The following is a 49,263-nucleotide window of genomic DNA, read 5'->3' as shown; positions in this document are numbered from 1 at the left end:
ACTATATAGGGTCCATTTTAAACTATCCTTCTTCCTTTTATTGCTTAATTATTGCTTTTCTAGTTAATAATCTTGATATTGCTATAAATATAATAAATGATACTATTAACGTTAATGCAGCAACATATACATTCCTATTATTTATCCCAAATATAGTTGCTATAAACTTATTAATATTATTAATAATATTAGGATAGGCTGTTCCTATCATGCTTATTAATATAGATAATCCAACTGGAATAATAGATACAACTACCTTCATAAACTTATTACATTTATAGTAAATGATATTTATTAAGAAACCTAAAGAAATTGCAGCTAAACTTAATGAAGCTTGAAAAATAAAGCTATTAAATAAAGTTCCAATACTGTTACTTTGTACCCAATTAATAGTATTATGCCACTCACCACTTCCTATATTAGCGTAACCCATATCATAAATAGTTGGACATTTCATAAATATATTATAGATACGATTAATTATTATATCTATAATAGACATAAGTAGAACAACTGGAATCATAGATACTGCTGTGCCATATAAGAAATCTTTTCTTGATACATTATTACTCTTCATAAAATAGAAGTTTTCCTTAAATAAATTTAATCCTGCTACAAATAAAAATATTCCTGATGATATCTCTATTCCTGAAGAAGATATATTACCATTTCTTGAAAGAAATACTGAAGCTAGACATACAGTAATAAAAATTGTGTAATAAATTGCTATTGAATTTTTTAAACTACTAATATTATATTTAATTATAGATTTTATTGTCATTATTTAACTTCCTCCTCTCCAGTTAAGTGGATAAATAATTTTTGTAGTTCTACCTTTGATGTTTCTAATTGTAAATCCGTTATTTGCATTTTATTTTCATCATTTATTTTCCCAATAATTGTTGCAGCCTTAAAACCTGCCATAGAATCTATATTAATACATTTCTTACCCTTTATATATTCTTCAACCCTTTCTGAAGATCCAGATACTAAGTAAGCTTCCCCTAACAAGTTTTCAACTTCATTATTACCTAATACCTCTCCATTTTTAATTATTATTACTTTTTCTAATATCTCTGAAACTTCTTCTATAATATGAGTTGATAAAACTATAGTTTTAGGTTTATCAATATAATTCGCTACTAATTCCTTATAGAACATATCCCTATGATTAGCATCTAATCCTAAAACAGGTTCATCAAAAAGCAATACTTCTGCTCCTGATGATAAAGTTATAATAATCTTACAAATTGATGAATATCCAGTAGATAATTCTTTAAACTTCTTATTAACATTAAGTCCAAATTTATTGCTTAAGCTTAAAGCATAATCCATATTGAAATTACTATAAAACTCTTTTGTCCATTTAAATAAATCCTTAATTTTCATTCCTTCAGGATATAAATCTTGCTCTGTCATAAAATATATTTTTCCTAAGGCATTACTATTTTCTACTACATCTTCATTATCTATTGTAACCTTACCTCCACTTGAGAAGATTCTATTAGTTATAAGATTTAAAAGTGTTGTTTTTCCTGCCCCATTTCTACCCAACAATCCATATATCTTATTTTCTTCTATTGTTAATGAAACATTATCTAAAACTCTATGGTTTCTATATTCTTTAGTTAAATTAGATATCTTTATCAATGCCATTATTTATTCCCCCCTCTTAATCATTTCTATAATATCTTCAGTAGATATATTAAGCTTTTTTGCTTCTTCAATTAGTGAAATTATATAATTAGAATAAAATTTATCTTTTCTCTTTTGTACTAACTTTTCCTTACTTCCACTTGAAACAAACATTCCAACACCTCTTCTTTTATAAATAATTCCTTCATCTACTAATAAATTAAAGCCTTTCGCTACTGTTGCTGGATTAATTTTAAATTTTACAGATATTTCTGTTGTTGATGGTATTACTTCATCTTCATTAAAAATTCCATTTAAAATTCCGTCTTCTATTGATTGTGCTATTTGAATATATATAGGTATTTCACTATAAAAATTTAAGTTCATAGCTACCTCCTTTTAACTTTATAGTATATTATATGTCATTTTAGTTGTATGGTTCATTACTTATGTAATTAACTATACAGCATTTGGTTTTTATTGTCAATAATTTTATAAAAAAAGATGATGCTATACACATCATCTCTCTATTCACTAATATTAATAAAATTTATATACCACCATATATTATTCCAAGTACTATTACTAATACCGTTATTGTGGTGAATCCATACTTAGAAAATAATAAAAATTTTTCTCCAACCTTCTTACTTGCTCCCATGTTTATTTCTTCTAAGATATCTTCTTTATCTCTCATAAAATAGAAAACTATAAGTACTATTAATGCTCCAAGTGGGGATATTACTATAGTTATAAAATCTGCAAAATTATTAAATAAATCCATATTTAAATTTAGAGGTATTGATAATATAAATAATATAATTGATATTAAAATTGTAGCCTTTTTCCTACTTAATCTTGTTTGGGACATTAAAGCTTCTACTGGTCCTTCCAACATATTTATTGATGAACTTACAGCAGCAAATATTACACTTAAGAAAAATAACATTGATAATATTTGACCTGCTGGCATTGACTTAAATATAGTTGGTAATGTTATAAATAATAATGGTGGTCCTGACATAGGATCTAATCCAAATGCAAATACTGCTGGCATTATAACAAATGAAGCTAATAATGCAGATATTGTATCTAATATAGCTGTACTAATTGCTGATCTTGGTATGTCCATATCCTTTTGTATATAACTACCATATACCACCATACCACATCCATTTAAGGAAACTGTAAAAAATGCTTGTCCGAGAGCCATCACCCATGTATTAATCTTAAATAGGTATTCCCACTTAGGTGTAAATAAGTATCTAACTCCTTCTATAGCTCCTGGTAATGTTAATGACCTAAATGCCAATAAAATAAAAATTATAAATAGTAAAGGCATTATTATTTTATTTGCCTTCTCTATACCCTTTGTTACTCCTATGATCACTATAATAACAGCAATAATTATAGCAATTGCATTCCATAATATAGTTTCTTTACTTCCTGAAAAGTTATTAAAGAAATTATCTATTTGTATTTTATTTATTTCTCCTGTTGCACTTAAAGTGAAATATTTGATAATCCAGCCTACAACTACGTTATAAAACATAAAAACTCCTGCTAATCCTACTGCTGGTATTGATCCTATTAATACTCCACCCTTTTTTCCCTTTTTCTTAAATACTTCTTTTATTCCTGTTAATGATCCTCCTTGTGCTGATCTTCCAAAAGTAAACTCTGTAATAAGCCCAGTAGATCCAAGTAATAAAACAAATATAAAATATGGTATTAAAAATACTGCCCCTCCATTTTGTCCTAACCTATATGGGAACATCCAAATGTTACCTAAACCTACTGCTGCCCCTATGCAAGATATTATAAATCCTGCTCTACTTGTAAAATGCTCTCTTTTCTTCATAACCTACATTCCTCCTTGTTTATATATAAAAAAACCACATAGTTTCTACTATGTGGTAAATAAACAGGACTTTAAACAAATACCACACAGTATTTATCTATGTGGTTAAATTATCTCTATAAATTTGAGCATAATTAATAACTTATAACCATCACAGATACAAACCTTAAATCTTGCTTATGGCTTGCATCTATAATTAATTTATAAATACAAGTCCTATCTATAATAGCTATAATAATAATTTATATTAACTTTTATTTTTTTAAAGTTAATTATTTTGCTCATTTTTATTCTCCTAAAAGTATATTTTAATAAATACTATCATCTCTATACATATGTGTCAATCCTCATAAAATATAAAGTTTAAAGAATTTTCTATGTTTTCCTTAAATTTTCTAAATATTATTTTATCTTTCAATGAAATTATGTTGAGTTTATGGTATAATAACGAAATGAATAAGATTAGAAATGAGGTATGTTTTCAGTGATAACTGTATCGAACGTAAGTTTAAGATTTGGTGGCCGTAAGCTATTCGAAGATGTAAATATAAAATTTAATCCTGGTAACTGTTATGGTGTTATAGGTGCTAACGGCGCTGGTAAAAGTACATTTTTAAAAATATTATCTGGAGAAATTGAACCAAATACAGGAGATGTTTCTATTCCTGCTAATACAAGAATGTCTGTTTTAAAACAAGATCATTATGAATATGATGAGTTTGAAGTTTTACAAACAGTAATAATGGGTAACAAAAGATTATATGAAATAATGGAAGAAAAGGATGCTTTATATGCCAAAGCTGATTTTTCTGATGAAGATGGTATAAGAGCTTCTGAACTTGAAGGTGAATTTGCTGATATGAACGGTTGGGAAGCCGAATCAGATGCTTCTTCTTTACTTCAAGGTTTAGGAATAGGAACTGACATGCACTATAAAAAGATGTCAGAGCTTGTAGGAGGAGAGAAGGTTAAAGTTCTTCTAGCTCAAGCATTATTTGGAAACCCTGGAATACTAATTCTAGATGAGCCTACTAACCATTTAGACATACAATCAATAAACTGGCTTGAAGATTTCCTTTTAAGATTTGAAGGAACTGTAATAGTTGTATCCCATGATAGACATTTCTTAAATACAGTATGTACTGTAATGGCTGATGTTGACTTTGGTAAAATCAAGTTATATGTTGGTAACTATGACTTCTGGTATGAATCAAGCCAATTAGCATTACAAATGTCTAAGGATCAAAATAAGAAAAAAGAAGAAAAAATTAAAGAATTACAAGACTTTATTGCTAGATTTAGTGCTAATGCTTCTAAATCTAAACAAGCTACTTCTCGTAAGAAGTTATTAGATAAGATAACATTAGATGATATACAGCCTTCAAGCAGAAGATATCCTTTCGTTGGATTTAAACCTGAAAGAGAAGTTGGTAATGAAATTTTAACAGTTGAAGGACTAACTAAGACTATTGACGGAGTTAAGGTCTTAGATAATGTTAGCTTTAGAGTTAATAAAGAAGATAAAATTGCTTTAATTGGTGATAATGATATTGCTGTCACAACTTTATTTAAAATATTAAATGGAGAAATGGAAGCAGACAGTGGAGAATTCAAATGGGGAATAACTATAACAAAATCTTACTTCCCTAAAGATAATAATGAATTCTTTGATGGCTGTGACTTAAGCCTTGTAGACTGGTTAAGACAATACTCTGGTAACACTGTAGAAGAGCAATCAGAATCTTACTTAAGAGGATTCCTTGGAAGAATGTTATTCTCTGGTGAAGAAGCATTAAAGAAAGCTAGTGTTTTATCAGGAGGAGAAAAGGTTAGATGTATGTTATCTAGAATGATGTTATCATCTGCTAACGTACTAATGCTAGATCAACCTACAAACCACTTAGACCTTGAATCCATAACTGCTGTTAATAATGGCTTAAGAGATTATAAGAGTGTACTTTTATTTGCTTCTCACGACCATCAATTTATACAAACTATTGCAAATAGAATAATTGATATAAAGGAAAATGGTTCAATAGTAGATAGAGCAATGACATATGATGAATACCTAGAGTTTTCTGGAAAAGCTAAATAAGCTAATAAAAATAGCTATATAGTATAAAATAGGATACCGTTTTTGGTATCCTATTTTTTTATATTACTTCAACAACTCTTTTTTCTCGTCTTTTCTATTAACTCATCTCTGTAATTCTTTTAATTTATTATAGCCATTAATCTATGAACTATCTATAAATTAAAATTTAAAGCCTATTAACTTCTGATCCTACCTCTTCTTTTTTACTTATTATAAACATAATACTTATTCCTAAAGTAATAACCTCAGCCAAAGGAATAGTAATCCATACCCCTGTCATTCCTAAGAAATTAGGTAATAATAATATCAATGGAATTACTATAACCAAACCCCTCATCATTGAAATAGCAAATGATTTTCTTGGCTTATTAATAGATGCAAAAAAGGATGTAGTTACAATGTTTATTCCCATAATAATAAATGCACTAAAATAAATATTAATTCCTTTTACAGCCATAGATAATAATTCTGCATTTCCCTCATTATTAAATAAGTTGACTATTTCCTCGGAAAAATTAAAACTTAATAAGTAACATAACATACCTAATACTAATGATAGTATTAATCCATATTTATATATAAATTTGATATCTTTAAGTTTCCCTTCTCCATAACTTTTACTAATTATAGGCTGAATACCTTGAGCTATTCCTGTAAAAATTGCTACTACTATTAAAGCTAAATTTGCAATTATTCCATAAGCAGCAACTCCTATATTGTAAGATATTCTAAGAATAGTAAAATTAAATATTAATATTATTATCCCAGAAGAGAATTCAGTGATAAAAGAAGGTATTCCTAGTGAAATTATGCTTTTTATATCCCCCCTATTAAATTTACATTTAATAAGTTTAAAGCTATTTTTCTTTCTTATAAAATGAATTGATAATACAGCTAAGCTTAATATTGGTGTAGCTCCTGTTGCAATAGCAGCTCCAAACATTCCAAGCTTAAATGGAAATATAAATATATAATCCAAAACTATATTACTTAAACTTCCTAAAATCATTGCTACCATAGCTAAATTAGGTTCATTATCATTTCTTACAAAAATAGTTACTATATTATTTAATATAAATACACATGAAAAAGATAGAAGTGTTTTTAGATAACTTCCTGCTAATGGAATTACAGTTTCATCTGCTCCTAAAATTTTTACAATATCATAAGAAAATAGAATTCCAATTATAGTTATAATTATACCCACAATAATTCCCATAAAAATTGCATGCGTAAATATCCTATTTGCTCCTTGTTTATTTCTCTTACCCATTTGTATAGAGTACCTTATTCCTGCACCCATACCTATCATTAACCCTATACCACTAACTAAACTCCATAAAGGTAATACTAAGTTTAGAGCAGTTAATCCAATACTACCTACTCCATTTGCAATAAAAAATGTATCCGCAAGTATATAAAAAGAAAGTCCTATCATACTAATTATATTAAGTGATACATACCTTACAAATTTTTTAACAATACTATTATTCAATTTATAATCTCTCATATAGTTACCTCCTCATAAAATAAAAGCATTAGGTGGTTCATACCCAAAGGCCTAATGGTATGAATCCCTAATGCTTCTTATACAAATATTATGTCCGGCGACATAAATACTCTCAACTATTTAATTAAAGTTATTTTATTAAAATATGGTTCACTTGTCAATATCAAAGTTTTTTAAATATAGAAGACAAACCTCAAGAATCCTTATTTAACTTATTTTTTATGATACATATCCCCTGTGTTGCTGTTCCCATTGGGCAATATACACACCATGATCTAGGCTTATATAAAAACATTGTAATAATTCCAATTATAGTAGATGTAAGCATCATACTGTAAAATCCAAATGAGAATTGAGCAATCCATGGAGTTACATTTGATAAATTATTAAATTTCCATGGTACTTTAAAGGTCCAAATAAGAGTAATTACTTCTCTTAAATTATTAGTTCCGTTAAGAACTAAATACGTATTAAATAACATATTAATAAACATAGATAAAAAGAATATTAAAAATCCATATCTAAACCATTTTGTCTTTAGAAATTTAGGAATTGGCTTATTTCTTGAAAATTTAGTTCCCATTAAATTCAACAATTGTCCTCTTCCACAATATATATTGCAATATGCCTTGTTAGATTTAGTGAAGCTTATTATTAATGGAACTAAAAAACATATTAATCCAAGCCAAGCAAACAGTATATTAAATAATCCTAAAACCAGATATAAAACAGTTACAATCCATAAGTAATCATACCATTTCTTTTTACTTATATTCTTCATAATTAAACTTCACCTTCCTTTATCTCGATAATAGATGCAGGGCATACTTTTGCACATTTAGAACATCCAACGCATTTATCAAAATCAACTTTTGCATAAATCCCCTTATATACAGTTATTGCATTTAGCGGACAATTTTTCTGACATTCTCCACATGCAACACAATATTTTGTATCAACATAAGCCTTTTTTCTTATTATTTGTCTAGACATAATGTTCCTCCCCATAAAATATAAATACTATAGTTCAGATTATATGTTCATTTCTTGATTTAAGATGTAACAAAGTCACATAATAGCTAAGTATTTTTACAAAACATTAAATTTAACCCCTTTATCTAAAAGGTAAAAATATACATATTTTAAAAATTTTACACCCCAGGGGTAAAATAAAAAAAACAAAATAACATTGTGATGCTATTTTGCTTTTTTATTTTAACTTAATTTATTTAGTATATTTAAAGTGAAGTAATTCATGAGCTTTTCCGTGACCTGGCTCTCCCATATATGTTTCATACATTTTATTTAAAGCACCATTCTCGTGTGACTTTCTTTTCTTTAGCATATTTTTATCTTGATTGTATAATACTGATGCTCTCACACTTCTAATATCCATCGTTAATCTATCTGATGCATTTACGTGAGGTTGTCCACCACCATTTACACATCCCCCTGGACATGCCATTACTTCTATGAAGTGATATTTCTTTTTATCAAAATTATCACTATTCATAAAACTGAATACATTAGAAGCTCCATTTATAACTGCAATGTTATAGCTTTCTCCCCCAATTTCAACTGTTGCTTCCTTTATTCCTGCTAAACCTCTTACTTGTTCATATTCTATATTTTCCAAATCTTTACCTTCAACAAAATCCTTAGCTGATCTTAAAGCTGCTTCCATAACTCCACCAGTAGCTCCGAATATAGCACCTGCTCCAGTATACTCTCCCATTGCTGGATCTGCTTTACTGTCCTCTAATTTAGCAAAATCTATTTTTGCATCTTTAATCATTTTTGCTAATTCTCTTGTTGTTATTACTGCATCTATATTTCTTAAACCATCATTTTCCATCTCTGGTCTATCTGCTTCATATTTTTTAGCTGTACAAGGCATTATAGTTACCGTGAATACTCTTTTTGGATCTATATCTGCAACTTGTGGGTAGTATGTTTTACTTGCTGTACCAAATATTTGTTGTGGTGATTTAGCACTTGATAAATTTTCTAAAAATTTCGGATAATAATTTTCAACTTGTCTAACCCAAGCTGGACAACATGATGTAAACATAGGGAATGGTCCACCAGCTTTAATTCTTTGAACTAACTCTGTAGCTTCCTCCATTATAGTCATATCTGCGCCAAAATTTATATCAAAAATCTTATCAAATCCAAGATGTCTTAATGCTGTATATAATTTACCTGTAACATCTACCCCATAACCCATCTTAAATAATTCACCCATAGCAGTTCTAACAGATGGTGCCATTGCAACTATAACATGCTGTTCATTATCTAAAGCTTCTTTAACTCTATCCATATGAGATTTCTCTGATAAAGCATCTACAGGGCATGCTGCTACGCATTGTCCACATAATAAACAATTAGTTTCATCAAAGCACTTTAAATTTTCTGGTCCAATAATATTTTCCCCATTAACTTCTATAAACTTTATTGATTCCGTTCCAGTCTTTACTTTACATGCTGCTACGCACCTTCCACATTTAACACATTTAGTTCTATCTAAAACTATTGATTTACTTCTATCATCTACATATTCAGTTTTATCCGCAACAATAAAAGGCTTAGATGCCCTTGCCTTAGTTTTGATTACTAGTTTTAAGAATTCACAGTTTTCTCTTCTTTTACAAGGTCCACACTTGAACTCATGTTTATCTAATAATGATGAAACTGTATTTTTAACTTCTTCTTGAACTCTTTCTGTATTTGTATTAATAACCATTCCATCTTCTGGAATAAAACAACATGCTTTAACTAATTCATCTTGCCCTTCAATTTCAGCTAAACAAACTCCACATTGTCCAACATTACTGCAATCTTCTAAAAAACATAATGCAGGAATATCTATTCCATTATCTTTTGCTATTTTTATTAAACTTTTATCTTCATTAACTAGAATTTTATTTCCATTAATAGTTATGTTTTTCATTAAAACTCCCCCTATAATCATGGTGAAAAAAATAAAATCGTTATATTATTAACAATGTTATTTTACTCCATTTTTGAGATAATTGCTATCTTTTAATTATTATTTTCTAGAATATATTTCACCTATGATTTTACGACAAAAATCGTTAGCGTACAATGTAAAATTATAGTGGAAAATGTACTTTATTAACAATTTTATCAAAATGGGAATAAAAAGCTATTATACTAATAGTTTAATAAATGAAAACTTTAACTTTTATTTAACATTTAAAATTATATATGAATTTTTATAATTAATTATGTATCTTGCTTTCCAAATCAGATTTCATTTCCCAATGAATTACAAAAGCCAATATAGCTCTTAATACTATTATTGCTGCCAGTATATACATTTCATCCATTGATCTAACTATAACAGTCTTTAATATCTCTGCTCCGAGCTTAAATTCCAATGCTAAGGTTAATGATTGTGCAAATTCTATCTTTATAGGATAGAATTTCTTTGTAATCATATTTACTATAAATCTGTAAAAAGCTTTAATAGATCCAACAATTATTATTAATATCCCCATTAATTCCAAAAGATGTATTACTATTGGTGTCACTACTTCTATTAAATGTCCTAACAAGGCTCATCCCCTCCAAACTTATTATTTACATTTAATTATCTTTGATAATTAAAAATAAGTAAAGTAATTTATATAATATTAGAATTTTTATTGTGTTTTTATGTTAATATAATACTATAAAAATATTTATTTGAGGTACCTATATGATAAGAGTATATAATAGACAAACACAAAATTATGAAATTGAAAAAGTTGCTGGAGAAAACTATATAAAATGGTCCTATGAATCGCCAGTTGGAAAAGGACTTACTGAACTTTTAGTAAAGAAAAAGTTGTTTTCCAAGATTTATGGTTCTTATTGTGATACTTCTTTTAGCAAGAAAAAAATATCTTCTTTTATAAAAGATTTTGATATAGATATGAATATAAGTTCTAATAACATAGATGAATTCAATAGTTTCAATGACTTTTTTGTTAGAACCTTAAAAGAAGAATCAAGACCTATTTTAAAAGATACTAATCTCCTTATATCTCCTGGAGATGGAAGATTATTTGCATACGAAAATATTAATATAAGTAATTTAGTTCAAGTTAAGGGAATTCATTATAGCTTATCGGAATTAATTGGTGATGCTTCTGTTGCTAATGAATATGAAGGCGGAGTATGCATGGTATTAAGACTTTGCCCTACTGACTATCATAGGTTTCATTTTGTTGATAATGGCTTACCATTACAAAATAATTTTATAAATGGTAATTATTATTCTGTTAACCCTATTGCATTAGAGAGAATTCCCAAACTTTATTGTCAAAACAAAAGAGAATGGAGTATATTTAAATCTGATAATTTTGGTGACATCATTCACGTTGAAGTTGGTGCCACATGTGTTGGAACTATAATCCAAACATATACACCTAATAAAAAAGTTTCAAAAGGCGAAGAAAAAGGATACTTTAAATTTGGCGGCTCAACTACTATTCTTTTATTTAAGAAAAATACTATAAAAATTGATGAGGATATATTGCACCAAACAGATCTTGGTTTTGAATCTAAAGTTTTAATGGGTGAAGTAATAGGTAGTAAAATCTAATAACATAATTTTTAAAATTAACTTTTTTAAATTATTAAGATAAATATATAAATTATAAAGTATTTTAAAATAACTTTTTATATAATGAAAATATATTATAGGAGTAAAATTAATGGGGGATTTAATATATAGATTATTATTATTTTTAAATAGTAGTAAGGAAAATGATATTAATTATAATATAGCAATAACTATGCTTAGAAATATACGTTCTATTCCAGAAATGTCTATAAATAAGCTTGCTGATATTTGCTTTACTTCACCAGCTGCTATAACAAGATTTTGTCACAAATTAGGATACTCTAGTTTAATAGAGTTTAAAGAAAATATAAAAATAAATATTGGTCATTATAATGAAGGTCTTATGAAACCTAAAGCAATCTCTTATGATCTTTCAAGAGAAGATATATTTAAGAATATGACCTTAGAAATTATTGATGAAATAGAGACCTCTAGGTCATTCATAGACTTAAAAATTGTTGATAGAGTAATTGAGCTTATTTTCAATAGTAACAATGTGTGCATATTTGGGACTCAATTTTCCCAACTTATGGCTCAAGACTTACAACGTAAATTAGTTAATTTATCTAAGCTTATTTATCATTCTAATGATGTTCAAGAACAAGAAAGATTGGCTGAAGATTTAGATGAAAATTCATTAGCAATTCTTATTTCCCCTACTGGAAGGTTTCCTTTATATCATGAAAGACTTTGGAAGAAGATAGATAACAGCCCTGCTACAGTAGTGGTTATTACTGAAAAGAAAAAAACTGAATATATAAAGAGAAGTGACTATATAATTTATCTACCACCTAGAAATGATTCTAATGAATATGTTCAAAATCATAGATATGACTTAAGCTTTTTAATTGAATACATTTATGTTAGATATGGAATTCTTTATAAAAGCAACTCATAATTTATACTTTTTCAGTATACAAATTATTTAGTTAACAGTATCTAATTTAAAAGCTTATAGTTTTCTTTAGTAGACAACTGTTATTAGAAAATCAAAAAAAGAACTCACTTTTTAATATTGAGTTCTTTTCTTATTTCTCTATTCTTTAACTTATCTTAATTGGTTATTCCCTCTTTAATCTATGTGATATGAACTGTACCCTATCTAAAATTCAGCTCTTTCTACCTTTTCAATTTTTTCTATAACATTTTTAAATTGTGGTAGATATTTTTTATGAGCAAGTAACATTTCATTTAGCAATTTTCTTCCTCTTATATCATCTGAAATTAAAGGATTTGTTACCATTGCTAATAGTGCTGTATTGTAATCTCCTGTATATGCTGCTTCTGCTGCTAGTCTTTCAAATGTTTTTATTTGTCCAACTAATCCTTGTGCAAATATAGGTAAATCAGTAACTGTTTCTACTGGTACTGGACCATTCTTTCCTATATAACAGCTTACTTCTACTGCTGATTCATCTTCAAATTGTTTTAAAGTTCCGTTATTTCTAGTATTTACTGCAATTATAGTATTCTTATCATTATATATTCCGTTTATAACATTACATGCAACATCTGAATAGTGAGCTCCGCCACGTTTAGCTAATTCTTCAGGCTTTTCTTGTAAATTAACATCTTTATACATTTCAAATAATTTCTTTTCAACTTCCATTACAACTTCTGCTCTAGTTTTACCTTTTTTGAATTCTTCTAATTCACTGTTAAGCATATCTCTAGTCTTGTAATAGTATCTGTGATAAGGACAAGGAATTACTCCAAAAGCTCTAATAGTTGCTATATCCCAATCAAAACCTTTTATATTTGCCATTGTTTGAGTTTTAGAATCAGGTGATGTTAATTCTTTTAGAATTTCAGCTGTAACATCATTTCCATCTAAATAAACTTTTTCAGCATAAACCATATGGTTTAATCCTGCAAAATCTACAGTTATTCTATCACTATTTACTCCTAATATATCAGCAAAAGCATATTGTAATCCAATTGGAACATTACATACACCTATAACCTTTTTATGAACTCCATATCTTAATAAAGCTTCTGTAACTATTCCTGCTGGATTTGTAAAGTTTATTAACCAAGCATTTGGACATAATTCACTTATATCTTTAGCTATGTCTAATATTACTGGTACTGTTCTTAATGCTTTAAATAAGCCACCAGCTCCATTAGTTTCTTGTCCCAAAAATCCATGGCTTAATGGAATTCTTTCATCTTTTACTCTTGCTGGTAATAATCCAACTCTTAATTGTGTAGTTACAAAATCTGCATCTTTTAATGCTTCTCTTCTATCTAGTGTTAAATGTATATTCATTGGTACTCCTGCTTTTTCTACCATTCTTTTAGCTAATGCACCAACAATTTCTAACTTTTCTTTTCCGTCTTCAATATCAACTAACCAATAGTCGCTTACAGGCATTTCATCATATCTTTTTATTAAACCTTCTACTAATTCAGGTGTATAACTTGATCCTCCACCTATTGTAACTATCTTTAAACCTTTTTTATTCATATGCCCAACCCCCATAACTTTAATATATTACTTTATACTTTTATTATATATACATATCAAAGAAAACAATTTCAAAATTTGAAAATCTACTTTTAAATCATTCTTTATTCTTATTTATAATTATTTTTTTTATTTGAGATTTAAAATTTTCTTCACTTCCATTAAATATTATAAGATTTATTCCCATTTCTTTAGCTCTTTCTTTTACTGCAAGCTTTATTGGCTCCTTTGTTGCAACTAAAATTTTAAAAGCTCTATTCCCACCAATTTGTTTACTATATACATCTAATTCATTTAATGCTTCTTCATTGTACTTATCACTATCTTTGCATGATATAAAAATAGGAATGGCATCTTTTACTGCAATTACATCTAATTCATTTTTTACTATGTTACTTTTATCATTCCATAAGAACATAACGCCACTTTTCACTTCATCTATTTCTTTTATTTCTCTAATCATTATATTTGTAGCTATTTCTAGCCATGTTCCACTTTTAAATATAAATGACTTTAAATATTCATTCTTAAAATTAACTTTAATTTCTCCATTAGAAATTTGACTATAATCTACTCCACCCTTTTCTCTTAGTTTTTTAAGTATTTTACTTATCAAATTTTTTTCTTCTTCTAATAAAAGTTGTGCTTTTATAGTAACAGTTTTAGAATCCTCATAATGATGAATGAATATATTGGCATCATATAATTTTTGTTTGTATTTATGCCACAAATCTAAATTTTTATATATTTTTTTTGTTAAATAAATTAAATCTTCTTTATTAGAAAGATCACTTGAATCACTTAAAAGAGTTCCTCCTGATGCCTTTATTATTTTCTCTAATTGCATATCTTCATACTCTTCTTTAATAACCTCTATATCCTTATCAAAAATATATAAATTCTTATTTTTAACATCTATATATATTGATTTTAATGAGCTATCTTTAGATATATTAAATAATGTTAAGGAATTTATTCTACTTCCTCCCGTTAAATTAATTAATATACTTCTATTTTTATTCTCATTTATAATTTGATTTAATAAAGCTATATTTCCTTCTTCTATTAGAACCTTATTAAACTTAACTGTTGAAATATAATTTTTATAATAGTTTTCTACCGTATTTATTAAGTCCATCTTTCCTTTATCATATATGAATAATACTTCCTTTGGATTAAATCTTTTTGTTGCTAATATATTTGCTTCATTGTGGTTATCTAGTTGATTTATTAATATATCTACATTCATACTATTAGCCTTTCTTTTCAAGTTTATATGTTTTTAATTTATCCAAAGGGTAATAATTTTATCCACTTATAAATAACTTACTAAGTAATATTACTCTATTGGTTTCCTATAAAAACCACCAAAGAAAGTTTCCGTTTTTAGTACATTAATAATTATCTTAGGATCAATCTTTTTCATTAAGCTTACAATTTCATTAACTTCATATGATGAAACAACAGTATGGAGAAGCTTCATTTTCTTTTTGCTATATCCACCAACTGCATCAATGCATGAAATACCATGACGATACCCCTTTATATATTCCTCAATTATTTCTTCATCTTTTTGAGTAGTAATTTGTAAAGTTACACGCTCATAACGATGATGAAAAGTTGATATAGTTTTTGTTGAAATAAATTGGAACAAAATAGAATATCCTGCATATAGCCATCCAAACATGGCTCCAAATATAATTAATATTATAGTATTAAACACAAATACATGTTCCCAAATCGATTTTCCTATTTTATTAGATACAAATAATGCTATAAAGTCTGTCCCACCTGTTGATGCGTTTCCTTTCAATGCAAATACAACAGATATTCCATAAGCAAATCCACCAAAAGCCACATTTAATAGTAAATCATCAAATATGGGTGTAAAGTTACAAAGCTTTAAAAGTAAGCTTGTTAAAAATACTTGAGTTAATGAAAAAAAAGTAAACCTTGGACTAATATGCTTATAGCAAATAAATGCTACTGGTATATTAAGTGCTACATTTGCAAGTGAAACAGAAATATTACCTCCATATAGGGACGTAATCTTATCAATAAGAATAGCTACTCCAGTAAATCCACTTGAAAGTAAATTTGATGGTTGTATAAAAACCTGAATAACATATGCCTGTAACAATGAAGATAAAAAAACTGCTACTATTGTTATTAAGGCTTTAGTTATTTTATTATCTTTCATTTAATACACTTCCTACTAAAGTAGATACCTTCAAGCTTGAGACAACATCATAATTATTTTCATTAGGAAAATTTGCATATGAATAACTAACGCTTTCTGTTGATGTTGTTGGATCACTTAACCAGTCCTTACAAGATGAATGTATTTGATAAATCCCAGTTTCATTCATTAATTTAACTGCATTTTTATCATTAATACCACTACCTGCAAGAATTTCAATCTTATCACCATATTCCTTTTGTAGATGAGCAAGCATTACTCTACCATCCCATGCCTTTTCTTTTAATCCACTTGTTAACACTCTATCAACACCAATTTCAATTAATTCCTTCATAGTTTCACCAGGCTTTCTTACACAATCAAATGCCCTATGAAAAACAGCTTCACCATTATACTTATGAATTAATTCAACCATGTCTTTAGTTAAAGCCTTATTAATTGTAGTATCTTCATTTAAAAAACCAAATGCTAAACCATCAGCACCATTTTTCATAAGTATTTCTGCATCTGCAAACATTACTTCAACATCTTCCTTATTATAAAAAAATCCACCACCTCTAGGACGAATCATACAAATAACTTTAAGCTTAGTATTTTGTTTTGTCATTTTTAAAGATGCAAGTGATGGTGTTAATCCACCTAAATGTAATGCTGAATTTAATTCTATTCTTTTCGCACCACCTTTATAGCTTTCAAGTGCATCGTAATAACTGCCACAGCATATTTCTACGTATTTATTCATATAAACAACCCCTCTTTTTAGATTCTTTATCTTTTTATTAGGACATTTTTTATAAACTATTTTGCAAGTTCATATAAACTTAATGCATATATTTTAGCATTTGTAATTATATCCTCTATACTCATCCACTCATTTGGATTATGCCCTATCCCCTTCTGACCTGGAAAACTTGGTCCAAAGGGAACAATGTTAGGCATTATCTTTGCGTAAGTTCCTCCTGTTGTTGTAACAGGAGTACCATCAAGTCCTGTTACTTCCTCATAACACTTTTGCAATGTTTCTACTAAAAAGCAATCTTTCTTAAATTTAACAGGCTTAAAGTGACTTTCTAATTCTACTTTTAATGTTTTTGCTTTAATATTACATTGATTTATTATTTTGTCAATACTAATACTAGCTGGATAGCTAATTGAAACTCTAAATGTTGCTAAGTCTTCTTCCATACTTAATTGATAATTCCTCATTAATGTTTCTCCAAATTCTTTATCATTGACATCAATGCCTAAATTCTCACCATTATTTTTTGCATTTATAAAATATTGGTTTATAAATTCAAAAAACTCTCCTAAATTATCTAATGTTGAAGATACTTTAATTACTGCTCTACCTCTTTCCGCATAAATAACAGGATATTTACAATCTGGTGTAAACCCATATATAGGTGGTAATTCATGCTTTAAATAATACTTTAAGTCTTCAAATCCACTTTCCTCATCACAACCAAATATTATTCTAACTTCCTTGCTTAATTTAATTCCTAACTCTTTTAAGGCATATAGCCCAAATAAGCATGCAAAAATAGGTCCCTTATTATCTAATATTCCTCTTGAGTAGATAAATCCATCTTCTTCGTAAGCACTGAATGGTGGATGTCTCCATCCATCACCAACTGGAACAACATCTAAATGTCCAATTGCACATACATATTCACTACCTTTTCCATAACGAGCATATCCTAAGTAAGAATCCATATTAACACTTTCAAAACCTAATTCCTGTGAAATTTCCAAAGCTTTAAGTAAAGCTTCTTTTATCCCTTTACCAAAAGGGGCTTCTTTTATTGCCTCTGACTCAATGCTATTAATTGAAATTATTTCTTTTATTTTTTCAATCATTAATGGAGAAACTTCTTCAACTTTTTTTATTATTTTATCTCTCATGAAATTATCTCCTATTCCTCAATTGGTGCCATACGCGTTTTCATATAATTATTAAGCCATTCTTGAGTTGCTAATTTATGAACAAACTTGCCATTTATATTTTCAGTTAAATAAATTTCTGTATCCTTACCTTCCACTACTACTGCAAATGAAAATCCTCCAATATTCGTAGCAACTCCCCATTCACCTTTATTATTCATTGCCACTAAAGATAAATCCCCAGCTTCTCCACGTCTTTTCTTTAATTTTTCATTTAGTTTATTTACTGCTAATTCACAAGCCCTTTGAGGATGTACTCCTTCACTCATTAATCTAACAATCTCATAGGAGATACACCCCTTCATTAGGTCTTCACCTAATCCAGTTGCACTAGCACCACCTACCTCACTATCTACATATAACCCTGATCCAATAATTGGAGAATCTCCAACACGCCCTTTTCTTTTCATAAATAATCCACTTGTCGATGTTCCAGAAACCATTTTACCACTAGCATCTAAACATACCATCCCAACTGTATCATGTCCAATGTATGGTTTAAGTTCTTGCTCTTTAACTTCTTTAACACGTTTTCTATAATGTGCTTTAGCACGATCACTCAACATGTTTTTTCTCTCAAATCCTAATTTATGTGCATATTTCTCCGCTCCCTCTCCAACAAGCACACAATTTACTTTTTCATTACTTAATGAACGTGCAATTGAAATTGGATTAGCAAAATCTTTAATTGCCGCAACAGCACCAATATCAAATGTATCTCCATCCATATAAGCTGCATCTAGTTCAACTTCCATTTCTTCATTTGGAAGCCCTCCATATCCAACTGATTTATAATACGGAAAGTCCTCTACTTCCTTAATTGCTGATTCAATTGCATCTCCTGCACATCCACCTCTTTTTAAAATTTCAGCACCTTTAGTAATCCCTTCAGCAGCCATTCTCCAAGTAGCAATCATACCCCAAATGTTGCAAACAAATCTTGGAATTGTTGGGATATTATATTTGGTATAGGTAGTCCATCTTTTAATGCTTGCAAGTTTTCTGCAGCTAATGTTTGAAGTATTGGATTAAATACTGCTCCTACAACCGATCCCCCATTTACTCCGAAGAACCAGAAGAAATGTAAGAATATATAAGCAGTAATCATAGCTCCTAAAGTGTTTCCTAAATTAAGTAATGGAGTTTGTAAAATCACATATATAAAATTAAAGGCATTTTCATATGGTGTTAATGCAAATAACCAATTTATTGCACAAAATATTATCATAACTACACCTGCTGGAATTAATGCAGCAAATGATTTTGTTACAGTTGGTGGAACACCTGCTGGCATTTTAATTACCCAACCTTTTTTATTTACCCATGAGTATATGTGAACAGCAGCAAATGCACATATGATTCCTATGAATATTCCTTTAGCACCTGTCCACCCTGTTGGAATACCATTAACAAGGAAAGCCTCTCCTGTTTTACTTAATTCTGCTTTAACCGGAACCTTGTATGGCATTAATATAAGCCAACTTACTAAAGCAGTTGCAGCTCCAAAAAGCTTATCAACTTTCATTTTCTCTGAAAATGAATAGGCAATTCCAACAACAGCTAATAATGCCATAACATCAAATGTTGCAGATACTGGTTTTGCTAAGAATCCATCCCATCCCTCACCTAATATATTAGTAAAAAAATCATTCCATCCTGGGATTGGAAAGTTAGCAATTAATAAGAAGAATGAACCAACAATTAGTAATGGAGTTGATATTAAGAAACCATCACGAATTGACATTAAATATTTATTACGTCCTATTTTTTCAGCTAATGGCATTAAAATATTTTCTAATCTTTTTAACATAATTTTTTCCCCCTCTTCCCTTAAATTAATTTACCTAATTACTTTTTCTTTGCTTTTAAAAGCTGAATAGCTACCTTTAAAACTTTATCGCCCTTCATCATTCCATAATCTTCTGGGTCAATTACTTGAATTGGTATTCCTGTATTCCCATATAGCCTAACTATTTCGTCATATCGATACTTAACTTGAGGTCCAAGTAAAATTATATCTGGATGTTTCTCTTCTATAATTTGTCCAATTTTATTATCAGGAAATGCTTGTACCTCGATTGGTAGGTTATGTTCATCAGCTACCTTTTGCATCAAACTAGCTAACATACTTGTGGACATACCTGCACTGCAAAATAAATAAACCTTTTTCATATTTCTCCTCCTTATTATAAATTTAATACCATTCTTATTTTACCAATTTAAACATTTACATAAACTGAACCATCTTTCCTATCTTTTAGGAAATACTTACATCATTTTAGTTTTTCTTCCAAGGCTATAATACGTTTATAATTATCAATCATTTCATTTGCAATAATTTTAAAATTTTCAGCACTCATTAATTGATCTTCAGCATGAACTAATAATAATGAGCATACTACACTTTCTCCTACTGCTTCTTTTTCAATTAATTCAGCATGACCTTTATGACCCTTTGAAAAGTATTCTTGTCCATCTTTAATACATTCCTCAGCCATATCAAACTTTCCATCCTTTGCTTTCGAAATTGCTTCAATATAAGAAGACCTCGCCATTCCTACATTTGAAATAATTTTAAAACAAGCTAACTCAATTTCATTCATAATATTTCTCCCTTCTACTCTTTCGTTGATATTACTTTTGTTTTAGCAATACGATCATGAAACATAGCATTATCCTTATTAAATAAAGCATATATAATTGATATAATTGTAATTACAGTAAAAATATATATTAAAATCTTTTCAGTATTTGTATTTATTAATAGTCCTAATAAACTATAAAGATATCCTGAAATCGGATAAGTTGCACCCTCTAACAATATAACTCCAATTCCTTCTCTAATAAACATTGTCCTAAAATCTGGATTGCTTCCATCTTGATTTACCACCTTAAGCCCTAAGGCTCTTTTACCAATAGTTTTTCCTGGGTGTTTATAAACTGGTGAATAAATTAAATAGTAAAAACTAATAAGTAAGCATATTGTAAATACCATTAATGCATAGGGGAACTCAAACATATCTAGTGTTATTTTGTTCTCAATTTTTTTCGTAATAATAGAATAAATATATTTTATAGGTATTGCATATAGTAAAACTAAAATTATATGATCTATTAAATAAGCAAATAATCTTTTTGATGGAGAAACTCTAAATTTATTATTGATTTCTAATCTTTTATTTACTCTTGTAGATTTAACTTCTTTATTCATAATTACCCCATTATTCTTTCTAAAAATTCTTCATAATCCTTAACCTCTAGTAACTCAGAGAATGTTAATTCATCGCTAATGGTACTAGCTAACCATTCTAAAAACATAAATAATAATGATTTATCTTCTTCATTAATTGCAAGTAACATAACAAGTTTTACCTCATATACTCCCCATTTTACTGGGCTCTTTAAAAGTGCTACTGAAATTGTTGATAAATAACTCTGGGATCTTAAATCATGTGGCGTTGCAAACCCATAGAAAAAGGATGTTGGAGACATTTCTTCTCTTTTCAAAACTGACTCTTTAAAATCAATAGGAACAATTTTATGATCTTCTAACTTATTGCACATTTTATTAATAATATCTTTCTCACTTTTTCCATCAAAATTTGTATAGAAAAATTCCTTTTTTATAATATTAGATATTTTGGAGTTAAATTCAATTTGAAACTTCTTTTTATCTAGTTTCTTAATAGCTTGATATATATTCATTTCATCCTCACTACTTATAAACATAGAAATTTGTATTGTCATTATATCTAAAGAATGTTGAAGTGAAGATAATGTTAAAATCAAATCTGGCTGGTAAGATATGACCTCACCCTCCTCAAAATAGTTTAATATTTTTATAATATCTAACCGTTCACCGAAGTTATCATCTATCTTTTGCTTACATAAAGATGAAAAGGATTGATTGTGTGGTGATATAATTATCACCTTATATTTGCTATTTTTATTCATTCTCTCATTGGCCGCACCTAAATGTAATGCAATAAAACCAGCTTCATTCTCATTAACACTAAAACCTAGACTATCTTCAATCATATGACATGCATATATTCCCATTTCAAAAACTAATGGATACTTACGTTTAATATCTTGTAAAAATACATTATCAATAGAAATTGCATTTTTTGCCCTAGAAACCATTCCTTGAATATGCATTTTTAAACCAACTATTAAATCTGTATCATCCATAAAATCAGTTCCAAAGAACTCTCTTATTTCCCCTAATAAATTTATTACTAATTGTTCTATATCTAATTTTTTCTTATCTAAATTTAATAAATTTGTTGAATAATTCAAACTGTTCTTCCCCATTAATAATAATGTCATTAACTGAATTTCATCTTCTACAAGTTTAATATTTATTTTATCTGATACTCTTTTAAAAAATTCCTTAGAAATTTTATACTCTCTTGATTCATAAAACTCTTTGTCTTTTCTATCTGTTTTTATAAAGTTATATTTCATTATTCTCTCAATACTTATTCCTATATGTATTACAAGCATCGGAAACATGATATCCTTTACAGAAAACTTATATTCATCAAAAACCTCTAAAAGTATATCTTTAACTAGCAACAAATCAAAATTTTTATAAAGTGAAGCAATTCTATTTATATTCAAAAAATTTCCTTTTGTTTCAGCTGCTAACAGATCTTTATACAAAGTCCTTTTACTTCTTTCATCTCCATGTAAGTAAATATAATTTTTTGAACGAATAAGTCTTAGTTTTGGATAGGGTTCTAACATTTTTCGAATACGTTTTAAGTCATTTTCAATTGAATATCCGCTTACATAGATTTGAGATTGCAATATTGTTAAGTTAATCTCATTTTTTTCAAATAACAATTGACGAATCATAAAAACACATCGCTCACTTGGTGTTTGAGGGATTGAATACTTTACTTCAATATTTAACCCATTCAATAAACTTTCATCTATATGGTATCCTTGCCTTTGATTTGATTTGATTAAACCGCTTTGATAATATTTATTAATATTATCAATATCAGAACGAATTGTTCTATCTGATACATTTAATAATCTAGACAACTCTTTTCCCGTAATCCATTCCTTTTGCTCACCTAATATCCTTACAATATTTGTTTGTCTATTATTCATCATTGTTCCCCCCATCTAATACTTATTATAAACTCGGAAAATAATTGTAAAAGCAAAGAAACTTCCTATCTATTAGGAAATTTCTTTGCTTCTATATTAAATATTTCAATTTACTTAGGAAAATTTCCTAAGTAAATTAAAATATGCTTTCATAATTACATAGTAATACTTTATTCTCGGCTAAAAGATTCTTTAGTTTTTCTGATGTGAGAACATTGAGCTCTTCTAACCTTTTTATATTATAAGAACTATTTTCCATTAAAAAGCTATCTACATAAGCTGGATGTGTCATAACCTCTACTATGTCATATTGTTTTTCTATAATATTTTTAAAGGTTTCTACAGAAACATTTTCGCCATAGAATATTCCTTCAAAAGGTACCACTTTATCATAGTTTATTTTATAATTTAAACCACCTCTTATTGGTAAGTCATATTTATCTACAATTTTTTCAATAACTGGTTTTAAAAATTCTAAAGTATGAACATGATGATGAGAGTCTAAGTGTGTAATATTAACTCCAGCATTTATTACTTTTTCAATTTGTGCACAAAATTCATTATACACCTCATCTAAATCTATTTTATCAAGGTTCTTACACTCTGATAAATTTTTATAAAATTCCCCTTTTTCATTTACTATTGTTTTATGTGTTTTTAATATTGGTTTATACGCACTTAATGTAAGGTGAACTCCACAACCTAGTCCCGGATTTTCCCTAATCAGTTCTACCGCATGATTAAATCCAGGCATTCCTGCCATTAAAGTAGCACTTGTTATAATTCCATTTTTATAAGCTTCAATTATTCCATAATTCACAGCTTTGCTATACCCAAAGTCATCACAATTTACAATCAATCTCATAATATTCCCTCCATTTATTTTAATAATAACTTTATTATATTATAACTTAACTATTAAATCTTCTATTAATAGTTAAAATAACTACTATATTAATACTTATTATAAATTACAAAAATAATTATGAAAACAAAGAAATTTCCTATATGTTAGGAAATTTCTTTGTTTTTTTCTATTTAAATATTTTTTTGCTAAATATATAGCTATAACCTGCTCCAAAGAGTATAACATCATACTTATTTTTTATTATTCTATAATTTAATTCTCATATTATTTATATTTACCGATAACTTAATTTAATGTAGAATTTTAGCATTAAAATAAAAAAAGACCTTGAAAATTTATTATTTTCAAGATCTTTTTGGTACGGCGGAGAGGATTCGAACCCCCGACCAACTGGTTCGTAGCCAGCTACTCTATCCAACTGAGCTACCACCGCATATTGTTTTTTAACAATATTTATATTATCATACCTATTTAAATAAATCAAGCAACTAATTGTTGTATATATCCGAAAACTCTATTTCTAACATTTGTATTTTTCCACTATTATCTCTCATACAAAAATCTCTTTCCAAACTATCTTGTTCATCTCCAATTTCTATAGGTAATGTTATTATGAATTCGCTACCATTTCCTAATTGACTTTTTAATTCTATTTCTCCATTCATAGATCTTACTAAATAATTTACTAAATCTAATCCTATTCCACTGCCATAACCGTCTTTTTTGTCCTTCTTAGAGACTTGATAAAATCTATTAAATATTTTCTCTTGATATTCTTGTGATATTCCTGGCCCCTCATCCTTTATAGAAATCCTTATTTTATCTTCTATAACAAGCATATTTATATACACATTTGTGTTACTATATGAAAATTTAATAGCATTTGATATTAAATTCATTATAATTCTATCTATAGCTTCTGGGTCAACTGACATTATACATTCCTCTTCATTAGTATCAAATATAAGTTGAATATCCTTTTGCTTTGCATACTTATCTATACAACTTATAGTTCCCTCAACCATAGATATAATATCTATATTCCTTTTATTTAAAACATAATAATTATTTTCTAACTTTGTTGTATCTATTAAATTATTTATTAGCTTTAACATCTTTAAGCTATTTCTTTTTACCATATTCATATATTCTAATACTTTTTTATCATTAATACATAGACTTCCATAATCTATACATTGCATTATACTTAATATTACATTTAAATGCCCTCTAAGGTCATGAGAAATATTAAGCAAAAAATTTTCCTGCCTACCACTTTTTCCATTTAATTGTGCTATGATACTTATTAATTCTTCTTTTGTAAAATTAAAGTCCCCTTCTAATATAATTTCACTTATGTCTCGTTTATTATCTAATAATCCATTTCCCATAAATTCGTTATTAGCCACCATAATAACTCCCTTCATAACAGCTCTAGATTCTTTCCCTTAAAAACCATATAATAAGTTTACCATATACATTTTTTTCCAACAACATTTTTTTACTTTTTATAGTAAAGTATCTTTTCTTATATAAACATATTTTAAATAATAATTATAAAATATGTTTATATCGTTCCCTCTCTTCTAATTCTATTCATCCAAAGTATTAAATAAACTCCAGCTATTAAAATACTTAAAGAACCTAATGGATAAAATATTCTAATTATTATTGGTAAAGTCATCGAATATATACATAGCTTAAGTACATCTATGTACTTTAAATTTATATTATTAATTTTACTTAATAATAATCCTACCAGTGATAGTATTAATGAATTAAATATATAACTTACATATGTCCCTATAATACTTGCTATAAAAATTATATATTTAAATATCCACATATAATCTAATGATTTTATTAAGCTTTCATTATTTATATTATCTACTAATAACGACATATCACTATATTTATATTCTGCTTTCTGCCCGCCCGTATTAGTATAAATTCCATCTTTCAAAATAACCATTGCCATATCTTTGTGTACAATAATATTTCTTATTGTATCTACATCTTCTAATCCTATATTAGTATCAACTAGAATCATAAACTTTCCTGATTCACTTTTTATAGGAGAGTTTTTAAAATCTAATATACCATCATGTAATTCAAATTCATATTTTTCATTTTCCATTGTCGTTTTAACTAATTTTTGAAATTTACTTATATTAGAAAAGTTAATACATCCTAGTATAGATCCAGCAATTAAACTCAATATTATCGAGTATATTATTGCATGAGAAAATCTCAATATTATCAAGTCATTATATTTTTTAATATTGTATAAACTAATTTTAAATTTATTTATAAAATTTATATTATTTTCTTTCATAATTGCCTCCAATTATTAGTAATTTAACACTTAATAACTATTTTGTCATATTTAGTTATTTTTATAAATAGGCGTTATTTTTTATTGAAATTAAATTTTTAAGATTAATTTTTATAATTTTTGTTAATGATTATAGTATATCTTATAAGGAGGTTACTAAATGTATAGTGCTAAATCCAAACCCAAAAATAAAATTTCTATTTTTATGATTCTTTCAATTATCACTTTATTTATTTTATTAGGATTTGGAACCAATATTTACTTAAATTCTAAATATGAAGAAATAACTAATAGTTTTTATAATTCATTTAATAATTGTGAATTTTTAGAAGCCAAATCTAAATTAAATAATAATAAAATTTTACTAATAAAGAAAAATCAATTAAACTCTGATTTAAATGATTACTTTACAGATATTGTAGATAAATTATGTACTTCTTTATCTAAAAATGAAATTAGTACTAATCAAGTATTAACTGTTTTATCTGAAATTAAAGACTATAATATCCTTAGTTCATCATTAGATAAGCTAATTTTAGCTCTCGATGGTAATGAACCTGAAGCCATAAATTCAAATAATAATGTAGATACTACTATCTCTTCAAATGATGCTTCTAATAATATAAATAAAGATAATTATTTAAACTTAGGTATTTCAGCTTTTAATTCAAAGGACTATCCGGCAGCTATGAAGTACTTTAGTCTTATTCCTAAGTCATTAGAAAATGATTATCAAATTGCCCAAGAATACATATCTGATTGCAAAGCAATTTATAGAGATTACTTAATTGAAAATGCTGATGAATTGACCGCTAATAAATATTATACAAAAGCTATTAACCTTTTATCAGAATACGATTCAAGCCTATTAAGTAAAAGTCAGATAACAGAAATAGAAAATAAAATTAAATCCATTAAACAATTTAGAGAAGAATATCAAGGAGATGATTCAGAATATACTTCTAATGCAATTCTTCAATCTATAACACTTAATAATGTAAATACTTTATCCATTAGTAGTAAAACTAATTATTTTGTTTACTTAAATTTAGAAGAGCAAAAAACTTATGTTTATAAAGGATCAACTAATAATTGGGATTTAGTTAAAGAATTTTCTTGTTCTACAGGACTTCCTGGTAAAGAAACTCCTAAAGGAATATTTGCAGTTACTAATAGGGGTGAATGGTTCTTCTCAGATGAGTTTGGTCAAGGGGGTAAGTATTGGGTTCAATTTATGGGTGATTACTTATTTCACTCTCTTCCTTTTGATGAAACCCAATCAGTTATTTTAGATGATACCCTTGGTACTCCATCTTCTCATGGATGTATAAGATTAAATGTGGAAGATGCTAAATGGTTGTACGATAATGTTGCAAATGATACTAAGATAATAATTAATTAATCTATCTAAACATTTTAAAATAAGTCATATAAAAAGAGAGCTATTCTCACTTTATATGACTTTTATTATTTACAATATTATTATAAATTATATAATTAATTTATAATAATATTATTGATTTTAAAGGCAGGATAACAATGAATATATATATTCCAAATGAAGTTAAATTTATTATAGATACTTTTTATAATAATGGTTTTGAAGCATTCATGGTTGGTGGCTGTGTTAGAGATTCTATTTTAAATAGTTCGCCCAAAGACTATGATATTACTACATCTGCAAAGCCAGAGGATACACTATCTATTTTTGAAAAAACTATTCCTACAGGTATAAACCATGGTACAGTTACTGTGCTTATTAATAATAATTCATATGAAGTTACAACTTATAGAACTGATGGAAATTATTTAGATAATAGACGTCCATCATGCGTCAATTTTGTTACTGATATAAAAGAAGACTTATCTAGAAGAGATTTTACTATAAACGCACTAGCTTATAATAAATCATTTGGGCTTATAGATTATTTTAATGGAATTAATGACATTAGTAAAAAACTTATACGTTGTGTTGGTGATGCAGATAAAAGATTTAAAGAAGATGCCTTAAGAATGCTTCGTGCAATTAGATTTAGTTGTCAATTAAATTTTAAAATTGAAGAAGCAACTTTAAATGCTATTATTAAAAATTCTAAATTAATTAATAATATAAGTAGAGAAAGAATTAGAGATGAGCTTTGTAAGATACTAACTTCTAATAATGCATCTGAAGGTATAAATACGCTTCAAAAAAGCGGGCTTTTAGCTGAAATACTACCTGAAATAAATTCATTAGTTAATTTTAGCCCTCTAAGCATAAATCATAATAGAAATATTTTTGATCATACTCTTAATGTAATTAGCAAAACAAATAATAATCTTATTTTAAGACTTTCAGCTCTTTTACATGATGTAGGAAAATTAAATACCTTAACTCTTCAAGATGATGGTATCTATAGATTTCCAAATCATAATGTTGAAGGCGCTAAAATTTCTAAGGAAATACTAAGAAATTTAAGATTTGATAATTATACTATAAATTCAGTTTCTAAACTTATAGAACACCATCTTGTATTAAAAGTAAATTATATACCAACAAGATATGAAATAAAAAAATTGCTGCTTGAAGTAGGTGAAGATATTATATATCTTTTATTTGATCTTCAAAGTGCTGATATACGCTCCTTAGATAATCCTAAGCCCTTTTTGAAAAAAGTTGATTATATAAAAGATACTGTTTCAGATATACTAAAAAAAAGAGAGCCACTATATATAAGAAATTTAGATATAAATGGTGAAATCTTATTAGAGGAACTTAATTTATCCTCTGGAAAAATAGTTGGCGAAATTTTAAAATATCTATTAGAAAAAGTTTTAGAAAATCCATCACTAAATAAAAAAGAAACTCTAATATTACTATCTAATAATTTTATTAATAAATAAAATTCCCTATAATATAGAAGTTAAAATCTATATTATAGGGTTTCACTTTATAATCTTTTAAACATCTATTTTTATTTCCTTATTTAATCCAAATAAATATAAGTAACTTTCCTTTACTTCTTTTCCTGTTATCTTTTCCACAGCATCTTTATAGTACTTAATTTGTATTCTATACTTATCTAAAATTTCACTTTCTTTACCATACTCAACATAATCAGTCTTATAATCCAATAAAACAATTTTATCATCTTCTTCAAATATACAGTCTATTATACCTTGTAGCCTAACTTTCTCATTTCCATATACATCCTTCGATAAAGTATTATCTATATTTAAACTACTAATTTCAGTATAAAAAGGAAGCTCTCTTTTAACTAACTTGCCTTCATTAAATACTTTTAACATTCTTTTTCCTAAATTACTCTTAAAAAAGCTTATAAAACTAATTCTTTGTATAGCTTTTATTTCTTCTTCAGTAAGTAAATTTTTATCTTTCATAGAATATATTTGAGTATCTATTTCTTCTTTTGTATTAACTTTATTTAAATCTAATTTTTGCATTATAAAGTGTGCTATTGTACCTCTTTCCGATGCTGATAAGCCTCTTTTCTCTTGTAAAAACTTTGGTTTTAAAAATTCTTTATCACTAAAAATATTTACTGTAATGATATCATCATCTTCATTGTTATAAAGAGACCTTTTTAAATCAGATACAGAAACATTACTTGGTAATTTTCCTGATAACTCATATTTATATTTGTAGTTTAATCTTCTTTCAATTTCCTTATCTATATAATCTACATCTGAATTGATAAATAAATCTATTTCTTCATTTTCATCCACAGCTACTTCATTTTTTTCCACAGATAATAAATTTTTAGTCCACATCTTAGTCTTCCATGTTGAAAAGTCATTTATTATTGAACAACTATTTGCTCCAATATATTTTCTGAGCTCTTCTCCGTCTCTATGCTTACATATAGCCATTCCAATCCAATCTAAATAACTCTTTCCTTTTAATACTTCTGATGCTGGAACGATATCCTCATCTAAAGCAGCTGATGAAACCCATCTTGATATTGATTTTTCTAAGTTTTTAGTTGCTCCTGTAATAATTAATTTTTCCTTAGCTCTTGTAAATGCAACATATAGTATTCTCATTTCTTCTGAAAGAGTCTCAAGTAATATTTTCTTCTTTATTGCTTCCTTAGCTAAGGTACTATATGAATTTCTTCTTTCTAAATCAACATAATCTGGTCCAAATCCAAGATCATCATGATATAGAATAGATTTATTTAAATCCATTAAGTTAAATTGCTTACCGAAACCACAAGTAAATACTACTGGAAACTCTAACCCCTTACTTTTATGAATACTCATTATTCTAACAACATCTTCATTTTCACCAAGTATTTTTGCACTTCCCATATCCCCTGATGAATTTCTAAGCTTATTTATAAAGTTAATAAAATTAAATAATCCCTTAAAGCTAGTTTGCTCAAATTGCTTCGCCCTTTGGAATAATATTTTTAAATTTGCTTGTCTTAGCTTACCATTTGGCATAGCACCAACGTAACCATAATAAGCCGTATCCATATAAAGATACCAAATAAACTCATCTATCGGAGTATATATAGACTTATTTCTCCACTTTCCTAAGTTATTTATAAAGACTTTGCATTTATTTTTAAGTTCTTCATTTACTTCATATATATTATCAGAGACACCTTTTATTATTTCATAGAAATATTTTTCTTTATCTAATAATCTAATATCTCCAAGTTCTTCTGCGCTGAAGCTTACTAAAGGAGACCTTAATACAGAAATCATAGGAACATCTTGCATTGGATTGTCTATAACTTTTAGTAATGACATCATTGTTCTTATTTCTATAGTTTCAAAATATCCTGTTCCTGTATCTGCATAAACAGGTATTCCTTCTGATCCAATTTCCTCTAAGAATATTTCCGACCAATTTCTAGTTGCTCTAAGTAATATAACTATATCTTTATATTTTAATGGCCTATATTCTCCGGTTTCTTTATCTAAAACCTTAAATAGCTTTCCTGTATTAAGCTCTGGATTTAGTAATTCTCTTATCCTTCTAGCAACTATCCTTGCCTCTAGTCCTATTGAATCAATATCTTCTTCCTCTTCTACTAAATTATCCCCCTCATATTCTTCTTCTATCTCATTGGTATATTCCCCTGACTTATCAAGAATATGAAGTTCTATTGGTCCTGCAATAATTGTATTATCGTCATTATTTTCTTTGTAACTAGCTCCAAGATTAAGAGCTTCATCATCATTATATTCAAGTTCACCTACAGTCTTAGACATTACTTCTTTAAATATATAATTTACTCCACTAATTACTTCTTCTCTACTTCTAAAATTCTTATATAATTGTATTTTTCTATTTACTTCACTATCTTCTAGTGAATATTTATTATATTTATCTAAAAACAACTCAGGTTTTGCCTGCCTAAATCTATATATGCTTTGCTTGACATCTCCCACCATAAAAACATTTGGATTCTCTAATGTTTTTCTAGAAACTAAATCTATTATTGCTTCCTGAACATTATTAGAATCTTGATATTCATCAACTAGTACTTCATCAAAGTATTCTCTAAATCCATTTGCAACACTAGATGGATTTATATTGTTGTCTTCATCGCTTTTTATTAATATCTTTAAGCATAAATGCTCTAAATCATTAAAATCTAGAATATTTCTTTCTCTCTTCTTTTCCTTAAATCTATTTATAAACTCTAAGGTTAACCTACTTATCATTTTCATATAAGGATATGAATTTTTTATTCCATTTAAAGCATCTTCTATTGTCATTGAAAAACTATCTTCAATTAGTTTTGATGTCTTCTTTTTGATGCTATCCCTTATACTTTTAACTCTTTCTAAATTTTCTTCATCAGAAACCTTATCTTTTTTCACAGATTTTAATCTAGAAAAACTTATACTATTAATAGAGGTATAAAGTTCTCTTATTCCTAAGTTTAATGATTCTTCAACCTTCTTAAACATATCTAAGTCATCTAAGAAAGTTGCTTCATATGGTTCTAAACCTTCAGTGTCTCTTATTATACCTATAGCCTTTTCTAATATTTTAATATATCCAGTTACTTCTATACTTATAGTTTCCTTTAATATACCTATCCATATAGTTTTATTTAATTCTTCTATAGTTTCTATATTAAATCGTTCTGCATTATTAACTAACCACTTTTCTGGCCAAGGTCCACTCATTGAAAATCTATATAAATCAAGTATTATATCTTTTAATCTTTGATCATCTCTTGACCCACTATATGCTTCTATTAGATTTCTAAACTCTATATTTTCGCTTTCATAATAATCTTCAAACATATCATTTATAACTTCTAACTTTAATAATGTATTTTCTGTTTCATCAGCGATTCTAAATGTAGGATCTAAATCTATAACATGATAATAGTTTTTTATGACATCCAAGCAAAATGAATGCATTGTTGTTATATTCGCTCTACTTAGGAGAGTTAATTGTCTTTGAAGCACTTTTGAATTTGGATTCACTTCTAATGCCTTTGATATTGCAGCTGCTATTCTTTCTCTCATTTCTGCTGCTGCTGCAGATGTGAATGTAACAACTAACAATCTATCTATATCAACTGGATTGTTTTCATTAGTTATTATTCTTATAATTCTTTCTACTAAAACTGCTGTCTTTCCTGAACCAGCTGCTGCAGCTACAAGTAAGTTACATCCCCTAGTAGTTATTGCCTTAAGCTGATCTTCAGTCCATTTTGTATCACTCATAATTAGTTGTTACCTCCCTTCTCTACCTCATTTTTTATTAGTTTCCAAGCTTCATCATTACTTTTCTTTAATACCACCTTATATTTATTATTTTCTATTGCTGTATCAAATTGGCATACTGATGAATAGTCACAATAACTACAATATGCTGTACTATTATTTTTGCAAGGTTCTATTTTTATTTCACCGCTTAACATTTCCTCACATATCTCCGACATCTTATCATTAACATATTTTCTTAATATAGCAAATTGTTCTTCAGTTATTACAGAGCTACTTGATGTAAAATTACCATCTCTCTTTATTGCAGCTGGTATTATTAATGAATATGACTCCATGTCATTATCCATAGCCTTAACAACATTTATATCCTTAAGAAGTAATCCACTCATCTTTAATTCCTTTAATATATTATCTTTTATTTCTTCTTCAGTAAGTTGCTTTTTAGATTTTATTATTGGATCATCAATTCTAAAATATAATATAGCCCCTGGCATTGCCTGCTTGTGTAATATATACTTTGAATTTTTTATAAGGGCATCTAAGTAAACCAATAGCTGTATTTGAAGACCATAATAAACTTCTGTTAAGTTAAATCTTTTAGCTCCTGATTTATAGTCGACTATTTTTATATAAGTATTACCATCTAAATCTAAAGTATCAATTCTATCTACTCTTCCAACTAGATATACCGTTTCATTTGATGGTAAATCTATTTTTATTGGTTCTCCATCACTGAATCCTCCAAAAGCAAACTCATTTTTAAAAACTTCAAACTTTCCTTTTCTCATTTGCTCTGATATAACCATAACAGATTTAGTTATAGTTCTCTTAAATCTATCTGCAAAGTATTTATACTTCTTTGTACTATTTAATATTGAGTTTGAATCACCTTCTAACCTTTTATCAACTAATTCGTTCACTATTAACTTACATCTTTCTTTATTTAAATCAGACCATGCAATTTTTTCATTTCTAATTGTATTTGTAAAATCATCTAATACATTATGCATAAATGATCCTAAATCTGGAGCAGAAAATTCATATACTTTTCTATCTTTTGCCTTTAGCCCATACTGAATATAGTAAGAAAAAGGACATTGAGCATATTTTTCTATTCTAGAAACATTAAATATAAGTTTTTTGTTTTCTGATTGATATAACCTCTTTATTTTCTCTCTAGGAATTTTCTCAACTAAATTAGTGTATGTTAATCCCTTAAACATTGTATTTGATTTATTTTTAAATTCTTCATTACTCTCAAACCATTTGAAAGCCTGTTCCCAATATTCATCTACATTCTCTTTTTCAAATTCCATTCTAAGTGCTGAAATAAGTTCATTAAATGTAGGAGTAGGGGCAGTTATTTTGTTAAACTTATCTCTTCTGTCCCTTATATTATAAATTTCACTTTCTTCTACTACATTTGGCAATATTTTTTTTAGCCTTGGAATTATTATAGACGGTCTTAATGATTTACCTTCAAAATCTGCCATAGGGAATGTTATCATTAAATATTCTGAAGGTATAGTTAACGCTGTGTAAACTATAAATTGTTCTTCAAAAGCTCTGCTCTTTGTATCTGAAGCTAATCTTATTCCTATATTTCTTAGAATGTCTCTCTCTCTATCACTTATAATTCCCTCTTCTTTATTTGCAGCTGGTATTACACCATCATTTACTCCTATTAAATATAAAGCTTTTACTTCCCTACCTTTAACTCTTGATATATCACCTATATTTACTTGATCTAAAGACATAGGAATTACTCCTATCTCCTTTTCTTCAAAGCCTGATATAAGTATTTTAGTAAATTCCTTTATATCTAATACTTCATCCCCTAAAACCTCTACAACTTGATCTAGAATTTCTATTACCATTTCAGGAACTTGTATATATTCCTTTATCTTATCCTGAAGGCCAAGTGAATTAAACTCTTCTAACCATCTTTCTAAAGTTTTAAATACATTTAGTTCATTTAAAAACTCATATAAATCTGTTGCAAAATCCTTTACCTTATGCTTTCCCTTTAACTTATTATGTAAATTCATTAAAGGATACCTTATTTCTTCCATAATTTCTATAATTACATTTTCTTCTTCTGAAATATTATCTTTATCATAAAGATCTTTAGTCCATTTATACCCCTTTATTCCATTAGCTAGTATATAATTTTCTAATATATCAATATAATCTCTTTCAACATTTACTAATCCACTTTTTAGATATTTAAATACACTTTCATAAGACCAATTACTTGCTAATATTTCAAGCGATGAAATGATAACTACTACTAATGGGTTATTAAGTATTTCTCTTTTTTTATCTATGAAAAATGGTATATTGTATTCATTAAAAATAACTGTAGATATTTTTTCATACTCATGTATATTTCTACAAACAACAGCTATATCTTTAAATCTATAACCATTATCTCTAACCATTCTTAAGATATCCTTCGCCACAACTTCAATTTCATCATAGCTATTATTTGCCTTATATATTCTTACATTATTATCTTTTCCCTTATACTCTTTAAATGGATAGGTAAAAAAGTGTCTCTCTAAATGTTGTAAGTCTTCACTATTTAAAAACCTATATGAATATCCTTTATTTAAATTAATTGGCTCTAAGTATGATAAATTTTCCTCTTTCATAATTCTTAATATAGAGTTTTCAGTATTTTTTATAGCATCAAATATATCTGTATAATCTACATCAGCGCCTCCACTTAAAGAATCACTACATAAAGTTATGTTTACAACCTTAGCCTTCTTTGCAAGCACTTTTATAACCTCTAATTGTTGAGGTGTAAATGTAGTAAATTCATCTATCCAGATTTCTGCATCATCATAAGTATTACAACCTTTTAATCTCTTTGCTAAAAAGGTTAATTCATCATCTGAATCAATAAAATTTTTATGAAGAATATTATTAAAATTATTATATATTAATTTTAAATCATTCATTTTTTTCTTAAGTTCTTCATCATTTATTTCTTCTTCTTTTGAACTTAATATTTCCGTGGAAATATTATATTTTTTAAATTCTGTTATTATTTTTGATATTATTGATGAAAATCCTTGTTGTTTAGCCATTCTATTAAAGTATTGTAATTCATCAACCTTATCCTTTAATAACTTATAAATAAGCATGTTTCTTCCTGCGTCACTTATTCTAAGCTCTGTTCGTCCACCACATTCTTCTGATACTCTATGAGCCATTCTCTTAAAGCTTAATACTTCTCCTCTTAATAAGCCTTTTTCTGTTACTATATCAAGGAATTTTTTTTCTGTATCAAAAGTATACTGCTCCGGTACTATTAGAATTAATTTGTTTTGACTATCATAATTCTCTATTTTCTTTTTTATTTGCTCAAGGCAAAATCTACTTTTTCCTGTACCTGCCCTTCCAAATATAAATCTTATTCCCATAACCACACTCCTAAAAGTATTCTATATTAAATTATTCCCCTATGTATTGAATAAATTCTTCTTTAAGTAATCCCATAACTATAGTATCTAAATATTTACCACCAATATAATATTTACTTCTTCTTATACCTTCTTCTTTAAAACCACATTTCTTATAACAGTTTATAGCCCTAATATTTTCTTTTACAACTTCTAATTCAATCTTATGGGCTTTCCTTTTATTAAATAGATAATTACATAATGTTCTTATTGAGTCTTTACCATATCCGTTCCCCCAATATCCCTTACCAATAGTTATACCTATTGAATATACATCCCTTGTATAACTATTTTCCTTATAATAAACATAACCTATCATGTCACTATCTTTGGTTACTATAACTAATTCTTTTTTATTTGGTTTTGTAAAATGATGAAATTGACTTCTTATATATTCCTTAGTCATAATTCCTGTATATAAACCATTATACTTAAGTACTTCTTTATCTGCACAAATATCATATAAAATATCTATATCTTCTCTTACTGGATCTCTTAAATATATATTTTCTCCATATACCATACTGCCATCTCCTAATAAAGCTTATACAATATTTTTAAATTTTGTATACTTTAATTATAAATCTATTTTTACAAGCAAAAAAGAGAACAATTAAAAAGAGTTCAATTTTATAATTGAACTCTTTTCTTTTATATAATCTCTACCTCTACTCCATAATGATCAGAGATAATATTTTTATTTCTATCATTAAATATTATATTAGATCTTTTTACATTAACACTTTCATTTGTAAATATTATATCTAGCCTTTTACTTTCTCGTTCGCCTTCCCATCCTGCAATTTCTCCTTGAACTGTTATACCACTATCTTTATCTAATGCAATATTATAAGTGTCAATTAATCCTTTATTTAATAAATAATCATATCCCTCATTTCTAATGAAAGCATTATTATTAATATCCCCCATTATAAAACTTAACTTATTAATCTTACTTACTAGATTATCTACTTGATATTTAAAAGGTTCAGATTCATCATTCCACCAGCCTAAGTGACATGTAAAAAAATCAATACTCTTGTTCTCTATAGCTATAGTACATTTTATTATCTTTCTGCTTTTATAGAAAGTTTTTTCACTACTTTTGGTTATATAAAATGATTCTATGTCTTTAATTTTATGCCTAGTGAGTATAGATAAGCCTTCTTCGTATATATCATATCCTATATGTGAGAAATCCCATACATATTTGTAATTAAACTCTCCCAAGTTATTAAGCTCTTTATTTAGTAGATAAATGAAATTATCTTCTTTTATATCTTCACTAACTATTTTCTTTTGTATACCTTGACTTACCTCTTGAAGTGCTATAACATCATATTGTTTTTCCTTTATTGTTTCTGCCAAATACTTTATTTTTTCTAATTGGTTTTCTTCCATCCATGAATGGCAGTTAAGTGTTAATAACTTCATCTTAAACTCCTAATATATCTTGTATATTTGATTTTAACACATCCGCTTTTGGACCATATATAGCTTGAACTCCCTTATCTTTTAATATAAGTCCTAAAGCTCCATTCCTTTTCCATTCTTTTTCTTCGGCTACTAAATTCATATCTTTAACAGTAACTCTTAATCTTGTCATACATGCATCTATATCTTCTATGTTATCCTTTTCCCCTAATAGTGATATTATCCTAACTGCTTGTAAATCATTTGCTGTATTTAAATTATTATTATTAGATGAAATGTTTGTATCTTCAGTTTCTGAATCTATATAGTTCCCGTTTCGTCCTGGGGTTGGAATATTGAATCTTTTAATTAATACACTAAATATTCCATAATTTAATCCAAAGAATACTAAGCATGCAATTATAAAATTAATTATATCTCTTACTAATCCTGCATTAACCATCATTGGAATTCTTGTCAATAATTCTATAAATCCAAAGGCATGGACTCTTAATTGAATAATATCTGCTAATGCAAAGCCTATACCTGTTATTATAGAATATACTACATATAATATAGGTGATATAAACATAAACATAAATTCAATTGGTTCTGTAACACCAGTTAAAAATACTGCTAACCCGCCGGATAAAAATATTGTCTTATATTTACTTTTTTTATCTGGTTCAACATTCTTATACATTGCAAGTGCTACTCCTAATAATGATGCACTTGAAAGAATAACTTGACCAGCTTTAAACCTTGCTGGAACTATACTAGTTAATAATGTGTTGTATTCTGAGATATTACCTGCATCTTTTAAGTTTATTAAATCACCTATCCATGCTAACCATAATGGATCTTGACCCGCTACTAATGTGCCTGCTGATTGACCTGTTAATATTTGATATACACCACCAAGTTCTGTATAGTTTACTGGAACTGTTAGCATATGATGTAACCCAAATGGTAATAATAAACGTTCTAATGCTCCATATACAAATGGCGCTAAAACTGGTGCTGTGTCTTGTGATTCTGCTAACCAAACTCCAAAGCTATTTAAAGCTCCTTGTATAAATGGCCAAACAATTGATAGTACTATAGCTGTAACCACTGATCCTAGAATAACTACGAAAGGAACAAATCTTTTTCCATTAAAGAAATCTAACGCTTTAGGTAACTTATTGTAATTGTAATATTTATTATATAAAGCTGCACCTAAGAATCCTGCAATTATCCCTACAAATACTCCCATGTTTAATGCTGGAGCACCTAATATATCTGTAAAATAGTTAGCTACAACAAGTTTTGACCCAAATAATGAATTTACTGTTGCTGTTGAATCAGATAGCATACCTGAGTTTACACCAAACATAGCTCCTGTGATACGATTAATTAATATAAACGATAACAATCCAGCAAAAGCACCACCAGCTCTTTCCTTAGCCCAAGATCCTCCTATAGCAACTGCAAACAATACGTGTAAGTTTCCAATTATAGCCCACCCTATATCTTCCATAACCCTTGCAATTGTATCTATTATAGATATATCAGCAGACATCCCTATTAATTTTCCGATAGAAATCATAAGTCCAGCTGCTGGCATAACGGCTACTACAACTAGTAGCGCCTTACCAAACTTTTGCCAAAAATCAAATGATATTAATTTATTATTTTTATTTATTTTTCCCATTACTATTTCTCTCCTTATTAATAGATTTAATCTATTTTGTACATTCTTGCTTCATATGGCTTTAAACTTATATTATTTAATTCAGCATGTCTAGAAACCTTATAATTTGATATCAATAAGTTTTCATATTTTAGTAATTCATCTTTATAATTATATATAGCTGTTTTATTTGTTAAGTTTGTTATTATAATAAACTTTTCATCCTTTAATTCTCTCATATAAGCATATATACTATTATCATCCTTTAATATTAATTTATATTCTCCATATATAACTGCTTTATTATTTTTTCTTATTTTTATCATAGTTTTATAAAAATTAAATATTGAATTTTCATCATTAATTTGCTTTTCAACGTTTATGTCTTTATAATTTTTATTAACTTCTATCCAAGGTTTATTGTTAGAAAATCCTGCATTTTTAGAATCACTCCATTGCATTGGTGTTCTAGAATTATCTCTAGATGTAGCCCATAAATGTTTAATACATTCTTCCTCACTAAATCCATTTTCTCTCATTTCAATATAAGCGTTTATACTCTTTATATCATTGTACTTATCTACAGATGAATATTTTACATTTGTCATTCCAATTTCTTGTCCTTGATAAATAAATGGAGTTCCTTGCTGCATAAAATACATTAATCCTAATGCTGTTGCACTTTCTCTCCAATATTCATTATCACTCCCCCATGTTGATACAACTCTAGGTATATCATGATTTTCTATGAATAATGCATTCCATCCCTTATTATTTAATCCATTTTGCCATCTAGTTAATATGTCTTTGCATTCCTTTACATTAAATGTTTGATTATCTTCATTATTCCATAAATCCAAATGTTCAAATTGAAAGACCATATTGAATTTACCTTTTTCTTCTCCAACCCACTCTTCTGCTTCTTCAGCCTTTACCCCATTAGCTTCCGCTACTGTCATAACATCATATTTTGCAAATGTATTTTCAGTTAACTCATCTAAAAAATCATGTATCCCTTCAACATTCATGTGCTTTTCAAAGCAACTTACATATCTATTACCTTCTACATTAGGCATATCACTAAATTCTATATCTTTCTTTATATGGCTTATGGCATCTATTCTAAATCCATCTATCCCTTTATCAAGCCACCAGTTTACCATCTTATATATTTCTTTTCTTACCTCATCATTTTCCCAATTTAAATCCGGTTGCCTTTTAGTAAACAAATGTAAGAAATACTCATCAGTATGTTCGTCATATTCCCATGCTGATCCTTTAAAAATACTTTCCCAATTATTAGGCTCTGATTCATTTTTACCTTTTCTCCAAATATACCAATCCCTTTTTGGATTATCCTTTGATGACTTTGATTCTATAAACCACTTATGTTCATCACTAGTATGATTAATTACTAAATCTATTATTAGCTTCATCTTTCTTTTATGAGTTTCCATTAATAATTCATTAAAATCGTCCATAGTTCCAAAATCATTCATTATATCTTGATAATCACTTATATCATAACCATTGTCATCATTAGGTGACTTATACATTGGACAAATCCAAATAACATCTATACCTAAATTTTTTAAATAATCTAACTTTGATATTATTCCTTTTAAATCTCCTATTCCATCGTTATTATAGTCCATAAAACTTCTTGGATATATTTGATATGCTACTACTTCTTTCCACCAAACTTTCTTCATATTTTCCTCCAGTTTAATCAAGTTAATTGTGCAACCGTTTGCCTAAAATGGTTTAAAATATGTGTACAGATATATCTGTACACATTATTCTATTTACTTTCTAAAATAGCTAGTGCTGCTGCACCTAAAACGCCTGCTTGATTACCTAAAACAGCTTTTTCTACATTACAATGATTATAAATTGTTTTTAGGCATCTTCTTTCCATTTCCTCTTCTATTTTATCAAATACAATCCTTCCGGCTTCACTTACTCCACCGCCAATAACAATTTTATCTGGATCAAATGTATTTGCTAAATTAGCAACAGTTATTCCTAAATAAGATAATGCATCATTTAATATATCCTTTGAAACTTTATCTCCCTTTTCTGCTTCTAAAAATACTTCTTTAGCTGTTACTTGATCGTAACTATTTAATGATGTTTCTACTTTACTTTCTAGTGCTTCTTTCGCTCTTTTCATAATCGCTGTTCCTGACGCAACTGCTTCTGCACATCCTGTATTACCGCATCCGCATCTAGGACCACCCTTCATTACAGTAGTATGTCCTACTTCTAATGCGTTTGACGTACTGCCTCTGAATAAGCTGCCATTTATTATGGCTCCTCCACCTATTCCAGTGCTTACAGTAATGAAAACCATGTTTTTACTTCCCTTACCTGCGCCAAACATAAATTCACTTAATGTAGCTACATTTGCATCATTGTCTAAGTAAGTATCTAATTTATATCTATCTTTTATAGGCTGAACTATATTAAAATTCTTAAATGGTAAATTAGGAGTGTAAACTATTAACCCTTTTTCAACATCTAAAGGTCCTGGAGAACCTATACCTATTGCTTTAACTTCATTTATGTCTGTTCCTTCTAATACATCATCTATTGTTTTTAATAATTTTTCTAAAACTACAGTTTCACCCTTATTAGCTTCAGTTTTAACAGTGACTTCCTTTATTATAGATCCTTCTAAATCAACTAAAGCAGTGTATATTTTAGTTCCACCTAAATCAACACCTACTACATATTTTTTTTCCATTTCAATCCCCCTAGATATAAACTTAATTTTATTTCTCTCATCATGATAGACATAGTATATCATTTTGAGAAACTGTTTACAATAATTTTAACATTCAAATTAATCCAAAATTTTGATTTAATTTGAATTATCTTTATATTTCTCTACTATTTAAAGCTTATTGTGCAAGCGATTGCACTTATTTGAAACTTAAACTTTTTTTATAGAGTCTCTTTCTATTAATTTTGTTTCTATTATATATGAATTTTGGCTATTACCTTTTTCCTCTAGTTTATCTATAATAAGTTTTGATGCATAAAACCCTAGCTTTTCTGAATTAATGTCTACAGAGGATAATGAAGGATTTTGATACTCTGACATTGGTATGTTATTAAATCCTACAACTGATATATCCTTTATTTCAAGCTTATTTAAAACTTCTTGAACTCCAAATGCAAGCAAATCATCTGTTGCTACTATGGCTGTTGGCTTATTTGGGCTTAGAATCCTATCTGCCGCGAAACTTCCATTGCTTTGCGTAAATTCTTCTGCTTCATAGACCAAATCACCTTTTACTTCTATACCATTATCTAGTAATGCTTGCTTATATCCTCTTAATCTATCTTTAGACACATTTAAATTAGACTTTGCACCAATAAAAGCTATATTTTGGTGGCCATAATCTATAAGCGTTTGTACTAGATCATACATAGCCTTTACATTATCATTATCTACCCATAATACATTATTAATTTCATCTGGTCTTCCTATAACTACAAATGGGAATTCTATATCGTTTAAATACTTTATTGTATCATCATTTTCTTTAGAATTTAATAAACAGATTCCATCGACTAAATTGCTGTCTATAAACTTATTAAACCATTCCTTATCATCTTTTTCTTCTTGCTTAAAAGCATACATTATATAGTAGTTTTCTTTCTGGGCATATATACTTATTCCTTTCATAGCTTGAACAAAAAATGGATTTGAAAATATATCCTCTGCTTCTTTTGGCAATATTACAGCTAAAATTCTTGTTTTACTATTAGCAAGTCCCCTTGCAATTATATTTGGAGTATAATTTAATTTCTTTATTGCTTCGTTTACTCTTTCTTTAGTTTTATCACTTATTTTATGGCTATTAGATAATACTCTAGAAACTGTTGATGTTGCAACATTTGCTTCCCTAGCTACATCTTTAATTGTAACTTTCATCTTATCTTCCCCCTAAAAAGTACTTAATAAAATTATAGTATATTTCATATGTAAAATAAATCTATTTCTCTAGTATTACATTTATAAAAATATTTTATAATTATCTTTTTTTATTTTATGCTTTTTTATTTATGAATAAAAAAAAACACCTAACATTGTTAGATGTTTTCTGGCGGAGAAACCGGGATTTGAACCCGGGCGCCAGTTACCCGACCTACGCCCTTAGCAGGGGCGCCTCTTCAGCCACTTGAGTATTTCTCCATGTGCCTTCTTTTAAAATTTTATGGCGGAGAGAGTGGGATTTGAACCCACGGTACCCGCAAAGGTACGCCGGTTTTCAAGACCGGTGCCTTAAGCCAGCTCGACCATCTCTCCATCTTATGTCCTGCGACAAATATTATTATAACAACCACTATATATATTGTCAATTATTATTTTAAATTTTTTAGTGTTTTTATAACATAATAACTTTTTAGTAAACTAATTTTAAATTTATAATAGCTTTTCAATAAAATATTATATTTTTTATTAGACTCTTTTGTATTTATGGTGCTATTTATAATTCTAATTATTATATAAGTTATAATAAAAGCATCTAAGAAACCTTAGATGCTTTTATGGCGGAGAGAGTGGGATTTGAACCCACGGTACCCGCAAAGGTACGCCGGTTTTCAAGACCGGTGCCTTAAGCCAGCTCGACCATCTCTCCATACTCCGTCTAACGACAAATATTATTATAGCAATGACATTATAGATTGTCAATTATAAATTTATATATTTTTATTATATTAATATAATAAAAATATAGGCTAAATCTAATAAATCAGATTTAGCCCTTAAACTCTAAAACTATTTAATTACTTTCATGTTTCCCATGTATGGTTGAAGAGCCGTTGGAATATTAACTGAACCATCTTCATTTAAGTTATTCTCTAAGAATGCTATTAACATTCTTGGTGGTGCAACAACTGTATTATTCAATGTATGAGCAAAATATTTCCCATCTTTAGAATTTACACGAATCTTTAAGCGACGAGCTTGTGCATCTCCTAAGTTTGAACAACTTCCTACTTCAAAATATTTCTTTTGTCTTGGTGACCAAGCTTCAACATCTACTGACTTGACTTTAAGGTCTGCTAAATCTCCAGAACAGCATTCTAAAGTTCTAACTGGTATATCTAAAGAACGGAATAAATCTACAGTATTCACCCATAACTTTTCGTACCACTCCATGCTTTCTTCTGGTTTACATACAACTATCATTTCTTGTTTTTCAAATTGATGTATTCTATACACGCCTCTTTCTTCTATTCCATGAGCTCCCTTTTCTTTTCTAAAACAAGGAGAATAACTTGTTAATGTTTGTGGTAATGACTCTTCAGGTAATATAGTATCTATATACTTACCTATCATAGAGTGTTCACTTGTTCCAATTAGATACAAATCTTCACCTTCAATTTTATACATCATAGCATCCATTTCAGCAAAACTCATAACACCGGTTACAACCTCACTACGAATCATATATGGAGGAATACAATAAGTAAATCCACGATCTATCATAAAATCTCTAGCATATGAAATTATTGCTGAATGAAGTCTTGCAACATTACCCATTAAGTAATAAAACCCACTTCCAGCTACTTTTCTAGCACTATCTAAATCTAATCCACTTAATTTTTCCATTATATCTGTATGATATGGAACTTCAAAATTAGGTACCCTTGGTTCTCCAAAGCGTTCAACTTCTACATTTTCACTATCATCTTTACCAACAGGAACACTTGGATCAATTATATTTGGTAAAGTCATCATTATTGTATTAACTCTTTCAGCTAATTCTACTTCTTTAACTTCTAACTCAGCTAAACGTTCTGAATTTTCAGTTACCCTTTCTTTTATTTCTTCTGCTTCTTCTCTTTTTCCTTGAGCCATTAAAGTTCCTATTTGTTTTGAAAGCTTATTTCTATCAGCTCTTAAAGCTTCTGCTTGTTGTTTAGCTTCTCTAAGATTTTTATCTAGCTCTATAACCTCATCTACTAGTGGAAGCTTGCTATCTTGAAACTTATTTTTTATATTTTTCTTAACTATCTCTGGATTTTCTCTTACAAATTTTAAATCTAACATATGTATACCTCCTAATAATTTATGTTCATTAATTTTTTCAATAAAAAAAGAACCTTTCCCCTAAAGGGACGAAAGATTCCGCGTTGCCACCCTAATTAATAGTATTATGAAATACTATTCTCTTTAATAAATTTAACGGTTTAAGCCGTACTGCTCATCGCAATCCCTCCAAGGTGGATTCATAACATACTATTATCGATTTGCACCAAACATCGACTCTCTTAAAATAAATAATGTTATTACTAGCCTTTTCAGCAGTTTATTTTTATTTACTCTTAATATATTATAAAAAAATATATATGTCAATATTTTACTAAGTTGATTTATATATATTGTTATACATTCTTGTTATATTTATTCGTTATTTATATCTTTTGTACTTATAATATCAATATCTGTATTTAATATATTTTTACAGATTATACTTCCTGATTTTATAGGTACACTAACATATATTCTAGCTAATACCTTAGATAATTCTAACCATAAGCCTTTTTCAACCTCTTTGCTAGATCTTACAGGAACAACTTTATGTCTATCATTTCCTTTTACTCTAACTATAGATGTAAATATATCCTTTCCCATATTTTTATCTTGTGAATTATACATCTTTAAACTCCTTTATTCTACTTGAAATAACCTTAGAATTCTTAGAATCATCAACTATATCTGTTATATTTTTATCTAGTTCTCTTGCTAAAATATTTACTATTTTCTCATAACAATAAGATCCATGACAGCTTCCAAAACCTGATCCTGTTCTCCTTTTTACCCCTTCTACTGTTCTAGCTCCTAATGGTCTTCTTATACAATCTACAATCTCTCCTTCTGATATACTATTACATATACATATTATCTTGCCATACCTCTCATCTAAATCTATTATTTCATTTGCTTCCTTTTTTCCAAGCTCTCTAAATTTATAAACCTCTCTTCTCTTATCTATAAAATTCTTTTTCAATGTACAATTTAAATTATTAGCTATAGTATCACAAAGCATTTTAGCAATTGCTGGTGCAATTGTTATTTTACCATAATGTGTACCTGTAACTCTTATATATCCTTTATCTATTTCGCTATCGTCTATAAGCATTGAATCCTTATTATACGCTTCTCTAAATAGATTGTTTATATTATTTTTATCTAAACCTCTTAATAGTTTATTTGCATATATTAAATTATCTTCTAGACTTGTTTTTTCTGTACTTTTTATTCCTATTAATGATCCTGTAGTAGTTGTAGGAGAACTTATTATAAATGTATTTTTATCTAGTGTTTCAATAATTATCTTATTTAGTTTATTTTTATAATTGTCATCTACTAATAAATAACTCATATTTTTAAAATAAGATTCATCACTAACAAATTCTTTATCTTCTACCTTTCCATTTTCTCTTATATATATTTCATGTGGAATTGTATTAACAACAACTTTACAAGTAAACTTGTTTTTATTTGTAGTTACTCTAAACCCCTTAGCTAAATTTTGTATATTCAAAACCTCTTCTTCTAACCTAAAATTAACGCCGTTATCTGCTGCAACTTCGGCATATGCTATTGCTAAATCATAAGGAGCAACAATTGCTATGTTTTCAGAATATAACCCCTTTTTTATATCAGAATTTATATTAGGTTCAATATCGTACACATCCTTATCATCTATTAAATAAACACCATCTATACCTCTCTTTTTAGCTCTATCATACATTTCCTCAAGTTTTTTAACTCCATTATCATCACTTACTACCCTTAATGCACCAATTTTTTTAAATGGAACTTTAAATTTTTCACATGTTTCCTGCATTATTGAATTACCTATATACTCAAGTCCTGCCATAACATCATCTGAGGTCTCGGACCCATCATATACAATGGATGTATTCACAAATGATATATCATCAGCTATATCATAATCCCTTTCTATTAATGCAATATTAAAATTATATTTTGATAACTCATATGCAACAGAACAACCTATTATTCCTCCACCTAATATAAGAATATCATAATCCATAGTTTACCACTCCCATACTCTATAGTAAAAAACCTTTTTCTTTTAATTCTTTTTTTATAGCTTTAATATCTTCTTCACTATCTGCTGCTATTGTATGAAGGTGAACTCCATTAGTTAAATTTGAAAGAGGTTTTGCATTTTTTCGCTTAAATTCATTTTCAAACTTGTTTAAATCATTTAAATTTTTTATCATTAAATTTCCTCTTATTTCTCCGTACAAAGGATGATCTATAATAACATCCTCTATTATTCCTCCATATTTAACTACTATTTCTAATTCATCTATTGTTTTGTTACTTTCATGATTCACTGCAATTATAGCCTTTATCTTATTTGTACTTTTGTTGTAAATATATCCATCAGGCGTTGCTATTATATTCTTTCCTGCTGCTCTAAGTATAGCTATATCTTTTACTATAATTTGTCTTGTAACATTAAATAATGAAGCAAGTTCAGTACCCTTTATAGCTTTATTTTTTTCAATAAGTAATTTTATAATTTCTTCTCTTCTCTCTATAGATCCCATAAATTCACCTCCATATTAGTTTTTATCATCACAAGCACTTATAATATTGAGTATATCATTATCCTCAATTTTATTTTTATTATGATGATATCTAACCACTTGTAAAAACTCTTTATCATAATTAAACTTTTTCAGAATTTCTTGCCCTATTTTAGGATGATTATAATATATGTCTATTTGCTTAATATTATCATATTTTTTTATCTTTCCTTTAGTAGTCTTATCTAATAAAACTACCATTGATTTTTCCATCAAACTTAAAGGTCTTATGCTCTTACCAACATCATGTAGCAATGCTGCCTTTCCTAACTTATAAACATCTACATCTATATTTAACTCTTTTCTCATTTTTATTGAATCTTTACAAACCCTTATACAATGATGCTTATCATTATGCTTTAGTTTATTAAATACCTTAATCTCATCATCATTTAAAAACTTACTTATATATTCGTAATCTATATCTTTAAATAATGAGGTAAATCCCCAAATAAATTGTTTTATCCTATAAAAAGCCATTCTACTCACCCTTATTTAGTATATATAAAAATAATAACATTATATATTTTTATTAGCAATTATATAGTTTTATAAACAAAAAAAGCCACGAAATAAATCGTAGCTTGGTGGAGGTAAAGGGATTCGAACCCTTGACCCCTTGCGTGCAAGGCAAGTGCTCTCCCAACTGAGCTATACCCCCATAAAAAAAATAACCTGGCAACGTTCTACTCTC

General features: G+C 27.8%; 41 protein-coding genes, 5 tRNA genes and 1 other annotated feature. Of the genes, 5 read left to right on the top strand and 41 right to left on the bottom strand.

The genetic code is table 11. The annotated features are described in order from the left end of the window. Window positions 1–37: 37 nt before the first annotated feature. The 4 genes from AAT22_RS07480 to AAT22_RS07465 all read right to left on the bottom strand — a co-directional run bounded on the left by AAT22_RS07480 (window position 38) and on the right by AAT22_RS07465 (window position 3,496). A complete protein-coding gene (locus tag AAT22_RS07480) occupies window positions 38–781 on the bottom strand; it encodes a hypothetical protein (RefSeq protein ID WP_047000769.1) in 744 nt (247 codons plus the stop codon). Continuing rightward, on the bottom strand, window positions 781–1,656 hold the full coding sequence (locus tag AAT22_RS07475) for an ABC transporter ATP-binding protein (RefSeq protein ID WP_047000768.1): 876 nt from the start codon (window positions 1,654–1,656) through the stop codon (window positions 781–783). The genes AAT22_RS07480 and AAT22_RS07475 overlap by 1 nt, the downstream gene beginning before the upstream one ends. 3 nt (window positions 1,657–1,659) lie before the next feature. After that, on the bottom strand, window positions 1,660–2,022 hold the full coding sequence (locus AAT22_RS07470) for a GntR family transcriptional regulator (RefSeq protein ID WP_047000767.1): 363 nt from the start codon (window positions 2,020–2,022) through the stop codon (window positions 1,660–1,662). 163 nt (window positions 2,023–2,185) lie between these two features. After that, window positions 2,186–3,496: a sodium-dependent transporter gene (locus tag AAT22_RS07465; protein ID WP_047000766.1), complete on the bottom strand. Its 1,311-nt coding sequence runs from the start codon at window positions 3,494–3,496 to the stop codon at window positions 2,186–2,188. Between the two features lie 484 nt (window positions 3,497–3,980). On the opposite strand from AAT22_RS07465, the gene AAT22_RS07460 reads away from it, so the two are divergent. Continuing rightward, window positions 3,981–5,591, top strand: coding sequence for an ATP-binding cassette domain-containing protein (locus AAT22_RS07460; protein WP_047000765.1), 1,611 nt, complete (start codon window positions 3,981–3,983; stop codon window positions 5,589–5,591). Between the two features lie 166 nt (window positions 5,592–5,757). Here AAT22_RS07460 and AAT22_RS07455 read toward each other — a convergent pair whose 3' ends face one another. The 5 genes from AAT22_RS07455 to AAT22_RS07435 all read right to left on the bottom strand — a co-directional run bounded on the left by AAT22_RS07455 (window position 5,758) and on the right by AAT22_RS07435 (window position 10,679). Continuing rightward, window positions 5,758–7,101: an MATE family efflux transporter gene (locus AAT22_RS07455; protein WP_047000764.1), complete on the bottom strand. Its 1,344-nt coding sequence runs from the start codon at window positions 7,099–7,101 to the stop codon at window positions 5,758–5,760. 193 nt (window positions 7,102–7,294) lie between these two features. Then, the gene (locus AAT22_RS07450) at window positions 7,295–7,882 is read right to left on the bottom strand and encodes a 4Fe-4S binding protein (protein ID WP_047000763.1); all 588 of its coding nucleotides are present in this window, start codon (window positions 7,880–7,882) and stop codon (window positions 7,295–7,297) included. Between the two features lie 2 nt (window positions 7,883–7,884). Continuing rightward, window positions 7,885–8,094 carry a 4Fe-4S dicluster domain-containing protein gene (locus AAT22_RS07445; protein ID WP_047000762.1) on the bottom strand — a complete coding sequence of 70 codons (210 nt, stop codon included), beginning with the start codon at window positions 8,092–8,094 and terminating at the stop codon, window positions 7,885–7,887. A 232-nt stretch (window positions 8,095–8,326) separates the two neighbouring features. After that, window positions 8,327–10,051, bottom strand: a complete 1,725-nt coding sequence (locus AAT22_RS07440) for a ferredoxin hydrogenase (RefSeq protein WP_047000761.1) — start codon at window positions 10,049–10,051, stop codon at window positions 8,327–8,329. A 292-nt stretch (window positions 10,052–10,343) separates the two neighbouring features. Then, complete coding sequence (locus tag AAT22_RS07435; protein WP_047000760.1) at window positions 10,344–10,679, bottom strand: DUF1622 domain-containing protein; 336 nt, start codon at window positions 10,677–10,679, stop codon at window positions 10,344–10,346. 143 nt (window positions 10,680–10,822) lie between these two features. Here AAT22_RS07435 and AAT22_RS07430 point away from each other — a divergent pair, with 143 nt between their 5' ends. After that, a complete protein-coding gene (locus AAT22_RS07430) occupies window positions 10,823–11,710 on the top strand; it encodes a phosphatidylserine decarboxylase (RefSeq protein WP_047000759.1) in 888 nt (295 codons plus the stop codon). A gap of 112 nt (window positions 11,711–11,822) precedes the next feature. Then, complete coding sequence (locus tag AAT22_RS07425) at window positions 11,823–12,629, top strand: MurR/RpiR family transcriptional regulator (RefSeq protein WP_047000758.1); 807 nt, start codon at window positions 11,823–11,825, stop codon at window positions 12,627–12,629. 204 nt (window positions 12,630–12,833) lie between these two features. On the opposite strand, the gene AAT22_RS07420 is transcribed toward AAT22_RS07425, so the two are convergent. The 15 genes from AAT22_RS07420 to AAT22_RS07350 form a co-directional block, all read right to left on the bottom strand. Further along, complete coding sequence (locus AAT22_RS07420; protein ID WP_047000757.1) at window positions 12,834–14,198, bottom strand: 6-phospho-beta-glucosidase; 1,365 nt, start codon at window positions 14,196–14,198, stop codon at window positions 12,834–12,836. A 97-nt stretch (window positions 14,199–14,295) separates the two neighbouring features. After that, window positions 14,296–15,468, bottom strand: a complete 1,173-nt coding sequence (locus AAT22_RS07415) for a DUF1887 family CARF protein (RefSeq protein ID WP_242849799.1) — start codon at window positions 15,466–15,468, stop codon at window positions 14,296–14,298. Between the two features lie 69 nt (window positions 15,469–15,537). Continuing rightward, entirely contained in the window at window positions 15,538–16,398 is an 861-nt protein-coding gene (locus AAT22_RS07410) for a YitT family protein (protein WP_047000755.1), read from the bottom strand. Further along, window positions 16,388–17,140 (bottom strand): copper homeostasis protein CutC, encoded by a 753-nt coding sequence (locus tag AAT22_RS07405; protein WP_016206995.1) that lies wholly within the window; start codon window positions 17,138–17,140, stop codon window positions 16,388–16,390. The genes AAT22_RS07410 and AAT22_RS07405 overlap by 11 nt, the downstream gene beginning before the upstream one ends. Window positions 17,141–17,196: 56 nt before the next feature. Continuing rightward, the gene (locus AAT22_RS07400; protein ID WP_047000754.1) at window positions 17,197–18,300 is read right to left on the bottom strand and encodes a Sapep family Mn(2+)-dependent dipeptidase; all 1,104 of its coding nucleotides are present in this window, start codon (window positions 18,298–18,300) and stop codon (window positions 17,197–17,199) included. Between the two features lie 11 nt (window positions 18,301–18,311). Further along, a complete protein-coding gene (locus tag AAT22_RS07395) occupies window positions 18,312–19,256 on the bottom strand; it encodes a N(4)-(beta-N-acetylglucosaminyl)-L-asparaginase (protein ID WP_347456920.1) in 945 nt (314 codons plus the stop codon). After that, window positions 19,253–20,149: a PTS transporter subunit EIIC gene (locus tag AAT22_RS07390; protein WP_156174295.1), complete on the bottom strand. Its 897-nt coding sequence runs from the start codon at window positions 20,147–20,149 to the stop codon at window positions 19,253–19,255. Before AAT22_RS07390 ends, AAT22_RS07395 begins: the two co-directional genes overlap by 4 nt. Before the next feature lie 38 nt (window positions 20,150–20,187). Next, window positions 20,188–20,511: a PTS sugar transporter subunit IIB gene (locus tag AAT22_RS07385; RefSeq protein ID WP_016207000.1), complete on the bottom strand. Its 324-nt coding sequence runs from the start codon at window positions 20,509–20,511 to the stop codon at window positions 20,188–20,190. A 101-nt stretch (window positions 20,512–20,612) separates the two neighbouring features. Beyond that, window positions 20,613–20,942, bottom strand: coding sequence for a PTS lactose/cellobiose transporter subunit IIA (locus AAT22_RS07380; protein ID WP_016207001.1), 330 nt, complete (start codon window positions 20,940–20,942; stop codon window positions 20,613–20,615). A gap of 14 nt (window positions 20,943–20,956) precedes the next feature. Continuing rightward, complete coding sequence (locus AAT22_RS07375; RefSeq protein WP_047000752.1) at window positions 20,957–21,550, bottom strand: RDD family protein; 594 nt, start codon at window positions 21,548–21,550, stop codon at window positions 20,957–20,959. Window positions 21,551–21,552: 2 nt separating this feature from the next. Further along, window positions 21,553–23,460, bottom strand: a complete 1,908-nt coding sequence (locus AAT22_RS07370; RefSeq protein WP_242849798.1) for a BglG family transcription antiterminator — start codon at window positions 23,458–23,460, stop codon at window positions 21,553–21,555. A gap of 136 nt (window positions 23,461–23,596) precedes the next feature. Then, complete coding sequence (gene chbG / locus AAT22_RS07365; RefSeq protein WP_084820733.1) at window positions 23,597–24,325, bottom strand: chitin disaccharide deacetylase; 729 nt, start codon at window positions 24,323–24,325, stop codon at window positions 23,597–23,599. A 359-nt stretch (window positions 24,326–24,684) separates the two neighbouring features. Beyond that, window positions 24,685–24,761, bottom strand: a tRNA-Arg gene (locus AAT22_RS07360). Between the two features lie 55 nt (window positions 24,762–24,816). Continuing rightward, the gene (locus tag AAT22_RS07355) at window positions 24,817–25,755 is read right to left on the bottom strand and encodes a HAMP domain-containing sensor histidine kinase (protein WP_040436638.1); all 939 of its coding nucleotides are present in this window, start codon (window positions 25,753–25,755) and stop codon (window positions 24,817–24,819) included. Between the two features lie 140 nt (window positions 25,756–25,895). Beyond that, window positions 25,896–26,663, bottom strand: coding sequence for a DUF1189 family protein (locus tag AAT22_RS07350; protein WP_047000749.1), 768 nt, complete (start codon window positions 26,661–26,663; stop codon window positions 25,896–25,898). A 160-nt stretch (window positions 26,664–26,823) separates the two neighbouring features. On the opposite strand from AAT22_RS07350, the gene AAT22_RS07345 reads away from it, so the two are divergent. Together AAT22_RS07345 and AAT22_RS07340 are read left to right on the top strand one after the other, a co-directional pair. Next, entirely contained in the window at window positions 26,824–28,065 is a 1,242-nt protein-coding gene (locus AAT22_RS07345) for a L,D-transpeptidase (RefSeq protein WP_047000748.1), read from the top strand. Between the two features lie 137 nt (window positions 28,066–28,202). After that, a complete protein-coding gene (locus AAT22_RS07340) occupies window positions 28,203–29,546 on the top strand; it encodes a CCA tRNA nucleotidyltransferase (RefSeq protein ID WP_016207008.1) in 1,344 nt (447 codons plus the stop codon). Window positions 29,547–29,603: 57 nt separating this feature from the next. Here the strand turns inward: AAT22_RS07340 and addA are convergent, their stop codons facing one another. The 17 genes from addA to AAT22_RS07255 form a co-directional block, all read right to left on the bottom strand. Continuing rightward, on the bottom strand, window positions 29,604–33,362 hold the full coding sequence (addA, locus tag AAT22_RS07335; protein ID WP_047000747.1) for a helicase-exonuclease AddAB subunit AddA: 3,759 nt from the start codon (window positions 33,360–33,362) through the stop codon (window positions 29,604–29,606). Between the two features lie 2 nt (window positions 33,363–33,364). Beyond that, window positions 33,365–36,796: a helicase-exonuclease AddAB subunit AddB gene (gene addB / locus AAT22_RS07330; protein ID WP_047000746.1), complete on the bottom strand. Its 3,432-nt coding sequence runs from the start codon at window positions 36,794–36,796 to the stop codon at window positions 33,365–33,367. Between the two features lie 31 nt (window positions 36,797–36,827). Beyond that, window positions 36,828–37,358, bottom strand: a complete 531-nt coding sequence (locus AAT22_RS07325) for a GNAT family protein (RefSeq protein ID WP_016207010.1) — start codon at window positions 37,356–37,358, stop codon at window positions 36,828–36,830. A gap of 128 nt (window positions 37,359–37,486) precedes the next feature. Beyond that, window positions 37,487–38,269, bottom strand: coding sequence for an endonuclease/exonuclease/phosphatase family protein (locus AAT22_RS07320; protein WP_047000745.1), 783 nt, complete (start codon window positions 38,267–38,269; stop codon window positions 37,487–37,489). A 1-nt stretch (window position 38,270) separates the two neighbouring features. Continuing rightward, complete coding sequence (locus AAT22_RS07315) at window positions 38,271–39,941, bottom strand: PTS transporter subunit IIBC (RefSeq protein ID WP_047000744.1); 1,671 nt, start codon at window positions 39,939–39,941, stop codon at window positions 38,271–38,273. Between the two features lie 26 nt (window positions 39,942–39,967). Next, complete coding sequence (locus AAT22_RS07310) at window positions 39,968–41,632, bottom strand: alpha-glucosidase (RefSeq protein WP_047000743.1); 1,665 nt, start codon at window positions 41,630–41,632, stop codon at window positions 39,968–39,970. Between the two features lie 89 nt (window positions 41,633–41,721). Further along, entirely contained in the window at window positions 41,722–42,666 is a 945-nt protein-coding gene (locus AAT22_RS07305; RefSeq protein ID WP_016207013.1) for an ROK family protein, read from the bottom strand. 189 nt (window positions 42,667–42,855) lie between these two features. Beyond that, entirely contained in the window at window positions 42,856–43,863 is a 1,008-nt protein-coding gene (locus tag AAT22_RS07300; protein ID WP_016207014.1) for a LacI family DNA-binding transcriptional regulator, read from the bottom strand. 170 nt (window positions 43,864–44,033) lie between these two features. Further along, window positions 44,034–44,124, bottom strand: a tRNA-Ser gene (locus tag AAT22_RS07295). Window positions 44,125–44,147: 23 nt separating this feature from the next. After that, window positions 44,148–44,238, bottom strand: a tRNA-Ser gene (locus tag AAT22_RS07290). A gap of 243 nt (window positions 44,239–44,481) precedes the next feature. Further along, window positions 44,482–44,572 (bottom strand) — tRNA-Ser (locus AAT22_RS07285). Between the two features lie 140 nt (window positions 44,573–44,712). Then, entirely contained in the window at window positions 44,713–45,990 is a 1,278-nt protein-coding gene (serS, locus tag AAT22_RS07280) for a serine--tRNA ligase (RefSeq protein WP_047000742.1), read from the bottom strand. 61 nt (window positions 45,991–46,051) lie between these two features. Then, window positions 46,052–46,254: a binding site (T-box leader), on the bottom strand. Between the two features lie 90 nt (window positions 46,255–46,344). Then, window positions 46,345–46,599: a DUF1667 domain-containing protein gene (locus AAT22_RS07275; RefSeq protein ID WP_016207016.1), complete on the bottom strand. Its 255-nt coding sequence runs from the start codon at window positions 46,597–46,599 to the stop codon at window positions 46,345–46,347. Beyond that, a complete protein-coding gene (locus AAT22_RS07270; RefSeq protein ID WP_047000741.1) occupies window positions 46,592–48,004 on the bottom strand; it encodes an FAD-dependent oxidoreductase in 1,413 nt (470 codons plus the stop codon). The genes AAT22_RS07275 and AAT22_RS07270 overlap by 8 nt, the downstream gene beginning before the upstream one ends. A 19-nt stretch (window positions 48,005–48,023) precedes the next feature. After that, complete coding sequence (locus AAT22_RS07265; protein WP_047000740.1) at window positions 48,024–48,530, bottom strand: transcription repressor NadR; 507 nt, start codon at window positions 48,528–48,530, stop codon at window positions 48,024–48,026. A gap of 15 nt (window positions 48,531–48,545) precedes the next feature. Then, on the bottom strand, window positions 48,546–49,049 hold the full coding sequence (locus AAT22_RS07260; RefSeq protein WP_047000739.1) for an HDIG domain-containing metalloprotein: 504 nt from the start codon (window positions 49,047–49,049) through the stop codon (window positions 48,546–48,548). Window positions 49,050–49,154: 105 nt separating this feature from the next. Beyond that, a tRNA-Ala gene (locus AAT22_RS07255) sits at window positions 49,155–49,230 on the bottom strand. Window positions 49,231–49,263: the final 33 nt, after the last annotated feature.

The organism is Clostridium sp. C8 (assembly GCF_001010885.1).
Taxonomy (GTDB): Bacteria; Bacillota; Clostridia; order Clostridiales; family Clostridiaceae; genus Clostridium; species Clostridium sartagoforme.
This window is presented reverse-complemented; position numbering and strand designations above follow the sequence as displayed.

Coding starts and splice junctions, on each gene's coding strand:
- AAT22_RS07400 (WP_047000754.1), bottom strand. CDS start 18,300: ATGAGAGATAAAATAATAAAAAAAGTTGAAGAAGTTTCTCCATTAATG.
- AAT22_RS07430 (WP_047000759.1), top strand. CDS start 10,823: ATGATAAGAGTATATAATAGACAAACACAAAATTATGAAATTGAAAAA.
- AAT22_RS07405 (WP_016206995.1), bottom strand. CDS start 17,140: ATGAATAAATACGTAGAAATATGCTGTGGCAGTTATTACGATGCACTT.
- AAT22_RS07455 (WP_047000764.1), bottom strand. CDS start 7,101: ATGAGAGATTATAAATTGAATAATAGTATTGTTAAAAAATTTGTAAGG.
- AAT22_RS07470 (WP_047000767.1), bottom strand. CDS start 2,022: ATGAACTTAAATTTTTATAGTGAAATACCTATATATATTCAAATAGCA.
- AAT22_RS07265 (WP_047000740.1), bottom strand. CDS start 48,530: ATGGGATCTATAGAGAGAAGAGAAGAAATTATAAAATTACTTATTGAA.
- chbG (WP_084820733.1), bottom strand. CDS start 24,325: ATGAGATTGATTGTAAATTGTGATGACTTTGGGTATAGCAAAGCTGTG.
- AAT22_RS07385 (WP_016207000.1), bottom strand. CDS start 20,511: ATGAAAAAGGTTTATTTATTTTGCAGTGCAGGTATGTCCACAAGTATG.
- AAT22_RS07475 (WP_047000768.1), bottom strand. CDS start 1,656: ATGGCATTGATAAAGATATCTAATTTAACTAAAGAATATAGAAACCAT.
- AAT22_RS07480 (WP_047000769.1), bottom strand. CDS start 781: ATGACAATAAAATCTATAATTAAATATAATATTAGTAGTTTAAAAAAT.
- AAT22_RS07465 (WP_047000766.1), bottom strand. CDS start 3,496: ATGAAGAAAAGAGAGCATTTTACAAGTAGAGCAGGATTTATAATATCT.
- AAT22_RS07345 (WP_047000748.1), top strand. CDS start 26,824: ATGTATAGTGCTAAATCCAAACCCAAAAATAAAATTTCTATTTTTATG.
- AAT22_RS07350 (WP_047000749.1), bottom strand. CDS start 26,663: ATGAAAGAAAATAATATAAATTTTATAAATAAATTTAAAATTAGTTTA.
- AAT22_RS07300 (WP_016207014.1), bottom strand. CDS start 43,863: ATGAAAGTTACAATTAAAGATGTAGCTAGGGAAGCAAATGTTGCAACA.
- AAT22_RS07275 (WP_016207016.1), bottom strand. CDS start 46,599: ATGTATAATTCACAAGATAAAAATATGGGAAAGGATATATTTACATCT.
- serS (WP_047000742.1), bottom strand. CDS start 45,990: ATGTTAGATTTAAAATTTGTAAGAGAAAATCCAGAGATAGTTAAGAAA.
- AAT22_RS07375 (WP_047000752.1), bottom strand. CDS start 21,550: ATGAATAAAGAAGTTAAATCTACAAGAGTAAATAAAAGATTAGAAATC.
- AAT22_RS07390 (WP_156174295.1), bottom strand. CDS start 20,149: ATGTTAAAAAGATTAGAAAATATTTTAATGCCATTAGCTGAAAAAATA.
- AAT22_RS07340 (WP_016207008.1), top strand. CDS start 28,203: ATGAATATATATATTCCAAATGAAGTTAAATTTATTATAGATACTTTT.
- AAT22_RS07440 (WP_047000761.1), bottom strand. CDS start 10,051: ATGAAAAACATAACTATTAATGGAAATAAAATTCTAGTTAATGAAGAT.
- AAT22_RS07270 (WP_047000741.1), bottom strand. CDS start 48,004: ATGGATTATGATATTCTTATATTAGGTGGAGGAATAATAGGTTGTTCT.
- AAT22_RS07260 (WP_047000739.1), bottom strand. CDS start 49,049: ATGGCTTTTTATAGGATAAAACAATTTATTTGGGGATTTACCTCATTA.
- AAT22_RS07370 (WP_242849798.1), bottom strand. CDS start 23,460: ATGAATAATAGACAAACAAATATTGTAAGGATATTAGGTGAGCAAAAG.
- AAT22_RS07420 (WP_047000757.1), bottom strand. CDS start 14,198: ATGAATAAAAAAGGTTTAAAGATAGTTACAATAGGTGGAGGATCAAGT.
- AAT22_RS07450 (WP_047000763.1), bottom strand. CDS start 7,882: ATGAAGAATATAAGTAAAAAGAAATGGTATGATTACTTATGGATTGTA.
- AAT22_RS07410 (WP_047000755.1), bottom strand. CDS start 16,398: ATGAAAGATAATAAAATAACTAAAGCCTTAATAACAATAGTAGCAGTT.
- AAT22_RS07325 (WP_016207010.1), bottom strand. CDS start 37,358: ATGGTATATGGAGAAAATATATATTTAAGAGATCCAGTAAGAGAAGAT.
- AAT22_RS07380 (WP_016207001.1), bottom strand. CDS start 20,942: ATGAATGAAATTGAGTTAGCTTGTTTTAAAATTATTTCAAATGTAGGA.
- AAT22_RS07315 (WP_047000744.1), bottom strand. CDS start 39,941: ATGGGAAAAATAAATAAAAATAATAAATTAATATCATTTGATTTTTGG.
- AAT22_RS07305 (WP_016207013.1), bottom strand. CDS start 42,666: ATGGAAAAAAAATATGTAGTAGGTGTTGATTTAGGTGGAACTAAAATA.
- addB (WP_047000746.1), bottom strand. CDS start 36,796: ATGGGAATAAGATTTATATTTGGAAGGGCAGGTACAGGAAAAAGTAGA.
- AAT22_RS07310 (WP_047000743.1), bottom strand. CDS start 41,632: ATGAAGAAAGTTTGGTGGAAAGAAGTAGTAGCATATCAAATATATCCA.
- AAT22_RS07355 (WP_040436638.1), bottom strand. CDS start 25,755: ATGAAGGGAGTTATTATGGTGGCTAATAACGAATTTATGGGAAATGGA.
- AAT22_RS07445 (WP_047000762.1), bottom strand. CDS start 8,094: ATGTCTAGACAAATAATAAGAAAAAAGGCTTATGTTGATACAAAATAT.
- AAT22_RS07320 (WP_047000745.1), bottom strand. CDS start 38,269: ATGAAGTTATTAACACTTAACTGCCATTCATGGATGGAAGAAAACCAA.
- AAT22_RS07425 (WP_047000758.1), top strand. CDS start 11,823: ATGGGGGATTTAATATATAGATTATTATTATTTTTAAATAGTAGTAAG.
- AAT22_RS07395 (WP_347456920.1), bottom strand. CDS start 19,256: ATGATTGCTACTTGGAGAATGGCTGCTGAAGGGATTACTAAAGGTGCT.
- addA (WP_047000747.1), bottom strand. CDS start 33,362: ATGAGTGATACAAAATGGACTGAAGATCAGCTTAAGGCAATAACTACT.